Genomic DNA, 48,325 nt, shown 5'->3' with positions numbered 1-48,325 from the left:
GGCCCAGTCATGCTTGGAGACCGTCAGGTCGTCGTCGGCCTTCAGCGCGCGCAGTTTCGGCGCCCACTTCGTGTCGGCGTCCGTGGCTTCCTTCACGGCGTCGGCGATCCGGTTCGCGTACGCCATCGCCGTGCCGTAGTTCGGGTTCGGGTGCATGTTCACCGCCTGGCGCTCCAGGGCGTCCGAGGTCTGGCTGCCCCCGGCACTCCCGGTGACCGTGCCGCCATCAGCGATCTTCTCGTCGCCGGGCTTCTTGCCTGCCGGAAAGGTGACCGAGCCGTCGGGGTTCACTGTGCAGCCGTTGGCCTGGGCGTCCTCGACCGCCGTGTCCAGCTTCCGCTTGGCCACGGCCATGTCGAAGGCGAAGCCATTCAGCGCGGTGCTCACCAGACCGCACTCGGTCTGCGCGTAGTGGAAGTTCTTCGACAGCTTCTGGAGCTCCCGCAGGGCGGCTGCCGCTGCCTTGCCCTCGAGCCGGTTGCGTATCCCCGCGCAGATCTGGTTGTCGACCGTGTCCTTGGCCGCGCCGGCCATGTCGCCGGTCCCCCGGTAGCCGTCCGCGGCGTCCTCGTACTCCGACGGCTTGAATGCTTTCAGTGTCGCAAGATTCATGACCGCGGATCAGTTCTCCTTCGCCCGGCCGCCGACGGCCTCGGTGTCCTCGTACTTCACCTTGAGCCTGTCCAGCTCCCCCATGACCGCCTCGTCAGACGTCGACAGATCGTGACCCGACCTCTCCAGAAGCCCGCCCAGCTCGCCACAGCGGCTGCTCACGTCGCCGACGTACTTCTTCCAGGAGTCGTACAGCTCCTTCTGGGCCGCCGCACTCAAGCACCCGGAAGTTTCACCCAGTCCTGCCTGCCCGTCGCTCAGCTTCGTCAGGGCCGTGCTGATGCCGTCCTTCAGGCCCGTGACACCCTCGCCGGCCTTCACCCATGCCTTCTTGTCCGACTTCAGATCCTCCGAAGCCCCTGCCGGAGCTCCACCCCCCTGGTCGGCCGGGTACTGATTCAGTTGCATCTGTGCGGAACCGCGCGCCGCCGCATCGCCCTTGAGCTGTTCCCATTCGTCCCAGGCCACTGTGAAAGCCTCCCCGTTTCCCCGTTCCCGGTCCCTTCCGGGCCGAGCCGACATGATCTCCGGCTCCGGAGGGCGAAATCAAACGCCAGTGCCCGGCGCCCGGTCGGCGGCCCGTGCCGGGGATCGGCCGCCTGCGCGCCCGCACCGGTGCCGAAACCGTAGCGGGTGGCGGTGAATCGAATCATGCAAGCATGCTTGCTTGTTTTGCGGGCCACTGGCATGCTCCGGGGCACACCGCCACGCCCCGAGGGGAGCGCACCGTGCCCGACGCATCGGACGTGACCGCCGCCGTACTCGACGACATGCGTGAGGAGGGCGCCGAACTCGACGGTCTCGTAGCCGGGTTGAGTGCCCACGAGTGGGCCGCGTCGACCCCCGCCGAGGGGTGGACCGTCGCCCACCAGATCGCCCACCTCAACTGGACCGACGAGGTCGCCCTGGTGGCCGCCACCGAGCCCGACGCCTTCGCCGCCGAGGTGGAGAAGGCACTGGCCGCCCCCGAGACGTTCGTCGGCGAAGCGGCCCGGGAAGCCGTCACCGCCCTCACTCCACAAGCCCTCCTCGTGGAGTGGCGCACGGGGCGGGCCCGGCTCCAGGAAGCCCTCCGTGCGGCCCCCGCCGGGACGAAGCTGCCCTGGTACGGCCCGCCCATGAGCGTCGCCTCGATGGGGACCGCGCGGCTCATGGAGACCTGGGCGCACGGTCAGGACATCGCCGACGCGCTCGGGGTGACGAGGAGGCCGACCGCACGGCTGCGGCACGTCGCCAGGATCGGTGTCCGGGCGCGTGACTACGCCTACCTCGTGCGCGGACTCCAGCCCCCCTGCGAGCAGTTCCGGGTGGAACTCCGGTCGGAGGACGGCGAGTCGGTGGTGTACGGACCCGAAGACGCCACCCAGCGGGTCACCGGGCCCCTCCTCGACTTCTGCCTGCTCGTCACCCAGCGCGCCCACCGGGACGATCTCGCCGTGGAGGCGGTGGGCGCGGACGCCGGGCAGTGGCTGGACATCGCGCAGGCCTTCGCCGGACCTGCCGGGCCCGGGCGGCCGCGGAAGGCGGACCTGTGACGCGCCCGCTCCGCGTCGGCAACGCGTCCGGCTTCTACGGCGACCGTTTCGACGCCGTACGCGACATGCTCACCGGCGGCCCGCTGGACGTCCTCACCGGTGACTACCTCGCCGAACTCACCATGCTCATCCTGGGCCGCAGCCGCCTCAAGGACCCGAAGCGCGGGTACGCCTCGACCTTCCTGCGGCAGCTTGAGGAGAGTCTCGGGCTCGCCCACCAGCGCGGCGTGAAGATCGTCGCCAACGCCGGCGGGCTCAATCCGGCCGGACTCGCCGACGCCGTACGGGAACTGGCGGACCGGACCGGCGTACCCGTGCGGGTGGCGCACGTCGAGGGTGACAGCCGCCCCGTGCCCGACGGGTACCTCACCGCCAACGCCTACCTCGGAGGCGCCGGCATCGCGGCATGCCTGCGGGGCGGGGCCGACGTCGTCGTCACCGGCCGGGTCACCGACGCGGCCCTCGTCACCGGGCCCGCCGCCGCCCACTTCGGGTGGGGGCGCGACGACCACGACGCACTCGCCGGGGCCGTCGTCGCCGGGCACGTCCTGGAATGCGGAACCCAGGCCACCGGAGGGAACTACGCCTTCTTCGGCGACCACGACGTCCGCCGGCCCGGCTTCCCGCTCGCCGAGATCCACGCGGACGGGTCCTGCGTCATCACCAAGCACGACGGAACCGGCGGCGTCGTCGACATCGGCACCGTCACCGCGCAACTGCTGTACGAGACCGGCGGCGCCCGCTACGCCGGGCCCGACGTCACCGCCCGTCTCGACACCGTCCGGCTGTCGCAGGACGGGCCGGGCCGGGTACGGATCAGTGGCGTACGCGGCGAGGCCCCGCCGCCCACGCTCAAGGTCGGGCTCAACCGGCTCGGTGGGTGGCGCAACGAGGTCGTCTTCGTGCTGACGGGGCTCGACATCGAGGCGAAGGCCCGACTCGTGCGCGAGCAGTTCGCCGACGCCCTCGACCGCGCCGGTCCGAAGCCGGCCGAGGTGCGGTGGGAGCTCGCCCGCACCGACCGGGCCGACGCGACGAGCGAGGAGACGGCCAGCGCGCTGCTGCGGCTCGTCGTCCGCGACCAGGACGCCGAGGCGGTCGGCCGCGCGGTGTCCGGAGCGGCCGTGGAGCTGGCACTCGGCAGCTACCCCGGCTTCCATGTGACCGCCCCGCCGGGCAGGGGCGCACCGTACGGGGTGTTCGAGGCCGCGTACGTACCGGCCGGCGAGGTCGAGCACGTCGCCGTGCTGCCCGACGGCACCCGGGAGACGATCCCGGTGGCCGGACCGTACAGGGAACTCGACGAGGTGCCGGAACCGGAGCTCCCCGAGCCGCTCCCGCCCGGGCCCACCCGCACCGCCCCCCTCGGGCACGTCGCCGGCGCCCGCAGCGGTGACAAGGGAGGCGACGCCAACGTCGGAGTGTGGGCACGGGGCGACGACGCCTGGCGGTGGCTGGCCCACGAGCTGACCGTGGCCCGCTTCCACGAACTGCTTCCGGAGACCACCGGGCTCACCGTCGTACGCCACGTCCTCCCGCACCTGCGGGCGCTGAACTTCGTCGTCCACGGCCTCCTCGGCGAAGGCGTGGCCGCGCAGGCACGCTTCGACCCGCAGGCCAAGGCGGTGGGGGAGTGGCTGCGGTCCCGGCATCTCCCCGTGCCCGTGGCGCTCCTCGACGCACCGGAGGTGAACACATGACCGTCCTGCCCACCGCGCTCGACACCGCGGGGCCCGAATACGCCGCCCACCGCGAGGCCATGCTCGCGAAGCTCGCCGAGCTCGACACCGAGCACGCCAAGGCCCTGGCGGGCGGCGGCGAGAAGTACGTGGCGCGCCACCGGAAGCGCGGCAAGCTCCTCGCCCGTGAACGGATCGAGCTGCTGGTCGACCCCGACACCCCGTTCCTGGAGCTGTCCCCGCTCGCCGCCTGGGGCAGTGACTACGCGGTCGGCGCCTCGCTCGTCACCGGGATCGGGATCGTGTCCGGGGTGGAGTGCCTGATCACCGCCAACGACCCGACCGTGCGCGGCGGGGCATCCAACCCCTGGACCCTGAAGAAGGCCCTGCGCGCCAACGGGATCGCCTTCGCCAACCGGCTCCCGTGCATCAGCCTCGTCGAGTCGGGGGGAGCGGACCTGCCATCGCAGAAGGAGATCTTCATCCCCGGCGGCGCGCTCTTCCGCGACCTCACACGGCTGTCCGCCGCCGGAATCCCGACCGTGGCCGTGGTGTTCGGCAACTCCACCGCCGGAGGCGCGTACGTCCCCGGGATGTCCGACCACACCGTGATGATCAAGGAGCGGTCCAAGGTCTTCCTCGGCGGGCCGCCCCTGGTCAAGATGGCCACCGGCGAGGAGAGCGACGACGAGTCGCTCGGCGGCGCCGAGATGCACGCCCGCACCTCGGGCCTTGCCGACCACTACGCCGTCGACGAGCACGACGCGCTGCGCCAGGCCCGGCGGATCGTCGCCCGGCTCAACTGGCGCAAGGCACACCCGGATCCGGGCCCCGCCGAGCCGCCGAAGTACGACGAGGACGAGCTGATCGGGATCGTGCCCGGTGATCTGAAGGTCCCCTTCGACCCGCGCGAGGTCATCGCCCGGCTCGTCGACGGCTCCGACTTCGACGCGTTCAAGCCGCTCTACGGCACCAGCCTGGTCACCGGCTGGGCGCGCCTGCACGGCTATCCCGTCGGCATCCTCGCCAACGCGCAGGGCGTGCTGTTCAGCGAGGAGTCGCAGAAGGCCGCGCAGTTCATCCAGCTCGCCAACCAGCGCGACATCCCCCTCCTCTTCCTCCACAACACCACCGGCTACATGGTCGGCAAGGAGTACGAGCAGGGCGGCATCATCAAGCACGGCGCGATGATGATCAACGCCGTGTCGAACTCCAGGGTCCCGCACCTCTCCGTGCTGATGGGCGCGTCCTACGGTGCCGGGCACTACGGCATGTGCGGCCGGGCCTACGACCCCCGCTTCCTCTTCGCCTGGCCCAGCAGCAAGTCCGCCGTCATGGGACCCCAGCAGCTGGCCGGCGTCCTCTCCATCGTCGCCCGGGCCTCCTCCGCCGCGAAGGGCCTGCCCTACGACGACGAGGCCGACGCCGGCCTCCGGGCCATGGTGGAACAGCAGATCGAGTCCGAGTCGCTGCCGATGTTCCTCTCGGGGCGGCTGTACGACGACGGGGTCATCGACCCGCGCGACACCAGGACCGTCCTCGGGATGTGCCTGTCAGCGATCCATACGGCACCGGTCGAAGGCGCGCGCGGCTTCGGCGTCTTCCGGATGTGAGGCAACGGATGATCACCGCACTGCTGGTCGCCAACCGGGGCGAGATCGCCTGCCGGATCTTCCGCACCTGCCGGGAGCTGGGCATCTCCACCGTCGCCGTGTACTCGGACGCGGATGCCGGCGCCCTGCACGTACGGGAGGCCGACACCGCCGTACGCCTGCCGGGCGCCGCACCGGGGGACACGTATCTGCGCGGCGACCTCGTCGTCGCCGCCGCGCTCGCCGCGGGCGCCGACGCCGTGCACCCGGGGTACGGCTTCCTCTCGGAGAACGCCGGGTTCGCACGGGCCGTGCAGGACGCGGGGCTCGTGTGGGTGGGGCCGCCGGTCAAGGCCATCGAGCTGATGGCGTCCAAGACCCGGGCGAAGGAGCTGATGGCCGCCGCCGACGTTCCGCTGCTCGCCCCGGTCGATCCGGGGAGCGCCACCGCCGCCGATCTGCCCCTGCTGCTGAAGGCGGCGGCGGGCGGGGGCGGACGCGGGATGCGGATCGTGCGGGACCTGGGCTCGCTCCGGCAGGAGATGACCGCCGCCTCCGCCGAGGCGGCCGGTGCCTTCGGGGACGGCGAGGTGTTCGCCGAGCCGTACGTCGAGCGGGGCCGGCACGTCGAGGTCCAGGTCATGGCGGACGGGCAGGGCACGGTGTGGGCGCTCGGCACGCGCGACTGCTCGCTCCAGCGCCGCCACCAGAAGGTCATCGAGGAGGCCCCCGCACCCGGTCTCGACGACGCCCTGCGCGGGCGGCTGCGTGACGCGGCCGTCGCCGCCGCGCAGGCGGTGGCCTACCGGGGCGCGGGGACCGTCGAGTTCCTCGTGTCGAGTGAGGGGAGACCGTACTTCCTGGAGATGAACACCCGGCTCCAGGTGGAACACCCCGTGACGGAAGCGGTGTTCGGCCTCGACCTGGTGGCTCTCCAACTGCGGATCGCGGAGGGCGGCCCCCTGCCCGCCGCCGCACCGCCCGAGCCCTCGGGCCACGCCGTCGAGGCCCGCCTCTACGCCGAGGACCCGGCGCGTGACTGGCAGCCGCAGACCGGAGCACTGCTCACGCTCGACGTGCCGGACGAACCCGGCATCCGCCTCGACACCGGATACACCGGCGGCGACACCATCGGCGTGCACTACGACCCGATGCTCGCCAAGGTCATCGCACACGCACCCACCCGCACCGAGGCGGTCCGTCTCCTCGCCCGCGCCCTGGAACGCGCACGCATCCACGGCCCGGTCACCAACCGGGAGCTGCTCGTACGCTCCCTGCGCCACCCGGACTTCACCGCCGGGCACCTCGACACCGGTTTCTACGACCGGCACCTGGCCGCCCTGACGGCGACCGGTACCCCCGGCGAGGACCCCGCCCGCCGCCTCGCCGCCACGGCCGCCACGCTCGCCTCGGCGTCCCGCGCGGCCCGGGGCGCGCCGGGCGGAACCGGCCCCGCGCGGTTCGGCGCCTGGCGGAACCTGGCCACCGCACCGCAGACCGGGCGCTACCGCGCCGAGCCCGACGGCACCGAGTACGAGGTCTCCTACCGCACCGGCCGGGACGGAGTCCCGGCCCCCGAGACCGGTGAGCGGGTCCTCGCAGTCCGCCCCGATGCGGTCACCCTCGAAACCGGCGGTGTGACCCGGCACTTCACCGTCACCACGCACGGCGACCGGACCTACGTGGACACCACGTCCGGCTCGTACACCTTCACCGCCCTGCCCCGCTTCACCGACCCCGCCGAACGCACCGAACCCGGCTCCCTGCTCGCCCCCATGCCCGGCACCGTCGTGCGTCTCGCCGAGGGGCTCGCGCCGGGGGCGGCCGTCGAGGCCGGGCAGCCCTTGATCTGGCTGGAGGCGATGAAGATGGAGCACCGCATCCTCGCCCCCGCCTCCGGCACGCTCACCGCACTCCATGCCGCCCCCGGCCTCCAGGTCGAGGTCGGCGCGCTGCTCGCCGTCGTACAGGACGCATCCGCCCAGCCGTCGTAGCACGCACCCGGCGCGCCCGTACCCGCTCGGTACGGCCCCCGCCCCCAGGCACGCCCCGTACCCGCACTCGGCACGCTCCGTACCCGTCATGCCCCGCGCCCGCATCCGCGCACCAGGAGGAGACGACCTCATGAGCACCGTCCTCGAAACCGAAGAGCACAAGGCCCTCCGCGCCGCCGTGGCCGCACTCGGCAAGCGCTTCGGCCGCGACTACACCACCGCCCTGGCCCGCAAGGGCGAGCACCCCCGCGAGCTCTGGTCCGAGGCCGGCAAGCTCGGCTATCTCGGCGTCAACCTCCCCGAGGAGTACGGCGGCGGAGGCGGGGGCATGGCAGAGCTCTCCATCGTCCTGGAGGAGCTCGGCGCCGCCGGAAGCCCTCTCCTCATGATGGTCGTCTCCCCGGCGATCTGCGGCACCGTCATCGCCCGTTTCGGCACCGAGTCCCAGAAGCGGACCTGGCTACCGGGCCTCTCCGACGGCAGCCTGTCCATGTCGTTCGGCATCACCGAGCCCGACGCCGGCTCCAACTCGCACCGCATCACCACCACCGCCCGCCGCGACGGCGGGGACTGGATCCTGAGCGGCCGCAAGGTCTTCATCTCCGGCGTCGACATCTCCGACGCGACCCTGATCGTCGGCCGTACCGAGGACGCCAGGTCCGGCAGCCTCAAGCCCTGTCTCTTCATCGTCCCCCGCGACACCCCCGGCTTCACCCGCACCCCGATCGACATGGAACTCCACGCCGCCGAGAAGCAGTTCGAGCTGGTCCTCGACGACGTACGGCTGCCCGCGGACGCACTCGTCGGCGAGGAGGCGGACACGGGCCTGCTCCAGCTCTTCGCCGGTCTGAACCCGGAGCGCATCATGGGCGCGGCCTTCGCCATCGGCATGGGCCGCTACGCCGTCGAACGGGCCGTGGACTACGCGAAGAGCCGCACCGTCTGGAAGGGCGTGCCCATCGGCGCCCACCAGGCCGTCGCGCACCCGCTCGCCCAGGCGCACATCGAGCTTGAACTCGCCCGTCTGATGATGCAGAAGGCCGCGAAGCTCTGCGACGACGGCGACGACATCGGCGCGGGCGAGGCCGCCAACATGGCGAAGTACGCCGCGGCCGAAGCGTGCGTCAGGGCCGTCGACCAGGCCGTCCACACCCTCGGCGGCAACGGTCTCACCCGGGAGTACGGGCTCGCCTCCCTGGTCACGGCCGCACGTGTCTCCCGCATCGCACCCGTCAGCCGCGAAATGATCCTCAACTACGTCTCCCATCAGACCCTGGGCCTGCCGAAGTCGTACTGACGGCTTCCGGCCACGTCCCGGGTCTCCCCATCCGCCCCCGGCAGGGGCGATTCTGGCTCTCCACCCGCGTCGAAGGGGACCACCGTGGTGTTCCACAGCGAGTACGCAGACGTCCAGCCCCTCGAAAGACCCATCCACGAAGCCGTCCTCGGGAACGCCGCCGACTTCGGTGACACGCCCGCTCTGATCGACGGCACCAACGGCATGAGCGTGACGTACGCCCAGCTCGACACCTTCCACCGGCGTATCGCCGCTTACCTCGCCGCGGCCGGACTCCGCAAGGGCGACGTGCTCGCCCTGCACAGCCCCAACACGATCGCCTACCCGGCCGTCTTCTACGGGGCGACCCGAGCCGGTGCCACCGTCACGACGATCCACCCGCTGGCCACCGCAGAGGAGTTCGCGAAGCAGGTCAGGGACTCGGTGGCCCGGTGGATCGTCACCGTGTCCCCGCTCCTCGACGTGGCCCGCCGGGCCGCCGAACTGGCAGGCGGCATCGAGGAGATCTACGTCTGCGACCAGGCCGAGGGGCACACCTCGGTCCTGGACATGCTGGGCTCCGCCGCCCCCGAACCGGACATCTCCTTCGACCCGGCCGAGGACATCGCCGTACTCCCGTACTCCTCGGGCACCACCGGCATGCCCAAGGGCGTCATGCTCACCCACCGCTCCATCGCCACGAACCTGGAGCAGTTGCGCCCCTTCGTGCCCCTCGGCGAGCGCGACCGCATCCTGGCCGTGCTGCCCTTCTTCCACATCTACGGGCTGACCGCCCTCATGAACGGGCCGCTGCGCTACGGCGCCACGGTCGTGGTCCTGCCCCGCTTCGACCTCGCCCAGTTCCTCGAGACGATCCAGACCCACCGCATCACCGGCCTGTACGTCGCCCCGCCCATCGTCCTGGCCCTCGCCAAGCACCCGCTCGTCGGCGACTACGACCTCTCGTCCCTGGAGTACGTCGTCAGCGCCGCCGCGCCTCTGGACCCGAAGCTCGCCGCCGCCTGCTCCCGCCGGCTCGGTCTCCCCGCCGTTCGGCAGGCGTACGGCATGACGGAGCTGTCGCCCGGCACCCACGTGGTGCCCCTCGGCGAGGAGGACCCGCCGCCCGGCACCGTCGGCAAGCTGCTGCCCGGAACCGAGATGCGGATCGTCTCGCTCACCGACCCCGGCATCGACGTCGGCACAGGCTCCGACGGCGAGATCCTCATCCGCGGCCCCCAGGTGATGAAGGGCTACCTGGGCCGCCCCGACGCGACCGACGCCATGATCGACGTCGACGGCTGGCTGCACACCGGGGACGTGGGCCGGGTCGACACGGACGGCTGGCTGTACGTCGTCGACCGCGTCAAGGAGCTGATCAAGTACAAGGGCTACCAGGTCGCCCCCGCCGATCTGGAGGCCCTCCTCCTCACCCACCCCTCGATCGCCGACGCCGCGGTCATCGGGGTGCACGACGCCGACGGCAACGAGGTCCCCAAGGCCTACGTGGTCCGCGGGCCCGGTGCCGGAGACCTCACGGCCGAGGGCGTCATCGCCTACGTCGCCGACCGGGTCTCCCCGTACAAGAAGGTCAGGCAGGCCGAGTTCATCGAGGCGGTGCCGCGCGCGGTGTCCGGCAAGATCCTGCGGCGTGAGCTGCGCGACCGGGAGAAGCAGTGACGACCCTGGCGGCCCCGTCCCACGACCGGGGCATCACCACCCTCACCCTCGACTCCCCGGCCAATCGCAACGCGCTCTCCGCACGTCTCGTCGGCGAGCTCTCCGAAGCGCTGGCCGGGTGCGCGGGCGACGACACCGTCCGGGCCGTCGTCCTGACCCACACCGGCAACACCTTCTGCGCGGGCGCCGACCTGACCGCACCCCCCGAACCGGCTTCCTTCGTCGCCCTGATGCGGGCGATCGTCGCCCTGCCCAAACCCGTCGTGGCCCGGGTCACCGGCCACGTCCGGGCCGGCGGACTCGGCCTGCTCGGCGCCTGCGACATCTCGGCGGCGGGGCCCGACGCCACCTTCGCCCTCACCGAGTCGCGCCTGGGCCTCGCGCCCGCCGTCATCTCCCTGCCCCTGCTGCCACGCCTGGACCCGCGAGCCGCCGCCCGCTACTACCTCACCGGGGAACGCTTCGAAGCGGCGGAGGCCGCCCGCATCGGCCTCATCACGCTGGCCGCCGGTCCCGAGGACGTGGACAAGGCGCTCGTACCGGTACTCGACGGACTGCGCAGGGCCTCCCCACAGGGGCTGACGGCTTCGAAAGAGCTGGTCACGGCTACTGTGCTGAGGAGTTTCGACCAGTACGCAGAAGACCTCATCGCCCGCTCGGCGGCGCTCTTCGCCTCCGACGACGCACGGGAGGGGATGACGGCCTTCCTGGAACGACGGGATCCCTCATGGGTGCTGTGACGCCCCCGAAGCAGGACAGGAGCCGCGCCACCCGGCAGCGGCTCCTGGCGTCGGCGGTGGCCTGCCTGGCCGAACACGGCTGGGCGGGCTCCACGGTCACCGTCGTCGCCGAGCACGCCGGGGTCTCGCGGGGAGCCGCCCAGCACCACTTCCCGACCCGCGAGGACCTGTTCACCGGCGCCGTCGAATACGTCGCCGAGGAGCGCTCCGCCGCCCTGCGCGCCCTCCCCGTGCAGGGCCGCACGGCGGTGGTCGCCGCCCTGGTCGACCTCTACACCGGCCCGCTCTTCCGCGCCGCGCTCCAGCTCTGGGTCGCCGCCTCGAACGAAGCGCAACTGAGGCCCCGCGTGACTGAACTCGAGGCCCGCGTCGGCCGCGAGACCCACCGCATCGCCGTGGAACTCCTGCGCGCCGACGAGAGCCGCCCCGGCGTGCGCGAGACGGTCCAGGGCCTGCTCGACATGGCCCGCGGCCTGGGCCTCGCCAACGTCCTGACGGACGACAGGGCGCGGCGGGAGAGGGTGGTCACCCAGTGGGCGGCCCTCCTCGACGGCGTACTGGACTGAAGGCGACGGAGACACAGATGCCGTATGCACACGACAGTCGCTCCGACCGGCGCCGTGGACCCCGCCCTCGGCACTGGGGCCGGCCGCAGGGGTCACGCACACTGGTGCTCGGGATATGCCTGGCGGTGGGCGGGGTGGCCGGCTCGATCCGGGGCGCCACGGAGGGGGCGGGACTCCTCGAAGTCGTCGGACTCCTCGTGCTGGGTGCTTTCGGGGTGCTGCTGGCGATCGCCTGGGTCCTGGAGTACGCCAGGAAGAGTTGACGGCCGCACGGACGGACGGGCGCCTGCGGAGACGATTCCCCTCCCACAGACGTCTCTCCGCCCCGCAGCTCTCGCTCCGCGCGGTGCGGGAAGCGGATCCGGGGACGGGCGGCACGAGGCACACCCAGCGGGGCCTGGGTAGTCGGGGGCGACGGCTGGGCGGCAGCTCTGATGTGCCTGCGTTCGGAGGCGAGTGATACCCCGTCATCCCACCGGTACGGGAGTGGCCTGGTGGTGGACGTCGACTGGGCGGAGCGGTTTTCGGCCCCGTTTCAGCGGGTCACCAAACAGTTGCCGCTAGGCAAATGATGTCGTGCTGGTGAATATTCCGGGGCGTAACGGTCGGCGGCAACGGCTTGTTCCGGCAGGTTTGCGTTCATGGGGCAGGGAAGTCGTTCGCCGAACGTGAAGCCTCGTGTCAGCGTGTGGAGCTCCAGTGACCGTTGTGGCCGCTGTGATTCTTGTTTCCCGTGGGGGGATTGCATGGTTTCGCGTGCTTCCGGCACGCCGTTTCGGCGTGCTCGCATACATCCCAGAACCGCTCTGACCGCCGCGTTGGTGGTGGTCGCGCTCGGTACGTCCGCACTGCCCGCTCTCGCCGCTCCTGCGGCCGACGACCCGTCGGCCGTCTCGGCGTGGGGGCCGGGCGACACGAAGGCGCGGATGCCTGAGGTGAAGGTCGGATCCAACAGCCCGGTCCCTGCGGAGGCCGAGGCGCCGGTGTCTGCCGAGGTCGCGGCCTGGCGGGCCGCACAGAAGGACCGGGCCCGAGCCGGCAACGGGGCGGGTGCCGCCCGCTCGTCGGCTTCGGTGATGGCGTATGTGCCGGAGGGGCAGGGTTCGGTGCCGTGGCATCAGATCTCCGACTTCCGGGTCACGGACTCGCTCGTCGCGCGGGTGAACTACTCCAACGGCAACCTGATGCTCGCCGCCACCGACTTCGACGTCGCCGGGGTGGGGCAGAAGCTGCGGCTGGCGCGGACGTACAACTCGCTGGACGCCCCGTGGGGGAAGGTGTCGCAGCGTTGGTGGCAGGAGTACGAGCGCTACGCGCAGGTCTTCGCCTCCGAGGTCGTCGTCTACGACGCGAGCGGCGCGGCGGTCCGCTTCACCGAGGAGTCCGACGGCACCTTCACCACGCCCAAGGGATACTCGAAGGACCTGAAGAAGAACGCGGACGGTACGTACACGCTGACCGACCGCAAGTCGGGTTCCAAGGACACCTACGACGCCGGTGGCACGCTGACGAAGGTCACCGACAGGAACCACGGCGTCATCACGGTCACCCAGCACGACGAGGGGTCCGAGCACGAAGGGTTCAAGGTCACCGAGACCCGTTCCGGCCGGTGGGTGGACCTGCTGAAGACGGACGCCTCGCAGTGGCAGGCAAAGGACCACACGGGCCGCACCGCCGTCTACGACCTGAACCCGTCAGGTGACGTCGCGAAGACGACGGACACCGAGGGCAAGGCCACCCAGTTCGGGTACGACGGCTCACGCCGGCTGACGAAGATCACCACCCCGGAGGGGCGGGTCACGGTCTTCACCTACGACGACCGCAACCGCGTCACCTCCATGCTCCGCGCAACCGCCCTCAACGGCTCCGGCCACACGGGTCCCACCTGGACCTACACCTACTCGGCGTCCTCGCCCTCGGCGGCGGGCACGACGAAGGTCACCGACCCCGAGCAGCACTCCACGACGTACAAACACGACGGTGACGGCCAGGTCTCCGACGTCACCGACGCCCTGACCCACAACCGGACCAGGACGTTCGACGCGAACCGCAACGTCGCAACGGCTTCGGACGCCATGGGAGTCGGCGGCACCGGAGCCAACGTCACGACATACGGGTGGGACGGCCGCAACAACCCGACCTCGGCCAAGCTGCCGACCGGGGCCACTTCCACGGCGACCGGCTACCGGACCATCGCCGGTGCCGACCTTCCCGGCTCGATGACGACCGCGGACAACGAGAAGACCAACTACACCTACGACACGGCGGGCAACACCAAGTCGGTCGCGGTGGAGGGCACGGGCGGCGGGAACCAGAGCTTCGACTACAACCCGGCCACCCCGACCTGCGAGGGCTTCGAGGGCCAGCGCTGCAGGGCCACGACGAAGATGACCTCGACGAAGTCGGTGTCCACCACCTTCACCTACGACGCCCAGGGCAACCTCAAGACGGTCAAGGCGCCCGCACCGTTGGGCACGACCACGTACTACTACGACGGCCTCGGGCGCACGACCATGGTCAAGGACGCCCGCGGGGTGACCACGCTCTACACCTACGACAACCGTGACCGCGTCACCGAGGTCGACAGCTCCGACTACGCGACCGTGACCTACTCCTACGACGGTGACGGCAACCTCAAGCAGCGCTCCGACAGCACCGGTGTCATCACGTACGACTTCGATCCGCTGTCCCGGGAGACCGTACGTACGCTGCAGGACGGCTCGCAGACCGTCCTCGCCTACACCCCGGCCGGAAACGTCGACACCTACCAGGACCCGGCAGGGCTGACGGACTACACCTGGAACGAGGTGAACAAGCTCAAGTCCCTCAAGGACCCCAAGGGCAGGACCACCTCGTACGAGTACGACAACAACGACGTCCGCACCAGAACCACCTATCCGGGCAGCACCGTCCAGACGGTCACCCCGGACAAGTCGGGCCGCCCGGAGAAGATCAAGGCCACCTCACCCAAGGGCACCCTGGTCGATCTCGCCTACTCCTACGCCGACGGGACCAAGGACGGCGGCAAGATCCGCACCAGCACGGACGCGGTGAGCGGCTACAAGACCTCCTACACCTACGACAGCGCGGGCCGCTTCTCCTACGCCAAGGAGGAGAAGGGCACCACGCTGAACAGCTCCTGGCAGTACTGCTACGACCTGGCCGGCAACCTGACCTCCCAGGGCACCGACCCCGGCTGCCCGCGGGGCACCACCTACACGATCAACGACGCCCAGCAGGTCACCGCGAAGAACGGTTCCGCGACGAACTGGTCCTACGACAAGATCGGCAACGAAACGGCAGGTGCCTCCACGCCCGAGGACACCAGGACGGGCGAGAAGTGGTCGGACTACTCCCAGATGACCTCTGTCACGGTCGCCGGGAAGACGTACGCGGGGCAGTACGGGTCGACCGACCAGTCCGAGCGGATCAAGCTCGGTGACACCTTCTTCCACAACGGCCCGATCGGCTTGGCCGGCACCTCAACCGCCGGAGTGGACACAGGATTTAATCGCGAACCCGGGGGCACGTTGAACTCCATGACCCGTGGGGGGAAGAACTACTACTACCTGACCGACGCACTCGGTTCGGTGGTCGCCATGGCCGACGAGACCGGCACGAAGGTCAACAGCTACGGCTACAGCCCCCGCGGTGTCCAGCGCTCCACGACCAGCGAGACCGTGCCCCAGCCCTACCGGTTCGCCGGCGGCTACCAGGACCCCACCGGCCTCTACCACTTCGCGGCCCGCTACTACGACCCCAACATCGGCCGCTTCACCAGCCCCGACCCCTCCGGCCAGGAGAAGAACCCCTACCTCTACGCCGAAGGCGACCCCGTCAACCGCATCGACCCCAACGGGCTCCTCAGCCTGAGCGGCGTAGCCGACGCCCTCGGTCCGATAGGCGATGTCGGTACGGGAATTACTCACCTGGCCCAAGGCGACACCGAGGCGCTCTGGGGCGATGTGGCGGGTGCACTGGCAGGCGGTTTCGCCGGAGCGCTGTGCGGAGCGGCGGTAGCGGCTACTGCCGCCCCCACCCTCGGAGGATCCCTCGGAGCTGCCTCGGTGGGGTGCTACGCCATTTCCTGGAGCGCAGGGCAAATAGCATCCAACGCCGTCAGCGGTTGACGGACGGGCTGGTCGGGAGGGGCTTTCCCCTCCCGACCGCAGGACGAAAGGGAATCAGCATGCCTCATGTGGGATGGTCCGTGGAGCAACGGGCGGCCGTCAAGCGGTATCTCCAGTTCGCCGCCGTTTTCGCGGTATTGGGAGTTGCCTTCTCCGTCTTCCTCATCGCTTCCGGCAACGCAGGAGGTTGGGCGCTTCTGGGGATTGTCGCGTGCATTGCGGTGGTGGGCTACTTCTTCATCCAGAAGGGCAAGGGCGGACAACCGTAGGCGACGCCTGCGTTCTTCGGGCTTGCTTCTCATGAGGGAAGGGCCGGGGACGCGGCACGTAGTGCGGGACCGGGCCGCGGTGAGGGCGAGGCGTACGTCCCGTACCGCCTCGCCCTCACCGTCAGTTCCCCAGGTCGGCCAGCTGGTCGTATCCCGGGATCGATCGCGGGTCGCGCGTGCCCGGGCCGACGTACGTCGCCGAGGGGCGTACCAGGCGGCCCGTGCGCTTCTGCTCCAGGATGTGCGCCGACCAGCCCGCCGTGCGGGCGCAGCTGAACATCGACGTGAACATGTGCGCCGGGACCTCGGCGAAGTCCAGCACGATCGCCGCCCAGAACTCGACGTTCGTCGCCAGGACGCGGTCCGGGCGACGGGCGTGGAGCTCCTCCAGGGCGGCCTTCTCCAGGGCCTCCGCCACCTCGAAGCGCGGGGCCGCCAGCTCGCGGGCCGTGCGGCGCAGGACGCGGGCGCGGGGGTCCTCGGCGCGGTAGACGCGGTGGCCGAAGCCCATCAGGCGCTCGCCCTTGTCCAGCGCCTGCTTCACGTACGCCGAGGCGTCGCCGGTCCGTTCGATCTCCTCGATCATGCCGAGGACCCGGGACGGCGCACCGCCGTGGAGCGGGCCCGACATGGCGCCCACCGCGCCGGAGAGCGCCGCCGAGACGTCCGCGCCGGTCGACGCGATGACACGGGCGGTGAACGTCGAGGCGTTCATCCCGTGTTCGGCGGCCGACGTCCAGTAGGCGTCGACGGCCTTCACGTGCTTCGGGTCCGGCTCACCGCGCCAGCGGATCATGAACCGCTCGACCACGGACTCGGCCTTGTCGATCTCGCTCTGCGGGACCATCGGCCGGCCCTGGCCGCGGGCCGACTGGGCGACGTAGGACAGGGCCATCACGGCCGCCCGCGCCAGGTCGTTGCGCGCGGTCTCCTCGTCGATGTCGAGCAGGGGTTTCAGGCCCCACACCGGGGCCAGCATGGCGAGCGCGGACTGCACGTCGACACGGATGTCACCGGAGTGCACGGGGATGGGGAAGGGCTCGGCGGGCGGCAGACCGGGGTTGAACGCCCCGTCCACCAGCAGGCCCCAGACGTTGCCGAACGACACATGGCCGACGAGGTCCTCGATGTCGACGCCGCGGTAACGGAGCGATCCGCCTTCCTTGTCGGGTTCGGCGATCTCCGTCTCGAACGCGACGACTCCTTCAAGTCCGGGTACGAAGTCGGACATCGGGCGGCTCCCTCGGCTCGGCGGCTGTGTGACGGCCATGAAGGCCTGTCCACGATACTGGCGGGTACCCACGATGCGGGGAAGAGTGACGTCCGGCACAGCCTCCCGGCGGCCCGACTCCTCCCCGCAGGAACACCGGTCCACTGGGGCAGGATGGCCCCGTGCCCACAGCTGATGCCACTCCGTCCTCCGCTTCCGCCTCCTCTCGCGCCTCTGCATCCGATTGCACCACCGATCCGGCCACGATGCGCGAGCAGTACCGCTCCGAGGACTTCACCGAGAAGGATCTCGCCGCGGACCCCATGGCCCAGTTCGCCCGGTGGTTCCGCCAGGTCGCCGGGGGCGGAGCGCTCCACGAGCCGAACGCGATGGTGGTCTCCACGGCCGACACACGGGGCCGTCCGTCCTCCCGGACGGTGCTGCTGAAGCACTACGACGAGCGCGGGTTCGTCTTCTTCACCAACTACGGCTCCCGCAAGGGCCGCGAGCTGACGGCGAACCCGTACGTCTCGCTGCTCTTCCCCTGGCACCCGCTCGCCCGTCAGGTCATCGTGACCGGAGCCGCGGTCCGTGTCGGACGCGACGAGACGGTGGCGTACTTCCGTACCCGCCCGCACGGCTCCCAGCTGGGTGCCTGGGCGAGCGACCAGTCGACCGTGATCGGCTCCCGGCAGGAGCTGGTCGACCGCTACGAGGAGCTCGCGGCCCGCTATCCGGAGGGTGAGAAGGTCCCGGCGCCGCCGCAGTGGGGCGGTTTCCGCGTCGTGCCGGAGGCGATCGAGTTCTGGCAGGGCCACGAGAACCGACTGCACGACAGGCTGCGGTACGTCCGGGAGAGCCCGGACGCCGACTGGCGCGTGGAGCGTCTCTGCCCCTGACGCACCGGGCCGTCAGCCCGCGGACCGCCCGGGGGACGTCGGCAGGAGTCGCACCAGGTCCAGGAGGTCGGTCTCGGTGATCTCCTGGCCCAGGAACACCGTCCGGTACACGACGTAACCGATCCAGCTGTCCACGATCGCGTCCAGCGGCAGTCCCTCCGGCAGACCGCCCCGGGCCACGCCGTTCCGCATCAGCCGCGCGGCGGGCTCGGCGTGGGCCCGGAGGAGGTCCCGCAGGTCCGCCCGCCCGGCCTCGCCGCGCTCGGTCAGCGCCCCCGTCACCACACCGGGGTCGCCCAGCAGCGTCAGGGTCCGCACCAGGTTCCGCAGCCAGAGCAGCGCGTCCTCGCGCACGTCACCCGTATCGGGGGCCGGTCCGGGGGCGAGCCGGTCGGCGACCGCCTCGGTGATCACGGCCGCCTTGTTCGGCCACCAGCGGTAGACCGTCATCCGGGCCACCCCGGCCCGTGAGGCGATGCGGTCCATCGTCACGCCCTTGTAGCCGAGCTCGGCCACCAGCTCCCGGGTGGCCGACAGGACGGCCTCATGGGCGTCCGGGTCGCGGTGCGGGCCACGACGGGGGCGTGCCGCGGGGCGTTCGTCGTCCATGGAACCTCCTGAGCCGCACGATACGGGCACAGCGGAATATTTAGACTGTACGTACTGTCTAGTCTAGTGTCACCCGGCACATCTCAGCGTGGAGGTTCAATCGTGGAAGACCGGTTCAGCGGCAAGGTCGTCCTCATCACCGGCGGCGGCTCGGGCCTCGGCCGCTCGGCGGCCGTGCGCGTCGCGTCCGAAGGCGCCAGGCTGGCCCTCGTCGACGTCAGCGAGCAGGGCCTCGCGGACACGGCGGCCGAGGTGGAGAAGGCCGCCCCCGGCGCGGAGGTCCTGCGGATCACCGCCGACGTCAGTTCCGAGGCGGACACGCAGCGGTACGTCTCCGCCACGGTCGAGGCGTACGGGCGCATCGACGGCTTCTTCAACAACGCGGGCATCGAGGGCAAGCAGAACCTCACCGAGGACTTCGGCTCCGACGAGTTCGACCGCGTCGTCTCGATCAACCTCCGCGGCGTCTTCCTGGGCCTCAAGTACGTGCTCCCGGTCATGAAGGGCCAGGGTTCCGGCTCCGTCGTGAACACGGCCTCCGTCGGTGGCATACGAGGCGTGGGCAACCAGTCCGGCTACGCGGCGGCCAAGCACGGCGTCGTCGGCCTCACCCGCAACTCCGGTGTGGAGTACGGGCGGTTCGGCGTCTCGGTCAAGGCGATCGCCCCCGGAGCCATCATGACCCCGATGGTCGAGGCATCGCTCAAGCAGATCGACGCGGACGACTGGGAGAAGGCCGGCGAGGCATTCGTCAGCGTCAACCCGATGAAGCGCTTCGGCAGGCCCGAGGAGGTCGGCAACCTGGTCGCTTTCCTGCTCTCCGAGGAGTCGGGCTTCATCAACGCCACGGTCATCCCGATCGACGGCGGCCAGTCCGAGCAGTACTGAGCCCTTCCTGCCCGGAGAACGCAGAAACCCGCAGGCTCTGGTCCCTCCTTGCGGAGGAGCCGGCCGGACTTACCGGCGAGCCTGCGGGTCGGTGACTGCTTGGCTTTCGGCAGACAGCCTGCCGAGGTGCACTGTGTGCGACGACGGGCTGTCAGCCCGCAGCCACCTCACGAATCCGATAAGACTGCACTTTTCGGATCACCTCCTTTCAACGTGTACCCACAGCTTAGGAACGGCCCCGCAGCCGCACAAGTGAATTAACGCGACCCCGGTGGAGGCCCGATTTCCGGGAAGTGGACGTGCGGTGGACCGCGTTCGAGTTGAATGATCTGACGTGCGGCAATGCGGAGTGCGAAGCGGAATACGTCCTGCGGGAGGTACGGAGTGAGTGCGTCCAGGAGCACCGGGACCACCGACGCGCTCGGGCCCGACGAGGACCCGGAACGGGAGCCGTCGGCGGCGGCGATTCCGGGCTCGAGGCTTCTCGCCGCACTGCTGGACGGGATGGACGCCGCGCTCTGCGCGTTCGACGCGCACGGCACGATCACCCACTGGAACCGCGAGGCCGAACGGATCCTCGGCTGGACCGCCGCAGAGGCCGTCGGGCGGCGCGGTTTCGCGGGGTGGGCCGTGCGGGGCGCGGACGCGGGGGACGTGCAGGGGCGGCTGATGGCCGTCATGGACGCATCCGGTCGGCAGGTCCACGAGTTCGCGCTGCTGCGCAAGGACGGCGGGCGCGTGCTCGTGCGGACCCAGTCGTCGGGAGTGCGCGGCGAGGACGGGAAGCCCGCCGGGGTGTACTGCGCGTTCAGCGAGGTGCACGCGCAGATCGATCTGGAGCGGTCCATCGCGCTCAGCGAAGCCCTTTTCGAGGACGCGTCCTGGGGCGTGGTCCTCGTCGACGTGGACCTGCGCCCGACCGTGGCCAACGCCTACGCGGCCAGGGCGCTGGGCGGCGGGCGCACCGCGTTGCTGGGTCGCCCGCTGGGCGAGCTGATCGTGCAGGGCGTCGAGGACCTGGAGGGCGCGCTGCAGCACGTCCTCGCCGAGGGATCGCCGGCCGCTCCGGCCGAGCTGTGGGTGACCCTGCGGACCTCGGAGGGCGACCGGCGGCGCTGCTGGCGCAGCGGGTTCCTGCGGCTGGCCTCGCCGCTGGCGGAGGAACCCGTGCCGCTCGGGGTCGGCTGGCTGTTCCGGGACATCACGGCCGCGAAGCTCGCGGAGCAGGACGCCGACCGCGTGCGCTTCCGCGCGAACCAGTCGCACCGGGCGGCCCGCCAGGCGGCGGAGTGCGAGGACCCGATGGAGGCGGCGACCACGGCACTGGACTACGCCGTGGCGGGGTTCGCCGACCACGCCGTGGTCGATCTGCTGGTGGACCTGGAGGCGGGGGAGCGGCTCGTACGGGCCGTCGCGACGCCGTCCGACGCGCCGGGGCCCTGCCTGCCGGTCCCCGGCGGCCCGCTCCCGGTGCGGTACGCGCCGGGGCACCCGGCCCTCCAGTCGGTGGAGCGCACCGGCTCCGTCCGTGCCGCGGCTCCCGCGGGTGCGGGCGTGGCGTGGGCCGTGGAGCGCCAGTGGCCGGGCGACTCGGCGCACGCCCTGTGCGCGGTGCTGCGGAGCCGGGGGCGGACGCTGGGGGTGGTGACGTTCCTGCGCGCGGCGAACCGCGGCGCGTTCGAGCGGCCCGACGTGACGTACGCGGAGAGCGTGGCGGCGCGGGTCGCCGCGGCGGTCGACCTGGCCCGGCTGACGGCGGGGCCGGACGCCTGACGGCCTCCGGTGCGGGCGCGGGCGCGGGGCCGCCGTGTCTGCTCAGTGCCGGTAGAAGATGCGGTCGCCGTACTCCCGCATCACACGCCCGTTCCACTCGTGCCCGCCGTCGACGTTGCCCGAGCGCAGCATCGGCGGCTCGACGCCCCGGGCGACGAGCTCCTCCGCCGCGGTGGCCATCATGGCCTGCATCAGCGCGCTGGTGACGACCGTCGAAGCGGGTGCGAACGGTGCTTCGACGCCCTCCGCCCGCAGCTCCGCGTCGCCGATCGCGATCTTGCTGTCGAGCACGATGTCGCAGTGGTCCCTCAGGAATCCGCCGGAGACGTGCCGCGACCTGGTGCCCGTCGTGTAGGCGACCGAGGTGACCCCGACGACCGTCAGCCCGAGTGCCCGCGCGTTCTGCGCCATTTCCACGGGCAGCGCGTTGCGCCCGGACAGTGAGATGATCACGAGGAGGTCGCCCGCGCGTGCGGGGCTGGAGTCGAGCACGGCACTCGCGAGCCCGTCCACCCGCTCCAGCGCGGAGCCGAGCGTGGCGGGCATGACGTCCACCCCGACGGTGCCGGGTACGGCGAGCAGGTTCATCAGGGCCAGGCCGCCCGCCCGGTAGACGACGTCCTGGGCGGCGAGCGAGGAGTGCCCGGCCCCGAAGGCGAAGAGCCGGCCGCCCGCGGCGACGGTGTCGGCGATCGCGGACCCCGCGGCGGCGATCGATGCGGCCTCCTCGTCGCGCACCCGCTCCAGCAGGCCGATCGCTGCGTCGAAGAACTGACCGGCGAGCTTGCTGTCGCTCATCGAGGAGGCCTTTCCTGCGGGTGTGGGGGCCCGTGCGGTGCCCGTGTCGCGGATCACGTTGCGGTCTGGACCAGTGGGCTGTCAATAGCGCTCGGGACGGGCCGTGGGCGCGGACTCCCGACGCCGGGGCATGCTTGTCGGTGCTATACGTCAGAATTGGTGCAGGGCCATCGCACGACGACTTCACGTCACAGCATCGAGGGGCACGTATGTCCGGACTGATCGACACAACGGAGATGTATCTCCGCACCATCCTCGAGCTCGAAGAGGAAGGCGTGGTCCCCATGCGCGCCCGGATCGCCGAGCGTCTGGACCAGAGTGGTCCGACGGTCAGCCAGACGGTCGCGCGCATGGAGCGGGACGGCCTGGTGCAGGTCGCGGGCGACCGCCATCTGGAGCTCACCGACGAGGGGCGCCGGCTGGCCACCCGGGTCATGCGCAAGCACCGGCTCGCCGAGTGCCTGCTCGTCGACGTCATCGGCCTGGAGTGGGAGCAGGTCCACGCCGAGGCGTGCCGCTGGGAACACGTGATGAGCGAGGCCGTCGAGCGCCGGGTTCTGGAGCTCCTGCGGCACCCGACCGAGTCCCCGTACGGGAATCCGATCCCGGGCCTGGAGGAGCTGGGCGAGCAGTCCGAGGCCGATCCGTTCCTGGACGAGGGCATGGTGAGCCTGGCCGAGCTCGACCCGGGCGCCGAGGGCAAGACCGTGGTGGTGCGCCGGATCGGCGAGCCGATCCAGACCGACGCACAGCTGATGTACACGCTGCGGCGGGCGGGGGTGCAGCCCGGGTCGGTCGTCAGCGTCACGGAGTCGGCCGGCGGGGTGCTGGTCGGATCCAGCGGGGAGGCGGCCGAGCTGGCCGCGGACGTCGCCTCGCACGTCTTCGTCGCGAAGCGCTGACCAGCGGCTTCGCCTGCCTCCGTACCCCTTCCGCACGTGCATGCGCCGGTGCGTATGCACGTGCAGATGTGAGCCGGTAAGCCCGCTTTCTGTTTTCCGCCCGGAATCGCAGCGCCCGGGCGAAACGCGTGCCAGGCTGTGGCCACGCATATGGCCTGGGGGCGTCGGCAGGGGGCTGCCGCGCGGTCGGGGAGGGAGCAGGGGATGCGCCCGTCTTACTGGCGCGTGCGCCGTGAGGTGACAGCCGGGTTCTCCGTCGCCCTCCCGCGTCCCTGCACCCTCCTCCCTGCCGGTGGCTCCCCGCCTCCTCCCGCCCCCCTGAGCACCCTTCTGCGGCCGGCGGGCCTCCAGCCCGCATGCGCCACCCTGCTCCCCGACGTCGCCGTCGAGGCCGTGCGTCGCCCGGGCGACGCCCCCGCGCGTCCTGGAGCCTCGCCGGAGGCCGCACGGACCGCCCTCCGGGCCCGCCCCGATCGCGCGCGGAAGTGTTCCGGAACGGCGAGCGGCCCCGGCGCCCGAAGGTGCCGGGGCCGGTCCTCCCCTGCGCTGACCTGGAGCCCCGAGCTCTCGAAGTCAGTCCCCGCGGACCCCTGTCCCCGAGTGGTCCGCTTCCCGGAGAAGGTCTCCCCAGGGGGGCCGTCGTCAATCCCGAAGTGTTGTCACCCGAACGTGGGAAGTTGCGAGCCGGAAGCGAGTGTTCGAATAAGAGTTCGATAGTCTGCCTCGCACGAACACGCGGTGTCCGAGGACCAGAAGGAGGTGCCAGAACCTATGGTGCGGCGCATCGATGTGACCGGATCGGACGGCCTACGCCTCGCGGCCTGGGAGTTCGCCGATCCGCCCAAGGGGAGCGTGGAGGCCGCGCAGGCTCCCGGGATCTTAATGCTGCACGGGCTGATGGGCCGGGCCACGCACTGGGCCTCCACCGCCCGCTGGCTCTCCGAACGCCACCGGCCCGTCGGCCTCGACCAGCGGGGCCACGGGCGCAGCGCCAAGCCCGCCGACGGCCCGTACACCCGCGACGCCTACGTCGCGGACGCCGAGGCCGCGATCGAACAGCTCGGCCTCGCCCCCGTCACCCTCATAGGGCACTCGATGGGTGCGCTCACCGCATGGCAGCTCGCCGCGAAGCGCCCCGATCTCGTCAAGGCGCTGATCATCTGCGACATGCGTGCCTCCGCGCTCGGGGCGGCCTCGCAGCGTGAGTGGGAGGACTGGTTCGACGCCTGGCCGCTCCCCTTCGCGACGCTCGCCGACGTACGGAAGTGGTTCGGCGAGGACGACCCCTGGGTGGAGCGGCCCAACCCCTCCCGCGGCGAGTTCTTCGCCGAGGTGATGACCGAGGGCTCCGACGGCTGGAGGCCCGTCTTCTCCCAGGAGCAGATGCTGACGTCCCGGGCGACCTGGGTCCACGACGCCCACTGGGAGGAGCTGGCGCAGGTGCGATGCCCCACCCTGGTCCTGCGGGGCATCGAGGGAGAGCTGGGCAGGGCCGAGGCCCAGGAGATGGTCCGTGTCCTGCCGCGCGGGCAGTACGCGGAGGTGGAGGACGCCGGCCACCTCGTCCACTACGACCGGCCGGAGGGCTGGCGCAGGGCGGTGGAACCCTTCCTGGAGCAGCTCGCGGAGGGATACAGGGACGACCGGGAACCCGTCAGCCCCTGAGCCCCGGACGCCTCCGCCCCACCGCCCCGCCCGCAGTGCGTCCGCGCGGGGTGCCGGAGGCCCCGTCCCCGGCACACCCGGGCCCTCAGCCCTTGCTGACCGCGGCCAGGATCTCCGGGAGCCGGTTCGCCGTGCGGGGCGCCGCCAGACGCACGCCCAGCCAGCCGATGAACGTCCCGTACGCCGCTCCGGCCGGCAACAGCAGCCACAGCATGTCCTGGTGGTCCGCCACGTGCAGCCAGACCGTCATCCCGATCACCGGCCCACTGAGCACCGCGGCCGCCACCATGCCGAGGAGGATGGAGATCCAGGCGAGCCCGGCCTGCCCGGGCACGACGTTCTTGAAGGCCCCGTCCTGCGGAATCGAGTACGGGAACAGCGCCGACGCCAGCGCGCCCGTCGCCAGCATCGCGCCGAGCAGCGCGAACGACAGCCCCATGACCCCCGGCAGCGCCGCCCAGTCCCCGAGGACCCCAGCGGTCACCACCGTCACCAGGACCGTGTACGGCAGGGTGATCAGCAGCAGTGCCAGGGCCCGCGCCCGCAGCTCGAGGTAGGCGTCCCGGGTCGACGAGACCGAGAGCGCCACCATCCAGAAGGCGGAGGTGTCCTGCCCGAACTGGTTGTACATCTGCATGCCGAGCATGCCGGCCGCGAAGCACGCGAAGTAGACCGAACCCGAACCCTGCACCGCGTTGAGGACCGGCACGATCAGGCCGACGGCCAGAGCCGTCACCCACGCCGACTTGGTCTTCGGATCCCGCACGACATACCGCAGGCTCCGCTGCATCACCGTGCCCGTACGCCCTTCGGGGAACAGCGGGAAGTGCCGGGAGCGGTCCGCGCCCGCCCGGCCGGCCGACGGCTCGGCCGCGGCGATCGTGGAACCGTCCGGAGCCGTCATCAGCTGCACCAGGCTCCGCTGCCACAGCCACAGCAGGCCGCCCAGTGCGAGCACCGAGAGCAGCAACTGCCCCAGCGCCGCCCCGTACGCCCCGTCGGAGGCGGACTCCACCGCCCCGAGCGCGGAGGCCGGCGGCAGCCAGCGCACCACGTCCGCCACCGGTGCGAGCGAGGACACCCCGCCCGCGCTGCCGAGGCGCTGGACGCCGAAGTTGACGAACTGGATGCCCACCGCGATCACCAGCCCGCTGAGCACCGCGAGGTCGCGGCCTTTGCGCGACGTCAGCAGGCGGACGTTGGCCGTGGCGACGGACCGTGCCAGCGCCACACAGACCAGCAGCGTCAGAGGCACGGCGATCACCCCGAACAGCGCCGCGGCCGCGCCGTGCGCCACCGCGACCACCGAGCCGAGGGCCAGGGCGAGCGTGAAGAGGGGCCCGACGCCGATCAGTGAGGCCGTCAGCAGCGCACCGATCAGCGGACGGGGCCGCAGCGGCAGCATCACCAGCCGGCTCGGGTCCAGGGTCTCGTCGCCGCTCGGGAAGAACACCGGCATCACCGCCCAGCCCACCGCCACCACCGCCGTCAGCAGCACCACCAGGGTGCCCGCCTGCGCATGGCCGCGGAGCGCGACGAGGCCGATCACCTGGACCGCCGCGAGCAGCACGGTGACGACGAGGGACGCGACATAGGCGGCCCGCCGTCCGGCCGACAGGCGCAGCCCGTTGCGCAGCAGCGTCAGCTTGAGCTTCACGAAGACGGGGACGAGACCCTGACCGCGTACGGCCGGGACGGCGGTGTCCGCGGGGGCGTCCAGCACCGTCATCGGGCACCGCCGAGCCAGTCCAGGGACTCCCCGGTGTCCCGGACACCCGCGCCGACCAGTTCGAGGAAGGCGTCCTGGAGCGAGGCGGCGTCACCGCGTACCTCGGCCAGCGTGCCCTGAGCCCTGATCCGCCCCGCGGCCATGACGGCCACCCAGTCGCAGAGCGACTCGACGAGCTCCATCACATGGCTGGAGAAGACCACGGTCGCCCCGGAGCGTGTGTAGCGCTCCAGCACCCCGCGGATCGTCTGCGCCGACACCGGGTCGACGCCCTCGAACGGCTCGTCGAGAAAGAGGACTTCAGGGTTGTGCAGCAGTGCGGAGGCCAGCCCGATCTTCTTCCGCATGCCGGTCGAGTAGTCCACTACCAGCTTGTTCTGGGCGCCCGCGAGGTCCAGGACGTCGAGCAGCTGGGTGGCCCGCTTGTCGACCTCGGCGCCAGGAAGCCCGCGCAACCGGCCTGTGTAGCTCAGGAGTTCACGGCCCGACAGTCGCTCGAAGAGCCGCAGTCCCTCCGGGAGCACCCCGATCCGGGACTTCACCTCGACCGGGTCCCGCCACACGTCGTGGCCGGCGACCTCGATCCTGCCCATGTCGGGCCTGAGCAGCCCGGTCACCATCGAGAGGGTGGTGGTCTTCCCCGCGCCGTTGGGGCCCACCAGGCCGATGAACCTGCCCGCGGGCAGCTCCAGATCGATCCCGGCGACGGCGACCTGTTCCCCGAACCGCTTCCAGAGTCCCTCCACCCGCACGGCGGGAGATGGCACCTGAGCCACACCCGCCGTGTCCGTCCCGCCCGTACTGTCCGCCTGGTCCGGCATGGCCCTGCCCTTCTGGTGTCCCCGCGTGTGGGGACCACCCTACGAAAGGCGTGTCCGGGCGTCGGCCGCCTCCCGGGCGCAGGCGTACGCGAGGGGGCTGATCAGCTCGCCCGCGTCGGGCAGCCACAGGTTGGCGCGGGACGGGCGGCGGGCCCACTGCACGGCGCCGCTCCCCGCCAGCCGGGTCGGCGGCCCGGCCACGTAGTCGCCCTCGCCACGCCCCACGATGCCGATCACCCCGGCGTCCCAGCCCAGTTGCCGCACGAGCTCGGGTGCCTTGGCCGCGGCGCCCGGCAGCGCGAAGAACAGCATCCGGCGGTCCGGGGTGCGGGTCACCGGGCCGAGCGTGAGGCCCATCCGGTCCATCCGCGCCAGGGCCAGGAAGCCGGCGGACTCCGGGACGTCCAGGGCGTCGAAGGTCCGGCCGGAGGGCATGAGGACCGACGACCCGGGCTGCCCGGACCACATCCGGCGGGCCGCGGCGGCGCTGCCCGTCACCTGCTCCGCCCAGTCCGGCCGGGTGGGGTGGGCTCCAGGAGCGGGGCAGCCGGCGTCACCGCACGAGCAGCGCTCGGTCCCGCCGACGGCTTCGAGCCAGGTGCCGGGGAACACGTCCCAGTGCCGCTCCTGGGCGTACCAGGCCGCGGCTTCGAGCAGCTGTTCACCTCGCTGTCGGGGGACCTGGACGGCTTCCGTCACTCCGTTGGGCTCTTCCACGCCCGGTCAACTACCGGCTCCATCACGGGTTACGGGCGAACGTGCGCCGGCGGTGGGGGATCGATCCTGCACACGGGGCGCACGGATGCATGGGCGGGGGCGCGTGGGAGGAAGCGCACCGGTGTGCGGGTAGCGGTGTGCAGGACTGTGCCAACTCACCACCAGCCATACCCGATACAGATGAATATGCGCATTTCTTGTGCCGTGCCGGGCAGTGATGCCTTCACTGAATCACTGCGGTCCCAGGGGGAAAAAAATGGCAGCCAGGCCTCTCGTCGCCCGCCAGCCGAACGAACGGCTCCAGACGCTCATCCAGGAGGCGGCGTGTTCCAACGCCGGTCTCGCACGCCGGGTCAACATGACGGGGGCGGAGCGGGGGCTCGACCTCCGCTACGACAAGACCTCCGTGGCCCGCTGGCTGCGCGGACAGCAACCACGCGGCAGAGCGCCGGGAATCATCGCCGAGGCGATCGGGCGCAAGCTCGGCCGCACGGTCACGATCGACGAGATCGGCATGGCCAACGGCAAGAGCCTGGCCTCCGGCATCGGTCTGCAGTTCGCGCCCACCGTGCTGGGTGCCGTGGAGCAGGTCTGTGAGCTGTGGCGCAGCGACGTGGGCCGCCGCGACCTGCTGTCAGGGTCGGCGGTGGCCGCCTCCGCGCTGGTCGAGCCGAGCCGCGACTGGCTGATCACGGGCGCCGATCCGCAGGTGGCGCGGTCGACGGGCAGCAGGGTGGGCATGCCGGACGTGGCGGCGGTGCGGGCGACGACGGCCGCGCTCGTCGACCTGGACCACCGCTTCGGCAGCGGACATGTGCGTCCCGTCCTGGTGCACTACCTCAACAGCGTGGTGTCCGGGCTCCTTTCGGGTTCGTACCGGGAATCGGTCGGCCGCGAGCTGTTCGGTGCCGCCGCCCGGCTCACCGAGCTCGCCGGGTACATGGCCGTCGACACGGGCCAGCCGGGGCTGGCCCAGCGGTACTACATCCAGGCGCTGCGTCTGGCCCAGGCCGCGGGCGACCGTGCGTACGGGGGCTACGTACTGGCGGCGTCGATGAGTCATCTCGCGGCCCAGCTCGGCAACCCGCGCGAGATCGCCCAGCTCGCGCGGGCCGCGCAGGAGGGCGCGCGGGGGCGGGTGACCCCGCGCGCCGAGGCGATGTTCCACGCCGCGGAGGCCCGGGGCCACGCGCTCATGGGCGATGCCCGCACCTGCCAGGCCGCGTCGGGCCGGGCGCTGACGGCGCTGGAGCAGGCCGACCCGGACAAGGGCGACGACCCCGCCTGGATCACCCACTTCGACGCGGGCTACCTCGCCGACGAACTCGCGCACTGCCACCGGGACCTGGGGCAGGCCGAACCGGCGGCCCGCAGGGCGAAGGAGGCCCTGGCGGCCCTCCCGGCGTCCCGGACCCGGCGCCGGGGCATCGGCCTCGTGCTGCTGGCCACGGCGCAGGTGCAGCAGCGTGAGGTGGAGCAGGCGTGCCACACGGGGCTGCGGGCGATGGAACTTCTGGGAACGGTGCGCTCCAGCCGGGGTGCCGAATATCTCGACGACCTCCAGCAGCGGTTCGAGCCGTACGCGGACGAGCCCGCGGTCCGTGAGTTCGGCGCCAGGCTGGAGCTCCAGGCCGCCTGACCGGCGCCTCGGGCGAGTTGACCATGATCAGCGCCGGGTGTGCCTCACGTGTTACCCGCGGTGTGAAGGGGTGGTGAGCGCTCCTGGGCGCTTGGCGCCGGGCTTCGCGCACCCGGTAGCGTGAGCCGACGATTCCATAGGTTCACACGTAGGAGTCCCGGTGACGCAGAGCGGACAGGGTGACGAGCGGCAGCTTCCCGCTGTACGGCCCGCGCACGAAGGTGTCGTGCTGCCCGCGGAGGGTGGTGCCCCCTGGTACCCGGCGGGGCCGGCGGGCGGGCAGCAGGACCAGACCGCCCCCGCGGGCGGGCAGCCGTGGGGCAGGCCCTGGGGGCCGCAGGACCCCCATCAGGACGGCCCGCCACCGGGGCAGCTTCCACCGGAGCAGCCGCAGGGCGCGTACCAGCAGCCGCAGCACGGGCAGTACCAGCAGCAGCCGCAGCAGTACGGGGCGCAGCAGTACGCGCCACAGCAGGACGCGTACCACCAGAACTCCTACCAGCAGCAGGACCCGTACCAGCAGCAGGATCCGTACCAGCAGGCGCCGCAGCCGCAGCCGCAGCCGTACGCCCAGCCCCTGCCGCCCGAGGCCGTTCCGGGGCAGGGCACGCTCCCGGGCGGGGACGCGGACGCCACGCAGTACATCGCGCCCGTGGCGGGCGGCTCCCTGCCCGGTGGGCTGCCGGCCGAGAGCCCGGCGGAGGCCACCCAGCACCTGGCGCAGTCCGGGTCCCACGCGCAGCCGTCCGACGCCGACGCGACCCAGTACATACCCCCGGTGCCCGGCGGCGCCCCGTACGGAATACGGCCGGGGGCACCGGGCGACCGGCAGCCGCCCGCGGAGTTCGACAGCCTCTTCCGCAGTGAGGAGCCCGCGGGCGCCACACAGCAGATGCCCCGCTTCGCCGGACACCAGCAGCAGGGGCACCAGCAGCAGGGCGCAGCCCCGCAGCCGCAGCGCCCCCAGCAGGACGCCCAGCAGCCTCCACAGGGCGCCCCGGCCCACCGGCCCGCCCCGCAGGGACCCCGCGACGGGTACGGCGCTCAGGAGCCGGACCAGGGCCGCGCCGCACCGCGCCGACGGGCCGCGCACATCCCGCTGATCGCTGCCGTCGTCATCGGATGTGCCGTCATCGGGCTCGGCGCGGGTGCCCTGATGAGCGGGGGTGACGAAAGCTCCTCGGACGACAAGCAGCCTGTGGCCGCCGGGAGTTCACCGTCGGGTGACCCCTCCGCCCAGGCGCCCGACCCCGCGAAGCCCCAGGCCGAGGCGCTCGACGAACTGCTCGCCGACAGCAACGACAGCCGCTCGGCGGTGATCAGCGCAGTGGAGAAGATCAAGAGCTGCCGGGCGCTCGACCAGGCGGCCACCGACCTGACGGGCGCGGCCGAGCAGCGCCGCGGCCTGGTGACCCGGCTCGAAGGGCTGAGCGTCGACAAACTCCCGGACAACGCCGAGTTGAAGGCCTCCCTGACCAAGGCGTGGCAGGCCTCGGCGGAGGCCGACGACCACTACGCCGCGTGGGCCCGTCAGGCCAAGAACGAGAAGAAGGTCTGCAAGGGCGGCTCCGCCCGCTCGACCGACGCGACCGCCAAGGCCAACGCGTCGAGCGGCGAGGCCACCACGGCCAAGCGGAAGGCCTCGGGGCTGTGGAACTCCATCGCCGGGAAGTACGGGCTGACGGAACGCGCCCCCACGCAGCTCTGACGCCCGGCAGCCCCCGGCCCCGCTCCCGGCGGGGCCGGGGGCCGGGTGCCCGTGGGTCAGCCGCCCGAGCGGGCGTTCACCAGGGTCTCCGTGACATCCACGAAGCCCTCCTTCTCGGCGCCGAGGCGGCCGTCGCGGACCACCTGGAAGGTCACCCGCCCGTTCACGATGCGCGCGTACGCGGCCGTGCCGACCATGTCCTGGAAGCGCCAGCGCAGGGTGGGGGTGAGGCCGCCGGTGTCCACCTCGGTGCCCCGGTTGAGGCTGACGGATATCCCGCCCGCCGTGACGTCCGGCCGGTCCATCGCCTCGACGACCGCTCTGAGCGCGGTGTACGCGATCCAGGTGGTCTGCACCCCCGTGTCCGAGGGATCGATCCGGTTGTCACCGAACGCGTACTTCCGGATCACCTCGCGCATCTCGTTCCAGCGGACGTCACCCGAATCCGGGTACCAGCCGGTGACGAGAGCCCCTTCGAAGGGGCTGTCCGGTCCGCCCGAACGGTCGATGAGGCCCTGGCCCACGCTGCCGAGCACCGACGAGATCCGCACCTCGCTGCCCGTGGGCTCCAGGCGGCGGAAGGAGTCGAAGAACGTCTCGGTGCCCTTGCCGAGCACCGCGGTCACACAGCCGTCGCCCGCGTTGTCGAGGGCCCTGGCGGCCTCGGCGTCGTACGACGTCGCCTCCTCGGCCGCGCTGATGTCGTAGGAGGCGGGACGGCCGCTCCGGCTGAGACTCGTGTCGAGGAGACCGGGCATGGTGTCGCCGACCAGGGTGTCGGGCCGCACGAGCGAGACCCGCTCGCAGCCGGCGGCCAGCTGCTCGCCGTTCCCCGCGACGAGCGCGGGCTGGCCGCCGTTGACCGGGTAGGAGAGATAGCTGGTGAACTCGTCGGCGGAGGCTCCGTACCCGCCGATGTAGGGGATTCCGGCCGACTCCAGCGGAGCCAGGAACGCGCGCCCGTGCCTGCTGTACGAGCCGACGACCGCCGCCACGTTCTCGTCGGCCGCCCGCCGCGCGCACTTCGAGGCCCCGGTGGCGGTGTCCCGCTCGTTGCAGGTGAGCACCCGGAGCTCGTGGCCGCCGATTCCGCCCTTCTCGTTGATCCAGCGGGCATAGGTCCGCGCCATGGCCGGCATGCCCGCCATGCTCACGGTGTCGGCCCCGGTGGTGTCGGGAGCCCAGGTCATCACGGTGACGGGCTCCCTGGAGCCCTCCGAGGACCCCGGCAGGACACCGCAGCCGGACATCAGCAGCGCCCCCGCCACCGCCGTTGTGAGGAGTTCGTAGGGGCGGGAGGAGATGAGGCGTCGCCATCCGGTCATGGGCATGAATTTTTCCGGCTCACGGGTAACGCCGCAGTGTGCCGTGGTCGACGCAGGGTGACCTGGCGGTGAATTACGGGGGGCCGCGTGCGGCCGCCCGGAGGGAACGTACGATCGGCAACCGTGCAGCAAGGTTCGGAGAACACTTCCCGTCGCGGCCGTCGCTCCTCCACCATGGGCGGCATGCCCCCCAACGACATGCCGTGGTGGCGCTGGCGCAGCAACGTGCGCTCGGCGCTTCACATGCTTTCCGACCCCGTCTTCCACCACGAGTGCTGGCTGGCCGGCCGGGAAGGGTACGGCGACGTCACCGACGCCGTGTACCGCCTGGTCGAGGACACCTGGCTGGACAACTGGTCCGCCGAGAAATACGTGGGGACGATCTTCCGCGACTCCGCCGAGGCGGCTCTCGTGGACGTCGCCGCCCTGCGGGTGCTGCGCATCATGCACCAGATAGGCGCCGACGCCCCCGTCTCCGCCTACCTGGAGCATCCGGGCTGGCAGGAGGCGGTCACAGCCGCCCGCGAGGCCCATGTGATGCTCGCCACCAATGACGCCGAGGACCCCGACACCCCGCCGCACTCCCTGGACGTGCTCCGCATCATGACCGGTTCGGCGTGACCCGCGGGCGGTGTGGGACCCTACGGGGATGACCGCGCCGCAGCCCGCCGAATCCGTACCCGCTGCCTCGGACACCGTCGCCGAGCAGTACGTCCTCACGCTCTCCTGCCCGGACAAGCAGGGCATCGTGCACGCCGTGTCGAGCTATCTCTTCATGACCGGCTGCAACATCGAGGACAGCCAGCAGTTCGGCGACCACGACACCGGTCTCTTCTTCATGCGCGTCCACTTCTCGGCGGACGCCACGGTCAGCGTGGACAAGCTGCGCGCGAGCTTCGCCGCGATCGGGGACTCCTTCCGCATGGACTGGCAGATCCACCGGCCCGCCGACCGGATGCGGATCGTGCTGATGGTCAGCAAGTTCGGGCACTGCCTCAACGACCTGTTGTTCCGCTCCCGCACCGGCGCCCTGCCGGTCGAGATCGTGGCGGTCGTCTCCAACCACACGGACTTCGCCGAGCTGGTCGCCTCCTACGGCGTCCCGTTCCGGCACATCCCCGTGAACAGGGAGAACAAGCAGGAGGCCGAGGCGCAGCTGCTGGAGCTGGTCCGTGGGGAGAACGTCGAACTCGTCGTCCTCGCGCGCTACATGCAGGTCCTCTCGGACGATCTCTGCAAGCAGCTGAGCGGCCGGATCATCAACATCCACCACTCCTTCCTGCCGAGCTTCAAGGGTGCGAAGCCCTACCACCAGGCCCACGCGCGGGGCGTGAAGCTGATCGGCGCGACGGCCCACTACGTGACCGCCGACCTCGACGAGGGGCCGATCATCGAGCAGGAGGTCGAGCGCGTCGGGCACGGCGTCACGCCGGACCAGCTCGTCGCCATCGGCCGGGACGTCGAGTGCCAGGCACTGGCCCGTGCCGTCAAGTGGCACGCGGAGCAGCGCATCCTGCTCAACGGCCGCCGTACGGTCGTGTTCGCCTGAGGTCCGTGCTCACAGCCGGCTGAGGGAGGCCGCGGCGAACAGGACGTCGCGGATCGCCTCGCGGTCGCCCTCCTGTCCGGCAGCGGCCTCGACCGGCGGCACATGGCCGGCGACCAGCTTGCAGAACTCCACCCCGTCGAGCGCGACCTGCGCGACCGTGTGGGCGGGAGAGCCGAGGGCGGACGGTGAGTCCAGCGCGATGTACCAGTCGCCGCCGCCTCGGCCCTCGACCTCCAGATGGAGGGAACGGCCCGGCGACCCCGCGGTGACCAGGTGGCGGGACGGTGCGGCCAGCCCCGCGCGGCGCCGGCCGGCCAGAGTGGCGGGCAGCAGCCGCACCGCGAGGTCGATCATCCGGTGGAGATGGGCGGCGGCCGGCGGTTCGTAGGGGTAGTCCACCGCGTCCGCGATGTCACCGCCGTGCATCCAGCACTCGAAGGCACGCTCCAGGAGCGAGTCCTGCAGCGGGAGGCCGAAGTCCCCGTACGGCACGGAGCGCTCCGCGATCCCCCGGCCTGCGAAGGACACCGTCCGGACGAGGGCGTGGCTCTGGTCACGCCAGGGCTCCCGTACGGCCCGGGTCGGCGGAAGGAGAGCGGCCGACCAGTAGTGCTCGGTGCGCTCGGTCGGGGTCGGCGGCAGAGGGCTCCCGCTCTTCCCGAGGGGGTCGTCCAGATCGAGCGCCCGCGACACGAGACCGTCGACGGCCATCAGATGGCCGATCACCCCGGCGACCGTCGTCCTGCGGGTGACCTGCCGGTCGTCCTCGAACCACTTCAGCCGAACCGGCGCGTGCCACTCCGAGTCGCCGATGTCCCGCAGGAGCGCGTCGAGCCGTGCGGTCTCCGCGTCGTACGGCGCCGCCCACGAGGGGACGGGGATGCGTGCGGGACGGCGGCCGAGACAGCCCTCCAGCACCCGGGACCTGAGCATCGGGTCCAGGTCCAGCGTGCCGTCGGCGTGCAGCAGCCCCACGGCGTCGCGCAGCCGCAGCGCCTCGTCGGCGCAGGGCGCGCACGAGGTGAGGTGTTCCTCGACGGCCGCCGTCTCCTCGGCGGAGCAGGCGGCCAGAGCCCAGGCGCCGAGGAGCGACGTGAGCACCTTGTGGGGGAGCGGCGGTGCGGGCGGCTCCGGGATCACGGGCCGGGCCGGGGGCAGCCTCTCCTGGTCGTCCGCCGCGACCCGGGGCCCCGGTATGCGCCGTTCCACCGGCTGCTCCCCGTCGCGGCCGTCGCCGTCCCGGCCCCCGCTCACGGTGTCGGTCCGTATCCGGGAGGCGCCGAGCCGGCCGAGGGCCCGGTGTTCGCGGTGGACAGCAGCTGGAGGCCGAGCCGCAGCCGGCGCCTGGCCTCGTCCCCGGTGACGCCGAGGTCGGCCGCGGCCTGCCGGTAGTCCCGGCGCTGGACGTACGCGAGCTCCAGGGCGGCGCGCAGCGGGGCGGGCATGGAGGCGACGATGTAGTCGGCACGCGCCGCGGCGGTGGCCTTGAGCACCCGGTGCTCCAGGTCCTCGTCCTCGACCCGCCCGTCCGCGTCGGGCCCGCCCTGTTCCCTGCGGAGCCGCTGCACGGACAGACGGTGGGTGAGCCGCGCCACCCAGGAACGCATGGAGCCCTGCTTGGGGTCGTACACGTCCGGGTTCTCCCAGACGTATCCGAAGACCTCCCGCGTCACCTGGTCCGCCGCGTCCTCGTCGTCGAGCATGCGGTGTGCCTGGCTGTGCACGAGGGCGGCGAAGCGGTCGTAGAGCTCACCGAGGGCCGCCGCCTCGCCACGCGTCAGCCGCTGCTGCATCCGGCGGTCCCAGCGCGGTGGTGCGTCCTTCGCCATCCAGCCCCCAGCCCTGTGCCTCTCTTCGCACGTCGAATGTAGTCGTCGGCGTGGTCCGGTCATGCACCTTTGCGGCAAGTACGTCCCTGGAATGGCGTCGGATGATAAGGAATGATTGACACCTCGCCCCTTCCTGATCGCGTAAACGAACCTCAAGTGATCGTTCACGGTGCGATCCTGGGGGGAGGAGGGCGAAAGGGAGTTTCACGGACCCGTACGCGGGCAGCCGCGAGGAGGAACGGAAACTTCCGGATCCTCCGGAGCCCCCGGAACGAGAGGCCGAGTCGCGTGACGCTGAAGGTGTACGAGACCGAGCAGGACGCGTGGACCGTGCTGCGCATCCACGGCGAGCTCGACCTCGTCAGTTCACCCGTCGTGCGCCAGTCCGTGCACGGGGCGGTGGCCGCAGGGCAGCACGACGTGGTCCTGGACCTCTCCGGCGTCCTGTTCTGCGACTCCAGCGGAGTCAACGTCCTGATCGCCGCCCGCCGCCTCATGAAGTCCTGCGGCGGCCGGCTGAGGCTGATCCTCCCGGCCCGCGGCGCGGTCGACGGCTCGCACGTCAACAAGGTGCTCGGCGCCCTCGGGGTACGCCGGCTCTTCGACGTCTACTCCGACGCGGACGCTGCCACCGACGACGAATCCCAGCCGCTCACCGCTTGACACGCCGTACCGCAGCGAGGTTGTCACACCACTGAGGACGGTTGGTGACACGTGGCCCCGCTCGGCGTCGTACGCTCGCCGCATGGACAGCGCAGAGTACGAGCGCAAGATCGCGCACCGCTTCGCCGCCTTCGACCAGGACGGCAACGGCTACATCGATCGCGCAGATTTCAACGCCGCCGCGGCCCGTCTGCTCACCGAGTTCGGTACGACGGCCCGCTGCGACAGGGGTCAGTCGCTCTACACGGGTGCCGAGGCGTTCTGGCAGGGCATGGCGGGCATCGCCGACGTGGACGGGGACCAGCGCGTCACCCGGCAGGAGTTCGTCGGCGGGGCCGTGAAACGGCTGCGTGACAACCCCGACCGCTTCGCGGAGATCGCGCGGCCCTTCCTGCGCGCGGCGATCGCCGTGGCCGCCGGCACGGATCCCGAGGGCTCCGCCCCCGCCTCGGCCCCCGTCGCCGCGGTGGAGCGCGCGCTGCGGGTGCTGGGCGCCGCGGACGACATCGCGAGCGTCGCGGCCCGGAGCCTGGACACCGACCAGGACGGCCGGATCGCCGAGGACGACGCGGTCGCCGCCTTCTCCGCCTACTTCACCGTGATCGAGCCCGACGCGTAGCGACCCGGCCGGACCGGGCGCTCGGTGCCCGGTCGGCCGGAGCGCGGTTCTCGCTCCTCGACGCCCGACCAGGTGAGCAGCTCGTGCTCCTCAGCGGCCCGGACCCGGCTTCCCCCGGGCCGGGCCGCACTGCCGTGCCCCGGCGGTCGTGGCCGACCACGGGCGTACGGACGGTGCGCCGGGGGTGACGCAACGCATCCGGGAGCCGGCTCGGTACCGGGAGCCATCTGTCACCGGGCGGAGTCGCGAGCCCGTGCTCGGGTACGCTCCGGTGGATGCGAGCGGTACGGGAACCGAAGGATCCGGGTGCGACCCCTGTGGCCGCCCCGGGCGGCGCGCGGTGTCCTGCTCGCGGCCCACGGAGCTGCGAGGGGCCCGACGGGGACGCGGTCCCCCGGGCGCCGGTGCGCTTCTGTTCGACTCTTCGCAGCACGCGTCGCACACTATGGACCACGCGTACTCCTTCGCGCTGGAATATGCCCGAAGCGCTTGTTGCGGTGACTGTACGTCAACCATGCTGTCTCGCAGGGGAGTCACGTTCCGTGACCCCGAAGAGGCGCGAGGCGATGTGTCCGCCGGTTCGGATGGTGTGAGCGGTGCAGGTGCTTCAGGTTCAGCTGGAAGTCGGGCCGGATCCCGCGGAGGTGGGGCGGGCCCGCAGATGGGCGCGGTCGCGTCTGGCCGGCTCGGGGATGGACGACGACGAGCCGCTCGCGGAGACGCTGATCCTGCTGATCTCGGAGCTCGTCACCAACGCGGTGGTCCACACCGGCTGTCCGGCCGTGCTGCGGATGCTCTTCGGCACCGCGAATCCGGCCGGTTCGGCCGGGACGGTCCGGGTGGAGGTGGCCGACACCAGTTGCCGGCCGCCGCAGCCGCGTCACGCCGAGGGCGAGGACACCGGCGGCCGTGGTCTGGAACTGGTGGACGGCCTGGCGGATCGCTGGGGCTGGCAGCCGGAAGGCGCCGGCAAACGGATCTGGTGCGAGCTCGACCGCGGTGCCCCCGTGCTGGTCCCGGTGTCCGGGAGCGGTCAGGCGACCGGGCGCGTCTGCGAGGGCACAGCCGGACGCCCGGTGGACCTCGCCCGGAACGTCCGCCGGTAGACCGTGGGCGGCACCCCCAGCGCGGCCTGCACGTGCTGCCGCAGGGAGGTGGCCGTACCGAAGCCGGAGTCCTGCGCCACCTGGTCGACCGACAGGTCCGTGGACTCCAGCAGGTGCCGTGCCCGCTCCACCCTCTGCTGGGTGAGCCACTGCCCCGGGCTGACGCCCGACTCCTCGCGGAAGCGCCGGGTGAAGGTGCGCACGCTCATCGACTCCTGCCGCGCCATGTCACGCAGCAGGATCGGCTGTTCCAGTCGTCCGAGGGCCCAGGACCGCGCGGCCGTCGTCGTGGCGAGGCCCGCCTCGGGCAGCGGGCGTCGGACGAACTGGGCCTGGCCGCCGTCACGGTGCGGCGGGACGACGGTGCGGCGGGCGACGTCGTTGGCGACGGCGGTGCCGTGGTCGCGGCGCAGGATGTGCAGACACAGGTCTATCCCTGCGGCCACACCGGCCGAGGTCAGCACGTCCCCGTCGTCGACGAACAGGACGTCCGGATCGACGCGGACCTTCGGGAAGAGCCGCTGGAAGCGGTCGGCCGAGGACCAGTGGGTGGTGGCGGGGCGGCCGTCGAGATATCCGGCCGCGGCGAGCACGTAGCCGCCCGTGCAGATGGAGACCATCCGGGTCCCCGGCCTGATGTGCGACAGAGCGGCGGCCAGCTCGCCGGTGAGCCGGCCCTCCTCGTGGACGGAGCCGAGTTCGTACGAGGCCGGGACGACGACCGTGTCGGCGGTGGCGAGTGCGTCGGGCCCGTGCTCGACCAGGATGCTGAAGTCGGCGTCCGTGCGGACGGGGCCCGGGGGACGGACGGAGCAGGTCACGACGTCGTACAGCTTCTCGCCCCTGCCGGGCGCCCCCGGACTCCGCGCGAGGCCGAAGATCCTCTGCGGGATGCCCAGTTCGAAGGGGATCACCCCGTCCAGGGCGAGCACGACGACACGCTGGCGCATCTGGAACCCCTGCTCTTCCGCGGATTGTGCGTGACGGGTGGTGGCCTGATAAACGTACCGACCATGGAGAGAACGCCGGCTGTCCCCGCATCCGTTCCCCGGCCCGTCGTCGTTCGCGCGACGGCCGCGGCCGCCGCACTCGTGACCGTGGCGGCCGGCCTCGGCATCCGGTCGGCGGCGAGCGGGGACGTGGCGAAGTACGCGGGCGACGCCTTCTACACGGTCCTGATCCACACCCTGGTGGTCCTCCTCGCGCCCCGGGTGCGGCCGCTGACGGCGGCGGGTGCCGCCCTGGCCTTCAGCTGGGCCGTCGAACTCGCCCAGCTCACCGGCGTTCCGGCCGAACTCGCACAGCGGAGCACGGCGGCACGGCTGGTGCTCGGTTCGACGTTCAACGCCCCGGACCTGCTCTGGTACGCGGTCGGGGCGGCACTGGCCTGGGCCGTCCACAGCCGCCTGCGGTCGGGAGGGGCCCTCGTCCGGTCCCGCACCTGATCCCGCGGTGGCCCGATCCCTGCGAAGCGTGTCCTTCCAGCCACTCGCCCGGGTCGGCCGGCCGGCCCGATGCTGATCGGCGTGACCCAGACGACGGACAACGCGACGGCCGAGTACGCCCCTCGCCGCCGCTTCCTCCCCCGGATACACCGCGCGTGGATCGTGGCTGCCGTCACCTTCGTGACGATCATCGGCGGCGCGGCCTTCAACTCCCTGCCCGGTCTCCTCATCGACCCCCTCCACACCTGGTTCGGCTGGTCACGCGGCGAGATCGGTCTCGCCGTCTCCCTCGACATGGCGCTGTACGGGCTGACCGCCCCGTTCGCCGCGGCGCTGATGGACCGGTTCGGTATCCGCCGGGTCGTGGTCGTCGCCCTCGGGGCGGTGGCCACCGGGGCGCTGGCGAGCGTCTGGATGACCGCGTCCTGGCAGCTGATGCTCTACTGGGGCCTGCTCGTCGGGCTTGGCACCGGTTCGATGGCGATGGCCTTCTCCGCGACCGTCACCAACCGCTGGTTCGTGGCCCGCCGGGGACTCGTCACCGGGATCCTGACCGCGGCGGGGGCCTCCGGTCAGCTGGTCTTCCTCCCGCTGTGCGCCTGGATCGTCGACAGGCACGGCTGGCAGCCCGCCTCCGTGACGGTGGCGCTGGCCGCCCTCGTCGTCATCCCCTTCGTCTGGCTGCTCATGCGCGACCACCCGGCCGACGTGGGTATCGCCCCCTACGGCGGTGCGTACGTGGAGAAGCCGGCGCCCGCGACCGGGGCCGCCGCCCGCACCCTGCGCGTCCTGTTCGACGCGGCACGCACGGGCCCGTTCTGGCTGCTCGCGGGCTCGTTCGCCATCTGCGGCGCGTCCACGAACGGTCTGATCCGCACCCACTTCGTCCCCTCGGCGCACGACCACGGCATGGAGATCACGGCCGCTGCCTCCCTGCTGGCGGTCATCGGGGTCTTCGACATCATCGGGACGATCTTCAGCGGCTGGCTCACGGACCGCTTCGACGCCCGCAGGCTGCTGGCCGTCTACTACGCGCTGCGGGGTGTCTCGCTGCTGTTCCTTCCGATGCTGATGGCCCCCGCGGTGCACCCGCCCATGGTCTTCTTCATCGTGTTCTACGGCCTGGACTGGGTCGCCACGGTCCCGCCGACCCTGGCCCTGTGCCGCGAGCAGTACGGCGAGGACAGCGCGATCGTCTTCGGCTGGGTCCTGGCCTCCCACCAGGTGGGGGCCGCCCTGGTGGCGTTCCTCGGCGGGGTGGCCCGTGACGTGACCGGCTCCTACGACGTCGTCTGGTACGCCTCGGGCGCCCTGTGCGCCATGGCCGCCCTCATGGCCCTGCTGATCCGCCGTCGGCGGGACGCGGGCGCACCGGCCGCCGTGTGAGGGGCCGGCGGGCGGGCGTCCGGGGTCAGCCCGCCCTCGCCACGCGGGCGGCTATCTTCCGGGCGTCCAGGGCCATCTCGCGGAGCATCCCGCTGATCGGGTTGGTGAAGCCCGTGAAGTACAGGCCGGGGGCTCCGGCCGGGGTGCGGGCGCCGTGCACCACGGGGCGGCCCCTCGGGTCCAGTACGCCGAGATGGCCGACCAGGCCCTCCAGGGCTCGTTCGTAACCGGTCGCCGCTATCACCGCGTCCGGGGTGATACGCGTCCCGTCGGCCAGTTCCACCGCGTCCCCGTCGAACGATCCGACGGTCGCCACGGGAACCACCCTGCGGCTCTTCACCGCGTCGATCAGCCCGACGTCCTGGACGGGGATCGCGCCCTCCCTGACCCGGGAGTACAGGCCCGTGTCGGGCCGGGGGAGGCCCTGCTCCGCCAGGTCGGGGACGGAGACGCGGCACATGAGGCGGCCCGCGCGGTCGACGAGCCGGACCGGCAGTCTGCGGACCAGTACGGCGGTCGCCTGGGCGGGCCAGCCCGCCGTGGAGCGGCGCACGATGTGCGGGACCGTGCGGACCGCGATCCGCACGCGGGCGGCCCCGCCCTCGACCAGGTCCACGGCGATCTCCGCGCCGGTGTTGCCGATGCCGACGACCAGGACGTCCTTGCCCGCGTACGGGGCCGGGGAGCGGTACTCCGAGGCGTGGACCAGTTCGCCGGTGTAGCCCTCGCTCCCCGGCCACCCGGGAATCCGCGGGGTGTGGTTGAAGCCGGTGGCCACCACCACGGCGCGTCCGGTCAGCACCCGGCCGCCGGTCGCGCTCAGCTGCCAGCCCGAGCCGTCGTCGGTCCGGTCGATCCGGGAGACCTCGACGCCCGTGACCACCTCGAGCTCGTGGTGCTCGGCGTACTTCTCCAGGTAGCGCACCATGTCGTCGCGCGACACCCAGCGACCGAACCTGCGGGGCATCGCCAGCCCCGGCAGCGCGGACCAGCGGCGGGTCGTGTGGAGGTGCAGCCGGTCGTAGTGGCGGCGCCAGGACGCCCCCACGTCGCCGGACTTCTCCAGGACCACCGCCCGTACGCCCCGCTCCCGCAGGGCCGCCGCGGTGGCGAGGCCGCCCGGGCCGCCGCCGATCACATAGACCGGCCGGCCGTCGGTGCGGTCGATCGACGAGGGCTGGGCGTCACCGGGGGTGGATGTGCTGTCTGGCATGGTTCGGAGCGTAATCGGACATGGACATGATGGGTTCCGGTCCGGGCGGGAATCGGTTGCGAAATGATCACGGGCGGGTGAGCGGGCCCGCTCAGAGCCCCGGCGCTCCCCACACCGGGAACCAGCGCGACAGGTCGTCCTCCACCCGGAGGTCGTCGCCGAGCACGGCGCGCACCTGGAGTTCCAGCTGGTTGTCACGCTTCTCCCCGCCGCCCGGAGCCGGGGCGAACGGGTAGAACGTGCCCCGCTTGTAGAGGTAGACCAGCGCCAGCGGACGCCCCTCCGGATTCCGGAACCCGATCATCGAGCAGAGCAGATGGGGGCCGAAGCCGCCGTCCTGCAGGAGGGTGTTGACCGCGTGCAGGTCGTTGACCAGGGCCGCGGTGCCCTCGGACTCCGGCTCCTGGCGGGCGAGCAGCCAGGTGTAGCCGTAGGCGTCACGGCTGAACTCGACCGGGATCCCGCCCCGGCCCGTGTCCGCGTCGAGCAACTCCCTCACCTCCTGCTGGATGCGGGCGAACGTGCCGCCCTCCACCCCCGCGAAGCACACCGAGCCGGATCCGGTCGGTGCGAAACCGGTGCCGGCCTGGAGGGTGAGCGCCGCGGAGGGGACCGCGAAGAGCTGGTCGAGGTCGGGGCGGACCGGTTTGCTGCGCCCCAGGATGCTGTCGAGCAGGCCCACGACGGGCTCCTCACGGGTCACGGGTGGGACAGGCCGGCGGAGATGCGGGCCAGCTGGTCCAGGCGCTGTTCGAGGGTCGGGTGGGAGGAGATCAGCCGGCCCAGGCTCTCCTTGGAGGCGAAGGCGGGCACGAAGTAGAAGGCGTTGTACGGTTCCGCCTTCCGCAGGTCCTCCGTCGGGATCCGGGCCATCTGCCCGCTCACCTTGGTGAGGGCGGAGGCGAGCGCCGAGGGGCGGCCGGTGAGCAGTGCGGCCGTGCGGTCGGCGGAGAGCTCGCGGTAGCGGGAGAGCAGCCGGGTCAGCAGGAAGCTGAGGGCGTACACGACCGCGCTGATCAGCGGGATGAGCATGATGATGATGCCCGCCGGGTCGTTGCCCCGGCTGTTGCGGGCGAAGCCGCCCCACAGAGCGACCCGGGTGACGACTCCGGCGAGGACCCCGAGGAACGAGGCGATCGTCATGACCGCCACGTCGCGGTGCGCGACGTGCGATATCTCGTGCGCCAGGACGCCTTCGAGCTCCTCGGGTTCCAGTCTGCGCAGCAGCCCTGTCGTGGCGCAGACCAGGGCGGTCTTCTCGCTGCGGCCGGTCGCGAAGGCGTTCGGCACGTCGCTGCGCGCGATGGCCACCCGGGGTTTGGGCATGTCGGCGAGGGCGCAGATCCGGTCGATCGCCCCGTGGAGTTCAGGTGCCTCCTGCGGGGTGACCTCCCGGGCGCCCATGCCGTACGCCGCGATGCGGTCGCTGAACCAGAACTGGGCGACGAACATCCCGCCCGCCAGGATCAGGACGAGGGGCCAGGCGCCGCGCAGGACGGCCAGCAGTACGCCCACCAGGACCACGTACAGCAGGCCGATGAAGAACATCGTGCTCACCATGCGGGTGGTCAGACCGCGGTCGGGGGCGTAGCGGGAACGGGTTCGTGCCATGGGTGCCTCCAGTGGCTCACCTGACTCCCATAGTGCCCCTTTCATGCAAAAGACGTATAAGGACCGGTTCAGGGCCAGAGGAGCTCGCGCGTCCATCCCGCACCGTCCCGGCGGTAGCGCAGCCGTACGTGCCTGCGGCGGTCGTCGCCCTGGAAGAACTCCACCTCCTGCGGCTCGACCGCATACCGCGTCCAGGTCTCCGCCTCGGCGTCCGGCTCCGCCCGCGCACGCTGCCAGGCCGCCTCGGAGGCCCGTACGAGGTCCTCCAGCGAGGGCAGAACGGCGCTCTGCGATCCGGTCAGCGCGGCGGCCAGCGCACCGGTGGACCTGGCCCGCAGATCGGCCCGGCTCTCCTGGCGGCTCGCCGCGACCGCCGTGCCCCGTACGCGCACCTGGCGGCCCTGGGCGGGCCAGTAGAAGCCGAGCGCCGCGTCCGGGCGGGCCGCGAGCTGGCGGCCCTTCGCGCTGGTCGTGTGCGTGGCGAAGTGCCAGCCGTGCTCGTCCGCGTCGTGCAGCATCAGCGTGCGCACATCGGGCCGGCCCCCGGGGTCCGCGGTCGCCAGGGTCATGGTGTGCGGTTCGGTCTGCCCGGCCGCCACCGCCTCGGCGAACCAGGTGTGGAAGAGGGTGAGAGGAGCGGCGGGTGCGCCGGACGGGTCGAAGCCGGGGAGGGGCACGTCCCAGACGCGCTGCGCGCGGAGCAGGTCGCGGAAGTCGTTCTGTGCATCGCTCATGGGTCCATTCCACAGCGTCGCGGGCCGGTGCGGGAACGCCGACGGCGGACCACAGGGGTGGTCCGCCGTCGGTGAGACAGGACGCGGGGGAGCCGCGGAGGAGCGCGGTGTCCGGTGTGTGCGGGGGAGTCCTGGCCGGCGCCTACCTGACCGGCTTCTTGCCGGTGATGCCCAGGTGGACCAACAGAGCGAGGTTCGGGCGGAGTTCGGCCTGCTTCACGCCCCAGGTGGTGAAGCCCTTCTGGTGCGAGGCGACGCCCGCCAGCATGACGACGAGGGATCCGGCCACCGCGCCGGGGCTGACGTCCTTGTCCACCCTGCCCTTGGTCTGGAGCTCCTTGACCGCTTCGGTCAGGGAGTGGGTGACCGAGTTCAGGACCTTCATGCGGATCTTGTAGAACCGCTTGTCGCCCTCGGCGGCGCCGAGGTCGACGACGCGGAGGATCGCGTCGTGGCGGCGCCAGAAGTCGAGGAACCCCTCGACCAGTTCTTCGGAGGCCTGCCAGCCGGCCTTGCCGACCCAGGAGCGCCCGCCGACCAGTTCGGTCAGGCCGGTTCCCTCCTTTGCCATTTCCTCGGCGAGTTCGAGAACGGCGCCCTCGACGTCGGGGAAATACTGGTAGAAAGTCGCGGGTGAAGTCCCCGCCTTACGGGCCACGTCGATGACTTTGACGTCCCGGTACGGCGAGGAGCTGAGCATCTCGCTGAGGCAGTCGAGCAGCTTCTGCCGCGTCGCCTGACCGCGTCGACCAGCCACGCGGCCGTCGACGGTGCGCACTTGTCCTGTCATGCCGTCAGCTTACCGAGGGGTGATCCGAGCGCGATCTGACCGACTGCAAATGGGGAACGCTTCAGTCGGGACGGGGTGAGCAGCGCAATTCCCCGTGGCGCCTGAGTCCCTTTTCGTGCGCCCGCGAACAATTCGCGGAATTGCTCTTCAATCCGCTTCCGGCCGCTCCCGGCCGCTTCGGACCGTCTCGGGCGCGTTCCGGAGTGATGGTGTTATCAACAGCCTGTGGATAACTTCGGTGGACAACTTCCGTCCACGAGGGTCACCGGGCCTTCACGATTCGGGCAAAGGTTCCATTCGGGCCCTCGGGGCGCGCCGTGGGGCCCCCGACGCTACGTTGAGTGTGACGGGCGTCACGGTCGCCGTCGCCGCGGTCCACAGTGCTCCACAGCTCGCCGCCGCGGGGCGCCGGGGGTGTCACCGCGACCTCACCGCGACCTCACCGCGACGGAAGGACCCGGGCCATGGCCGCATTCGCGCAGTCCGCGCCGTGCTGGGTGGATGTGCAGCTCTCCGACCTGGAGGCGGGCAAGCGCTTCTACGGCGGGCTCTTCGGGTGGACCTTCCACGCCGGGGACGGCATGCCCTTCGCCGACGCGTACAGCGAAGGCGAACTCGTCGCAGCGCTGGCCGCCAAGAAGGACGGCCGCATGCCCACGACCTGGGGCGTCTACTTCTCCACCGACGACATCCTCGCCACCGTCGCCCTGGTCCGTAAGGCGGGCGGGCAGATGATCACCGATCCGGTGCGGGCCGGAGGGGCCGGGGTCCTGGCGCAGGCGGCGGACCCCGGGGGTGCGGTCTTCGGCCTCTGGCAGGCGGGTGAGCGCGCCGGCTTCGAGAAGGCGAACGCGCCGGGAGCCTTCTGCTGGACCGAGGTCCACACCCGGCAGCCGGAGCGCGTGGACGCCTTCTACGAGGAGGTCTTCGGCTTCCGGGGGACCGACGTCGAACTGCCCGGCGACGACGGGACTGGCGAGCCGTTCCGGATCTGGTCGCCCGCCGGGGCCGAGCCGGGTGAGGACACGGCGATCGGCGGGCGCGCGGTGATCACGGACGCGTTCCCCGAGATGCTGCCCAGCTACTTCCTCACCTACTTCGCCGTCGCCGACTGCGACCGCGCGGCCGAGGCCGCCGTACGCCTCGGTGGCCGGATCACGGCCCCGCCCCTCGACATCCCGTACGGGCGGACGGCGGTCCTCCAGGACGACCAGGGTGCGGCTTTCGCCGTACTCCAGCCGACCGAACTGCTTTCCTAGCCTTCCCGTCCCTTCCCGGCAGGTGTCCTGAAAGGGATGGAGTGCCACACAACACCCCGACTCGCCCCCGGGTTCGCAACCGGGGCCCGGGACAGGAAGAATCAGGGTGCGCACCGCCAAGTGGTGCCCAGTGGTGAGACGCTGCACAGGGCGGGATTTCGCGGGCTTCTGTTCCTGAGGTCCGTACGGGGAGGTGGCAGGCAAGTGGAGCAGCTGACGCAGCATGACCCGAGGCGGATCGGCCCGTTCGAGGTGCTGGGACGGCTCGGGGCCGGCGGCATGGGGCTGGTCTATCTGGCGAGGTCGGCGTCGGGCCGGCGGGTGGCGATCAAGACGGTCCGTACGGAACTGGCCGAGGACCAGCTGTTCCGGGTCCGCTTCACACGGGAGGTGGAGGCCGCTCGAGCGGTCAGCGGTTTCTACACCGCCGCCGTGGTCGACGCCGACCCGAGGGCGGCGGTGCCCTGGCTGGCCACCGCCTACGTGCCCGCTCCCTCCCTCGAGGAGATAGTGAGTGAGTGCGGTCCGATGCCGACGCAGGCCGTGCGCTGGCTGGCCGCAGGGATCGCGGAGGCCCTGCAGTCGATCCACGGGGCGGGCCTCGTCCACCGCGACCTGAAGCCGTCCAACGTCCTCGTGGTCGAGGACGGCCCGCGGGTGATCGACTTCGGTATCGCGTCCGGCGTCTCCAACACCCGGCTGACCATGACGAACGTGGCGGTGGGCACGCCCGCCTACATGTCTCCGGAGCAGGCCCGCGACTCGCGCAGCGTGACGGGCGCCAGCGACGTGTTCTCGCTCGGCTCGACCCTCGTCTTCGCTGCGACGGGCCACGCCCCCTTCCACGGGGCGAATCCTGTCGAGACCGTGTTCATGCTGCTGCGGGAGGGCCCCGACACCGAGGGGCTCCCCGACGATCTGCGGCCGCTCATCGAGTCCTGCATGCAGATGGACGCGACCCGGCGGCCCAGCCCGGCCGACCTGCAGTCCCAGCTGGCCCCGCACCTGTTCGCCTCGGGCAGCGACGACAGCGGCACGGCGTCGGCCTGGCTGCCGACCGTCGCGACCGCGATGATCGAGCAGCGCCGGGGCGGCGGCCGCACCGTCGCCGTCGCGCCGGCCCCCGTGGCCGTGCCGCCGCCTCCGCAGCGGCCTCCGCCGGGTGCCGACTGGGGCGGGGCGTGGCGCAGCGGCGGAGACCTGCGGACCGCGCCGGCCCCCGCCCCGGTGTCGGCGCCCGCCCCCGACGGCGGTCCCGTACGGCTGGGTGGTGCCCAGGTGCCGATCGGCCCCGGACCGCGCCCCGTGGACGTACGCGGCCCCGCCGCCGCGCACGCCGACCCGGCCACCGGCTGGGTGCGCCCG

43 protein-coding genes and 1 pseudogene (1 of these 44 running past the window's edge) are annotated in these 48,325 nt (G+C 71.8%); 27 read left to right on the top strand and 17 right to left on the bottom strand.

Annotated features, from left to right (window positions below; genetic code table 11):
- Both ABZ441_RS23620 and ABZ441_RS23615 read right to left on the bottom strand, forming a co-directional pair.
- Positions 1 to 612, bottom strand: a pseudogene (locus ABZ441_RS23620) (hypothetical protein); the annotation flags it as partial.
- A gap of 9 nt (positions 613 to 621) precedes the next feature.
- Positions 622 to 1,080, bottom strand: coding sequence for a hypothetical protein (locus ABZ441_RS23615; RefSeq protein WP_358977536.1), 459 nt, complete (start codon positions 1,078 to 1,080; stop codon positions 622 to 624).
- 260 nt (positions 1,081 to 1,340) lie between these two features.
- Between ABZ441_RS23615 and ABZ441_RS23610 the strand changes: the two genes are divergently transcribed.
- The 11 genes from ABZ441_RS23610 to ABZ441_RS23560 all read left to right on the top strand — a co-directional run bounded on the left by ABZ441_RS23610 (position 1,341) and on the right by ABZ441_RS23560 (position 16,073).
- Positions 1,341 to 2,147, top strand: coding sequence for a TIGR03084 family metal-binding protein (locus ABZ441_RS23610; RefSeq protein ID WP_358977534.1), 807 nt, complete (start codon positions 1,341 to 1,343; stop codon positions 2,145 to 2,147).
- Positions 2,144 to 3,847, top strand: coding sequence for an acyclic terpene utilization AtuA family protein (locus ABZ441_RS23605; RefSeq protein WP_358977532.1), 1,704 nt, complete (start codon positions 2,144 to 2,146; stop codon positions 3,845 to 3,847). The genes ABZ441_RS23610 and ABZ441_RS23605 overlap by 4 nt, the downstream gene beginning before the upstream one ends.
- Positions 3,844 to 5,439 carry a carboxyl transferase domain-containing protein gene (locus tag ABZ441_RS23600; RefSeq protein ID WP_358977530.1) on the top strand — a complete coding sequence of 532 codons (1,596 nt, stop codon included), beginning with the start codon at positions 3,844 to 3,846 and terminating at the stop codon, positions 5,437 to 5,439. Before ABZ441_RS23605 ends, ABZ441_RS23600 begins: the two co-directional genes overlap by 4 nt.
- A gap of 8 nt (positions 5,440 to 5,447) precedes the next feature.
- Entirely contained in the window at positions 5,448 to 7,412 is a 1,965-nt protein-coding gene (locus ABZ441_RS23595) for a biotin carboxylase N-terminal domain-containing protein (RefSeq protein ID WP_358977528.1), read from the top strand.
- Between the two features lie 130 nt (positions 7,413 to 7,542).
- Positions 7,543 to 8,709: an acyl-CoA dehydrogenase family protein gene (locus tag ABZ441_RS23590; RefSeq protein ID WP_358977526.1), complete on the top strand. Its 1,167-nt coding sequence runs from the start codon at positions 7,543 to 7,545 to the stop codon at positions 8,707 to 8,709.
- Between the two features lie 84 nt (positions 8,710 to 8,793).
- Positions 8,794 to 10,368: a 4-coumarate--CoA ligase family protein gene (locus ABZ441_RS23585; protein WP_358977524.1), complete on the top strand. Its 1,575-nt coding sequence runs from the start codon at positions 8,794 to 8,796 to the stop codon at positions 10,366 to 10,368.
- Entirely contained in the window at positions 10,365 to 11,108 is a 744-nt protein-coding gene (locus ABZ441_RS23580; protein WP_358977522.1) for an enoyl-CoA hydratase family protein, read from the top strand. The genes ABZ441_RS23585 and ABZ441_RS23580 overlap by 4 nt, the downstream gene beginning before the upstream one ends.
- A complete protein-coding gene (locus tag ABZ441_RS23575) occupies positions 11,096 to 11,674 on the top strand; it encodes a TetR/AcrR family transcriptional regulator (protein ID WP_358977520.1) in 579 nt (192 codons plus the stop codon). The genes ABZ441_RS23580 and ABZ441_RS23575 overlap by 13 nt, the downstream gene beginning before the upstream one ends.
- A gap of 17 nt (positions 11,675 to 11,691) precedes the next feature.
- The gene (locus tag ABZ441_RS23570; protein ID WP_358977518.1) at positions 11,692 to 11,937 is read left to right on the top strand and encodes a hypothetical protein; all 246 of its coding nucleotides are present in this window, start codon (positions 11,692 to 11,694) and stop codon (positions 11,935 to 11,937) included.
- Between the two features lie 663 nt (positions 11,938 to 12,600).
- The gene (locus ABZ441_RS23565; protein ID WP_358977546.1) at positions 12,601 to 15,804 is read left to right on the top strand and encodes an RHS repeat-associated core domain-containing protein; all 3,204 of its coding nucleotides are present in this window, start codon (positions 12,601 to 12,603) and stop codon (positions 15,802 to 15,804) included.
- A gap of 59 nt (positions 15,805 to 15,863) precedes the next feature.
- Entirely contained in the window at positions 15,864 to 16,073 is a 210-nt protein-coding gene (locus tag ABZ441_RS23560; RefSeq protein WP_356531533.1) for a hypothetical protein, read from the top strand.
- A gap of 121 nt (positions 16,074 to 16,194) precedes the next feature.
- Here the strand turns inward: ABZ441_RS23560 and ABZ441_RS23555 are convergent, their stop codons facing one another.
- Positions 16,195 to 17,304, bottom strand: coding sequence for a citrate synthase 2 (locus ABZ441_RS23555; RefSeq protein ID WP_358977515.1), 1,110 nt, complete (start codon positions 17,302 to 17,304; stop codon positions 16,195 to 16,197).
- Between the two features lie 245 nt (positions 17,305 to 17,549).
- On the opposite strand from ABZ441_RS23555, the gene pdxH reads away from it, so the two are divergent.
- The gene (gene pdxH, locus ABZ441_RS23550; RefSeq protein ID WP_358977513.1) at positions 17,550 to 18,182 is read left to right on the top strand and encodes a pyridoxamine 5'-phosphate oxidase; all 633 of its coding nucleotides are present in this window, start codon (positions 17,550 to 17,552) and stop codon (positions 18,180 to 18,182) included.
- Between the two features lie 12 nt (positions 18,183 to 18,194).
- Here pdxH and ABZ441_RS23545 read toward each other — a convergent pair whose 3' ends face one another.
- A complete protein-coding gene (locus ABZ441_RS23545) occupies positions 18,195 to 18,791 on the bottom strand; it encodes a TetR/AcrR family transcriptional regulator (RefSeq protein ID WP_358977511.1) in 597 nt (198 codons plus the stop codon).
- Positions 18,792 to 18,893: 102 nt separating this feature from the next.
- Between ABZ441_RS23545 and ABZ441_RS23540 the strand changes: the two genes are divergently transcribed.
- The gene (locus tag ABZ441_RS23540) at positions 18,894 to 19,679 is read left to right on the top strand and encodes an SDR family oxidoreductase (protein ID WP_358977509.1); all 786 of its coding nucleotides are present in this window, start codon (positions 18,894 to 18,896) and stop codon (positions 19,677 to 19,679) included.
- Between the two features lie 384 nt (positions 19,680 to 20,063).
- A complete protein-coding gene (locus ABZ441_RS23535; protein WP_358977507.1) occupies positions 20,064 to 21,452 on the top strand; it encodes a PAS domain-containing protein in 1,389 nt (462 codons plus the stop codon).
- Positions 21,453 to 21,494: 42 nt separating this feature from the next.
- Here the strand turns inward: ABZ441_RS23535 and ABZ441_RS23530 are convergent, their stop codons facing one another.
- Positions 21,495 to 22,250, bottom strand: a complete 756-nt coding sequence (locus ABZ441_RS23530; protein ID WP_358977505.1) for an SIS domain-containing protein — start codon at positions 22,248 to 22,250, stop codon at positions 21,495 to 21,497.
- 209 nt (positions 22,251 to 22,459) lie between these two features.
- On the opposite strand from ABZ441_RS23530, the gene ABZ441_RS23525 reads away from it, so the two are divergent.
- Both ABZ441_RS23525 and ABZ441_RS23520 read left to right on the top strand, forming a co-directional pair.
- Complete coding sequence (locus tag ABZ441_RS23525; RefSeq protein WP_358977503.1) at positions 22,460 to 23,152, top strand: metal-dependent transcriptional regulator; 693 nt, start codon at positions 22,460 to 22,462, stop codon at positions 23,150 to 23,152.
- A gap of 771 nt (positions 23,153 to 23,923) precedes the next feature.
- Positions 23,924 to 24,817 (top strand): alpha/beta hydrolase, encoded by an 894-nt coding sequence (locus ABZ441_RS23520; protein WP_358977501.1) that lies wholly within the window; start codon positions 23,924 to 23,926, stop codon positions 24,815 to 24,817.
- Positions 24,818 to 24,902: 85 nt separating this feature from the next.
- On the opposite strand, the gene ABZ441_RS23515 is transcribed toward ABZ441_RS23520, so the two are convergent.
- Genes ABZ441_RS23515 through ABZ441_RS23505 form a run of 3 tightly spaced genes read right to left on the bottom strand, consistent with a single transcriptional unit; the run spans position 24,903 to position 28,084 of the window.
- A complete protein-coding gene (locus tag ABZ441_RS23515) occupies positions 24,903 to 26,546 on the bottom strand; it encodes a transporter (RefSeq protein WP_358977499.1) in 1,644 nt (547 codons plus the stop codon).
- Positions 26,543 to 27,367 (bottom strand): ABC transporter ATP-binding protein, encoded by an 825-nt coding sequence (locus ABZ441_RS23510; RefSeq protein WP_358977496.1) that lies wholly within the window; start codon positions 27,365 to 27,367, stop codon positions 26,543 to 26,545. The genes ABZ441_RS23515 and ABZ441_RS23510 overlap by 4 nt, the downstream gene beginning before the upstream one ends.
- Positions 27,368 to 27,406: 39 nt before the next feature.
- Positions 27,407 to 28,084, bottom strand: coding sequence for a bifunctional DNA primase/polymerase (locus ABZ441_RS23505; RefSeq protein WP_358977495.1), 678 nt, complete (start codon positions 28,082 to 28,084; stop codon positions 27,407 to 27,409).
- Positions 28,085 to 28,340: 256 nt separating this feature from the next.
- Between ABZ441_RS23505 and ABZ441_RS23500 the strand changes: the two genes are divergently transcribed.
- Both ABZ441_RS23500 and ABZ441_RS23495 read left to right on the top strand, forming a co-directional pair.
- Positions 28,341 to 29,723, top strand: a complete 1,383-nt coding sequence (locus ABZ441_RS23500) for a transcriptional regulator (RefSeq protein ID WP_358977493.1) — start codon at positions 28,341 to 28,343, stop codon at positions 29,721 to 29,723.
- 160 nt (positions 29,724 to 29,883) lie between these two features.
- A complete protein-coding gene (locus ABZ441_RS23495) occupies positions 29,884 to 31,431 on the top strand; it encodes a hypothetical protein (RefSeq protein WP_358977491.1) in 1,548 nt (515 codons plus the stop codon).
- Positions 31,432 to 31,487: 56 nt separating this feature from the next.
- Here the strand turns inward: ABZ441_RS23495 and ABZ441_RS23490 are convergent, their stop codons facing one another.
- Positions 31,488 to 32,756 carry an ABC transporter substrate-binding protein gene (locus ABZ441_RS23490; RefSeq protein WP_358977489.1) on the bottom strand — a complete coding sequence of 423 codons (1,269 nt, stop codon included), beginning with the start codon at positions 32,754 to 32,756 and terminating at the stop codon, positions 31,488 to 31,490.
- 174 nt (positions 32,757 to 32,930) lie between these two features.
- Between ABZ441_RS23490 and ABZ441_RS23485 the strand changes: the two genes are divergently transcribed.
- Positions 32,931 to 33,377 (top strand): hypothetical protein, encoded by a 447-nt coding sequence (locus ABZ441_RS23485; RefSeq protein ID WP_358977544.1) that lies wholly within the window; start codon positions 32,931 to 32,933, stop codon positions 33,375 to 33,377.
- A gap of 28 nt (positions 33,378 to 33,405) precedes the next feature.
- Positions 33,406 to 34,305 carry a formyltetrahydrofolate deformylase gene (gene purU, locus ABZ441_RS23480; protein WP_358977487.1) on the top strand — a complete coding sequence of 300 codons (900 nt, stop codon included), beginning with the start codon at positions 33,406 to 33,408 and terminating at the stop codon, positions 34,303 to 34,305.
- A 9-nt stretch (positions 34,306 to 34,314) separates the two neighbouring features.
- Here purU and ABZ441_RS23475 read toward each other — a convergent pair whose 3' ends face one another.
- Complete coding sequence (locus tag ABZ441_RS23475; RefSeq protein WP_358977485.1) at positions 34,315 to 35,559, bottom strand: zf-HC2 domain-containing protein; 1,245 nt, start codon at positions 35,557 to 35,559, stop codon at positions 34,315 to 34,317.
- Complete coding sequence (locus tag ABZ441_RS23470) at positions 35,556 to 36,134, bottom strand: sigma-70 family RNA polymerase sigma factor (protein ID WP_358977483.1); 579 nt, start codon at positions 36,132 to 36,134, stop codon at positions 35,556 to 35,558. Before ABZ441_RS23470 ends, ABZ441_RS23475 begins: the two co-directional genes overlap by 4 nt.
- Positions 36,135 to 36,422: 288 nt before the next feature.
- Between ABZ441_RS23470 and ABZ441_RS23465 the strand changes: the two genes are divergently transcribed.
- The 3 genes from ABZ441_RS23465 (at position 36,423) to ABZ441_RS23455 (ending at position 38,522) form a co-directional block, all read left to right on the top strand.
- Positions 36,423 to 36,797, top strand: a complete 375-nt coding sequence (locus tag ABZ441_RS23465) for an STAS domain-containing protein (RefSeq protein ID WP_205018255.1) — start codon at positions 36,423 to 36,425, stop codon at positions 36,795 to 36,797.
- An 82-nt stretch (positions 36,798 to 36,879) separates the two neighbouring features.
- Positions 36,880 to 37,416 carry an EF-hand domain-containing protein gene (locus tag ABZ441_RS23460; protein ID WP_358977480.1) on the top strand — a complete coding sequence of 179 codons (537 nt, stop codon included), beginning with the start codon at positions 36,880 to 36,882 and terminating at the stop codon, positions 37,414 to 37,416.
- A gap of 596 nt (positions 37,417 to 38,012) precedes the next feature.
- Positions 38,013 to 38,522 carry an ATP-binding protein gene (locus tag ABZ441_RS23455; RefSeq protein WP_358977478.1) on the top strand — a complete coding sequence of 170 codons (510 nt, stop codon included), beginning with the start codon at positions 38,013 to 38,015 and terminating at the stop codon, positions 38,520 to 38,522.
- Here the strand turns inward: ABZ441_RS23455 and ABZ441_RS23450 are convergent.
- Positions 38,450 to 39,472, bottom strand: a complete 1,023-nt coding sequence (locus ABZ441_RS23450) for a helix-turn-helix domain-containing protein (RefSeq protein ID WP_358977476.1) — start codon at positions 39,470 to 39,472, stop codon at positions 38,450 to 38,452. The two genes, ABZ441_RS23455 and ABZ441_RS23450, sit on opposite strands and share 73 nt — an antisense overlap.
- A 63-nt stretch (positions 39,473 to 39,535) precedes the next feature.
- On the opposite strand from ABZ441_RS23450, the gene ABZ441_RS23445 reads away from it, so the two are divergent.
- Both ABZ441_RS23445 and ABZ441_RS23440 read left to right on the top strand, forming a co-directional pair.
- Positions 39,536 to 39,967 carry a DUF2809 domain-containing protein gene (locus ABZ441_RS23445; protein WP_358977474.1) on the top strand — a complete coding sequence of 144 codons (432 nt, stop codon included), beginning with the start codon at positions 39,536 to 39,538 and terminating at the stop codon, positions 39,965 to 39,967.
- Positions 39,968 to 40,036: 69 nt separating this feature from the next.
- Positions 40,037 to 41,353 carry an MFS transporter gene (locus tag ABZ441_RS23440; protein WP_358977472.1) on the top strand — a complete coding sequence of 439 codons (1,317 nt, stop codon included), beginning with the start codon at positions 40,037 to 40,039 and terminating at the stop codon, positions 41,351 to 41,353.
- 25 nt (positions 41,354 to 41,378) lie between these two features.
- Here ABZ441_RS23440 and ABZ441_RS23435 read toward each other — a convergent pair whose 3' ends face one another.
- From ABZ441_RS23435 to ABZ441_RS23415, 5 genes are all read right to left on the bottom strand, one after another.
- Positions 41,379 to 42,566 carry an NAD(P)/FAD-dependent oxidoreductase gene (locus tag ABZ441_RS23435; RefSeq protein WP_358977470.1) on the bottom strand — a complete coding sequence of 396 codons (1,188 nt, stop codon included), beginning with the start codon at positions 42,564 to 42,566 and terminating at the stop codon, positions 41,379 to 41,381.
- Between the two features lie 91 nt (positions 42,567 to 42,657).
- Entirely contained in the window at positions 42,658 to 43,248 is a 591-nt protein-coding gene (locus ABZ441_RS23430; protein ID WP_358977468.1) for a hypothetical protein, read from the bottom strand.
- Between the two features lie 17 nt (positions 43,249 to 43,265).
- Complete coding sequence (gene htpX, locus ABZ441_RS23425; protein ID WP_358977466.1) at positions 43,266 to 44,177, bottom strand: zinc metalloprotease HtpX; 912 nt, start codon at positions 44,175 to 44,177, stop codon at positions 43,266 to 43,268.
- A 68-nt stretch (positions 44,178 to 44,245) separates the two neighbouring features.
- Positions 44,246 to 44,911: a pyridoxal 5'-phosphate synthase gene (locus ABZ441_RS23420; protein WP_358977464.1), complete on the bottom strand. Its 666-nt coding sequence runs from the start codon at positions 44,909 to 44,911 to the stop codon at positions 44,246 to 44,248.
- 142 nt (positions 44,912 to 45,053) lie between these two features.
- Positions 45,054 to 45,701, bottom strand: coding sequence for a TetR family transcriptional regulator (locus tag ABZ441_RS23415; protein ID WP_358977462.1), 648 nt, complete (start codon positions 45,699 to 45,701; stop codon positions 45,054 to 45,056).
- A gap of 464 nt (positions 45,702 to 46,165) precedes the next feature.
- Here ABZ441_RS23415 and ABZ441_RS23410 point away from each other — a divergent pair, with 464 nt between their 5' ends.
- A complete protein-coding gene (locus ABZ441_RS23410; RefSeq protein ID WP_358977460.1) occupies positions 46,166 to 46,960 on the top strand; it encodes a VOC family protein in 795 nt (264 codons plus the stop codon).
- Positions 46,961 to 47,164: 204 nt separating this feature from the next.
- Positions 47,165 to 48,325, top strand: partial view of a PQQ-binding-like beta-propeller repeat protein gene (locus tag ABZ441_RS23405; RefSeq protein WP_358977458.1) — the 5' end (the start) only. Its footprint extends 1,209 nt past the window's final position; only the first 1,161 of its 2,370 coding nucleotides appear in the window; it begins with the start codon at positions 47,165 to 47,167; its stop codon lies off the right edge, out of view.

Origin of the sequence: Streptomyces sp. NPDC005752 (assembly GCF_040630715.1) — a bacterium.
GTDB lineage: Bacteria > Actinomycetota > Actinomycetes > Streptomycetales > Streptomycetaceae > Streptomyces.
This window is presented reverse-complemented; position numbering and strand designations above follow the sequence as displayed.

Bases quoted from the DNA above. Each gene is read 5' to 3' on its own strand.
- ABZ441_RS23600 (WP_358977530.1), top strand. From the start codon at position 3,844: ATGACCGTCCTGCCCACCGCGCTCGACACCGCGGGGCCCGAATACGCC.
- ABZ441_RS23595 (WP_358977528.1), top strand. From the start codon at position 5,448: ATGATCACCGCACTGCTGGTCGCCAACCGGGGCGAGATCGCCTGCCGG.
- ABZ441_RS23590 (WP_358977526.1), top strand. From the start codon at position 7,543: ATGAGCACCGTCCTCGAAACCGAAGAGCACAAGGCCCTCCGCGCCGCC.
- ABZ441_RS23575 (WP_358977520.1), top strand. From the start codon at position 11,096: ATGGGTGCTGTGACGCCCCCGAAGCAGGACAGGAGCCGCGCCACCCGG.
- ABZ441_RS23570 (WP_358977518.1), top strand. From the start codon at position 11,692: ATGCCGTATGCACACGACAGTCGCTCCGACCGGCGCCGTGGACCCCGC.
- ABZ441_RS23565 (WP_358977546.1), top strand. From the start codon at position 12,601: ATGCCTGAGGTGAAGGTCGGATCCAACAGCCCGGTCCCTGCGGAGGCC.
- ABZ441_RS23560 (WP_356531533.1), top strand. From the start codon at position 15,864: ATGCCTCATGTGGGATGGTCCGTGGAGCAACGGGCGGCCGTCAAGCGG.
- ABZ441_RS23555 (WP_358977515.1), bottom strand. From the start codon at position 17,304: ATGTCCGACTTCGTACCCGGACTTGAAGGAGTCGTCGCGTTCGAGACG.
- pdxH (WP_358977513.1), top strand. From the start codon at position 17,550: ATGCGCGAGCAGTACCGCTCCGAGGACTTCACCGAGAAGGATCTCGCC.
- ABZ441_RS23545 (WP_358977511.1), bottom strand. From the start codon at position 18,791: ATGGACGACGAACGCCCCGCGGCACGCCCCCGTCGTGGCCCGCACCGC.
- ABZ441_RS23530 (WP_358977505.1), bottom strand. From the start codon at position 22,250: ATGAGCGACAGCAAGCTCGCCGGTCAGTTCTTCGACGCAGCGATCGGC.
- ABZ441_RS23525 (WP_358977503.1), top strand. From the start codon at position 22,460: ATGTCCGGACTGATCGACACAACGGAGATGTATCTCCGCACCATCCTC.
- ABZ441_RS23520 (WP_358977501.1), top strand. From the start codon at position 23,924: ATGGTGCGGCGCATCGATGTGACCGGATCGGACGGCCTACGCCTCGCG.
- ABZ441_RS23515 (WP_358977499.1), bottom strand. From the start codon at position 26,546: ATGACGGTGCTGGACGCCCCCGCGGACACCGCCGTCCCGGCCGTACGC.
- ABZ441_RS23510 (WP_358977496.1), bottom strand. From the start codon at position 27,367: ATGCCGGACCAGGCGGACAGTACGGGCGGGACGGACACGGCGGGTGTG.
- ABZ441_RS23500 (WP_358977493.1), top strand. From the start codon at position 28,341: ATGGCAGCCAGGCCTCTCGTCGCCCGCCAGCCGAACGAACGGCTCCAG.
- ABZ441_RS23490 (WP_358977489.1), bottom strand. From the start codon at position 32,756: ATGACCGGATGGCGACGCCTCATCTCCTCCCGCCCCTACGAACTCCTC.
- ABZ441_RS23485 (WP_358977544.1), top strand. From the start codon at position 32,931: ATGGGCGGCATGCCCCCCAACGACATGCCGTGGTGGCGCTGGCGCAGC.
- purU (WP_358977487.1), top strand. From the start codon at position 33,406: ATGACCGCGCCGCAGCCCGCCGAATCCGTACCCGCTGCCTCGGACACC.
- ABZ441_RS23470 (WP_358977483.1), bottom strand. From the start codon at position 36,134: ATGGCGAAGGACGCACCACCGCGCTGGGACCGCCGGATGCAGCAGCGG.
- ABZ441_RS23460 (WP_358977480.1), top strand. From the start codon at position 36,880: ATGGACAGCGCAGAGTACGAGCGCAAGATCGCGCACCGCTTCGCCGCC.
- ABZ441_RS23450 (WP_358977476.1), bottom strand. From the start codon at position 39,472: ATGCGCCAGCGTGTCGTCGTGCTCGCCCTGGACGGGGTGATCCCCTTC.
- ABZ441_RS23445 (WP_358977474.1), top strand. From the start codon at position 39,536: ATGGAGAGAACGCCGGCTGTCCCCGCATCCGTTCCCCGGCCCGTCGTC.
- ABZ441_RS23440 (WP_358977472.1), top strand. From the start codon at position 40,037: ATGCTGATCGGCGTGACCCAGACGACGGACAACGCGACGGCCGAGTAC.
- ABZ441_RS23435 (WP_358977470.1), bottom strand. From the start codon at position 42,566: ATGCCAGACAGCACATCCACCCCCGGTGACGCCCAGCCCTCGTCGATC.
- htpX (WP_358977466.1), bottom strand. From the start codon at position 44,177: ATGGCACGAACCCGTTCCCGCTACGCCCCCGACCGCGGTCTGACCACC.
- ABZ441_RS23420 (WP_358977464.1), bottom strand. From the start codon at position 44,911: ATGAGCGATGCACAGAACGACTTCCGCGACCTGCTCCGCGCGCAGCGC.
- ABZ441_RS23415 (WP_358977462.1), bottom strand. From the start codon at position 45,701: ATGACAGGACAAGTGCGCACCGTCGACGGCCGCGTGGCTGGTCGACGC.
- ABZ441_RS23410 (WP_358977460.1), top strand. From the start codon at position 46,166: ATGGCCGCATTCGCGCAGTCCGCGCCGTGCTGGGTGGATGTGCAGCTC.